The sequence below is a fragment of the Corynebacterium sp. KPL4072 genome, assembly GCF_037908395.1.
GTDB lineage: Bacteria > Actinomycetota > Actinomycetes > Mycobacteriales > Mycobacteriaceae > Corynebacterium > Corynebacterium kefirresidentii.
The window spans coordinates 1-57,145 of sequence record NZ_JBBMGE010000009.1; the positions used below are offsets into that span (position 1 = coordinate 1).

Here is a 57,145-nt window from a genome sequence, read left to right on the forward strand (position 1 = left end):
TGCGGATGTAGCGCAGTTGGTAGCGCATCACCTTGCCAAGGTGAGGGTCGCGAGTTCGAGTCTCGTCATCCGCTCCATGTAGCCGCCCCAGAGGCGGGGCGGCTTTTTTCTTGTCTCCTTCCGTGTGCTGTGCGATACGCTTGCCTTTGAAGAGTCATAACCCAAAGCGGAGGAGGAAAGATGTCACGCGCACTAGTGGTACCGCTATTGGTTGGAGCCTGCGGCTTCGCGTCTTTTGTTTCGGGGACTGTGCTTTTCTTTATGGGCCTTACTGCGGCAGATGCGGCTGGAGGCAGTGGCAGCGGGGCGTGGCCTTTGACGCTCATCGGTGTTGGCGTCGCCCTGGTTATTTTTGCTCTGATGGTTTCTGGTCCGTTTTTTAATGCCCGGCAGGGGGAGAGGTCCTAAGGCTAGGTCCGCTGGAATTGAGTCAACTTGGCTTAAATAGTGATAAATACCTCTTTTTATTAAGGAAGCGGAACTCGAGCCCAGTTCAAGCCGACATATGACTCGACGCGCTGCTTTTTGTGATTGCCGCTATGGCAAGTCGCGGGGCTAGTATGTCTGACAATTCAACTTGTGCTTTTCCAACATCACAAAGGAGCTATCTATGGGCTACCGCGTACCTTGGCTGCGCCGCACAGCCGCAGCAGTGGGCACAGCCGCACTGGTCTTGGGCGGGTCGATGCCTGCCGCATTCGCGCACGACTCCGTTATTGGCGGTTCGGTCAAAGACGGCGATCAACTCGATGAGTTCCCTAAGGAAATCACCCTTGAGTTTTCTGGCATCCCCAAAGAGGACTTCAACACCTTTGCCGTAACCAACGCCGATACCGGTGAGAAGCTCTTTAGCCAGGAACCGCAGCTCCATGAACGAGACCTCACAATTGAGACTCCTGAGGGGGTTAACCCTGGGCCGGGCAACTACCAGGTGGGTTTCCAAATCACGTCTTCGGATGGACACGCTACTCGCGGTGGTGTGGAATTTTCCGTTAAAGGTTACGGGGCCGAAAACCCCGAGGCTGGCGAGTCTGACGCGACAGACCAGGAAGCAACCGAGGGGCTGCCGATGTCGCTGAAAATCATTTTGGGCGTGGGCGGGGTTTTGGCAATTGCCGCAGTAGTTGCCCTATTTATTGGCAAGTCTCGTCGCATTGATTCGGAAGGTGAAAAATAATGTCCAAGATTTCTAGCATTGCCCTTGTGGGGTTGACTGTGGCCGGCCTTGCCCTGGCGGGTTGCTCCCCGCAGAACCAAAATGACTCCACCGAGTCGAAGGCTGATGCCACCTCCAGCGCTGCGGAGAAGTCCTCCCCCGCCGCAGCCGAGGACCTGACCTTCGAAGACGCGGTCGTGCGTGCCAACGAAGATAAAGACATGACTGCTATTTTTGGCACCTTGGTGAACCACACCGATAAGGACATCGCTATCACCGGTTTTTCCACCAGTCTTAATGCCAAGGTGAACCAGATCCATGAGACCGTCGATGGCAAGATGCAGGAAATGTCGAGCCCGTTGGTGGTCAAGGCCGGCGAGTCCCACGAACTTGCACCAGGCGGTGACCACTTCATGCTCATGGAAATGGGAAACCACATCGCTCCCGGCGAATCCCTTGACCTTAAGGTGAAGCTAGAAGGCGGCGAAGAGCTCGATCTGGGCGAGATCCAAACGCGTAGCATGCCTTCCGGGGATGAGGACTACGGCGATATGGAAGGCCACGATATGTCCCACATGGAGCACGGAGATATGTCCCACAATAAGGAAGGCCACGACCACTAACCATGTCTGGGTTCAGCAGAAGGGGATTTCTCACTGGCGCTGCGGTATCGACCAGCGCCTTCGCGTTGGCAGGCTGCAATAACCAGGGCTCTTCCCCGGATGCTGGGGCACAGGAACAGCCTGCGCTTGCCGACGCCCTCGTGGCTTTTGACGGCGAGCATCAGGCGGGCATTGCTACCGCAGAGCAGGCTCACCTGAATCTGGTGGGGTTTGACTTTAAAAGGGGCGTCGACAAGCGAGAGTTTGCCAACCTCATGAAGCTGTGGACCGAGGACGCCCGCGCGCTGTGTACGGGGGAGCCGCCGCTGGGCACCCTGGAACCGGAAATGGTGCAACAGCCCGCCAACTTGACCATCACCTGCGGTCTAGGCCAGAAGGTATTCTCCCTGCTCGGCGTGGAGAAACCACACTGGTTGGGAGATGTGCGTTCCTTTAAGCGTGATGAGCTGCAACGACAATGGGGACAAAGCGATATTGTCCTTCAGATTTGTTGCGATGACCCGTTGATGAATACTTATGCACTGCGCCACATGGTGCGAGCCGGTGAGCACTATGCCAGTGTGAAGTGGCTGCAGCAGGGATTTATTAATGCCTATGGCAGCCACGAAAAGGGCGCTACTGCGCGCAATATGTTCGGGCAAAAGGACGGCACCGTTAACCCGCGCAGCGAGGAAGATTTTGCAGCCCAAGTGTGGATCGATGAAGGGCCGAAGTGGGCGCAAGGGGGAACGGCCATGGTGGTGCGTCGCATTCGCATGAACGTGGATACGTGGGAGAAGCTGGATCGCTCCTCCCGTGAAAATGCGGTGGGCCGTAAGCTTGACACCGGCGCCCCGCTTACCGGTGAAGAAGAATTTGATGCTGCAGATTTCGATGCGGTAGATGACTACGGCTTGCCGGTGATTGATAAAAACTCGCACATGGCCGTGGCCGCGCCACCTGCTGATCATCCGGAGCAACGCATCCTACGCCGGCCGTATAACTATGAGCTGGCCCCCGATGGCAAGGATGGGCAGCTTTCCAATATCGGCCAGGTTTTCATCTGCTATCAGCAGGATCCCACCAAGCAATTCGAGCCTATCCAGGCCCGTTTGGATAAATCTGACCTGATGAATGAGTGGCTGACCCATATCGGCTCCGCTATGTATTTCTGCCCGCCGGGCACCCTCGACGCGGATGGGCGTGAATCTTGGTGGGCGAAATCGCTTTGCGAGTATGCAGGGTTGTAGAATAGCTATCCGTAAATTTAAATAGCGGACGCGGCCAGGTATGCCGCCGACGCACGAGCGCATAAAGGAGCGCGATTATGGCGGAACTCATTCCCGCAGTACCGGTCAATTACGATTCCTTCACCGTGCCCGCCGGCCAGGCCGTGGGCGCAGCAATGCGAGAGCTCAATCTTCCCAATAAGGGCCCTGAGGCTGTCGTAGTCGTTCGCGGTGAAGACGGCACTCTCTTTGATTTGTCGCACACCCCCGACACGGAATCCACCTTCACCCCGGTAGCCGCCTGCGAGGAAGACGGTCGCGCGGTAATCCGCCACTCCTGCGGCCACGTTATGGCGCAGGCCGTGCAGGCCGAATTCCCCGGCACCAAGCTGGGCATCGGCCCGGCCATTGAAAATGGCTTCTACTTCGATTTTCAAACCGCGGAGCCTTTCACCCCGGAAGATCTCAAGGCGATTGAAAAGCGCATGAAGAAGATCATTAAGGGAGGCCAGCGTTTTGAGCGCCACGTTTACGAATCCGCTGCAGAAGCGGAGCAGGCGCTTGCCGGAGAACCCTTCAAGCTCGAGCTGGTCCAGGACAAGGGCAACGTTGACCCTGACTCCGATGAGGCCGCCGAGGTTGGTTCTGGCGATCTGACCCACTATGACAACATCAACCCGCGCACCGGGGAAGTAGAGTGGTTCGACCTCTGCCGCGGACCGCACGTTCCAACCACCAAGTACATCCCGGCCTTCACGCTAACCCGCTCTTCTGCTGCATACTGGCGCGGAGATCAGTCTAAGGCTGGCCTGCAGCGCATTTACGGCACCGCTTTTGAGTCCAAGGAGGCCCTGGAGGCCTACCAGACCATGGTGGAAGAGGCTGAAAAGCGCGACCATCGCCGCTTGGGCCAAGAGCTAGACCTCTTCTCCTTCCCAGATGAGATTGGCTCCGGTTTCCCGGTATTCCACCCGAATGGTGCCACCGTGCGCATGGAGATGGAAAACCACTCTCGCAACCGCCACGTCCAGGCCGGCTATTCCTTTGTCAACACTCCGCATATCACCAAGGGTGATCTCTTCAAGAAGTCGGGCCACCTGGACTTCTACGCCGATGGCATGTTCCCGCCAATGCAGCTCGATGGCGAGTATGACGAAGAAGGCAATACCGTCAAGGAGCCGCAGGACTACTACGCCAAGCCCATGAACTGCCCGATGCACAACCTGATTTTTGCATCCCGTGGCCGTTCCTACCGCGAGTTACCGCTGCGCCTATTTGAGTTCGGCACCGTCTACCGCTACGAAAAGTCCGGCGTGGTCCACGGTCTGACCCGTGCCCGCGGCTTTACCCAGGACGACGCGCACATTTACTGCACCGAAGAACAGCTGGAAGAAGAACTCACCAAGGTCCTGGACTTCATCATCTCCTTGCTGAAGGACTATGGCCTGTCTGATTTCTACCTGGAGCTTTCCACCAAGGATCCGAATAAGTTCGTCGGTTCCGACGAGATTTGGGAGCGCTCGACTTCCATCTTGCAGTCGGTCGCGGAAAAGTCTGGCTTGGAGCTGGTACCGGACCCAGCCGGCGCCGCGTTCTACGGTCCAAAGATTTCTGTCCAGGCCCGCGATGCCATTGGCCGTACCTGGCAGATGTCTACCGTGCAATTGGACTTCAATTTGCCCGAGCGTTTCGAGCTGGAGTACACCGCTTCGGACGGAACAAAGAAGCGCCCGATCATGATTCACCGTGCGCTCTTTGGCTCCATTGAACGTTTCTTTGGTGTGCTGCTGGAGCACTACGCTGGCGCATTCCCAGCTTGGCTGGCGCCGCACCAGGTGGTGGGTATCCCGGTGGCAGATGAATTCTCCCCGCACCTTGAAGAAGTTGCCGCACAGCTGCGCCAGAAGGGAATCCGCGCCGATGTGGATACCTCCGATGACCGCATGCAGAAAAAGATTCGCAATCACACCACCGGAAAGGTCCCATTCATGCTGGTCGCCGGTGCCCGCGATGTGGAAGCCGGCGCCGTGTCCTTCCGCTTCCTAGATGGCACCCAGGTCAACGGTGTGCCGGTGAATGAGGCTGTGGAACTCATCACTGCGTGGGTCGCAGAACGCAATAACGAGCAGCCGACTGAAGAGCTCATCAGTGCCCGACGCTAAAAAGACGCGCGAGACCGAAAGCTCCGCCGCGTTCGACAATGGAGCGGTGGAGGGGACCTTCGTTGACTCAGGCGCGGGCGACCCGGACCGTCTAGAACGGCTGTGGGCACCTTATCGCATGGCTTATATAGCCAAGCGCTCTGAGGACCCCTTCGTTGCCGCCCCGCAGGGTAGCGACGAAGACGGGCTCATCATCGCCCGCGGCAAGAGCGTTTATGCATTGCTAAACCTCTTTCCGTACAACGCTGGACACCTCATGGTGGTGCCGTACCGTAAAGAATCTCAGCTTGAGAACCTAACGCAAGAGGAATCTCAAGAGCTGATGGAGTTTGCGCAAAAGGCTATCCGGGTACTCAAACGCGTCTCTCACCCAGAGGCCATTAACGTAGGTTTGAACTTGGGTCGCGCTTCAGGAGGCTCCGTGGGAGATCACCTGCACCTGCATGTGGTGCCAAGGTGGCCTGGGGATAGTAACTTTATGACTGTCCTTGATGGGACTAAGGTATTACCGCAGCTTCTGCAGGATACACGCCGCGTGCTGGCAGAAGGTTGGCGCGAGATGGAAGAGGAGGATTCGCGTGCTTAGCGTGCATGGGCGAAAGCCCGCCGCCGTGGTGGTGGAACCTATAGCGAAGGCCTTTTTAAAGCTGGGCCTGACCCCGAATGTGGTCACTATTGTGGGAACCATTGTCACCATTGCTATTTCGGTGATCCTCATTCCTACCGGTCACCTGTTTTCCGCTGCCGTATTATCCGGCCTCTTTGCCGCCTTTGACATGCTCGACGGCACCATGGCGCGTCTGACTGGCAAAGCCACCGCCTTTGGCGCGACCTTGGATGCTTCCTGCGATCGAATCACCGATGGTGCCTTGTTTAGCGCTATTGCGTGGTGGCTGATTTATTCCGCGGATTCTTCCCGCATTACGGTCATCGCTTGCTTTGTCACCTTGGTATGTTCCCAGGTCATTTCCTATATCAAGGCTAGGGGAGAGGCGTCTGGGTTCAAGATGGTCGGCGGCCTCATCGAGCGCCCTGAGCGGCTTATCTTGGGCTTGGGCGGCATTGGCCTTGAGGGCCTTGGCGTTCCGCATGCTATCGAGGTAGCGCTGTGGAGCCTTGCCGTTGGCTCCATCTTCACCGTGTGCCAGCGCATGGTCATCGCTGCCCGCCAGGAGCAGCACTAGCTCGCTGAGCACCACCGAAAAACCAGGAGGTTTTAACACCATGTGGGATAAAGAAGACCTCTCCGCGGCGGGCTACCTCGCGGGGTGGAAGGTGGTGCGCCGGTTACCCGAGCCCATCGCGCGCACGCTGTTTCGGTGGGGCGCCGACTTTGCCAGCAGGAACGGCCGCGGAATGGATGGCTTGCGCCGCAACCTTGCCCGCGTGGTGGGGCCAGAAAACGTTACCCGCGCGCTGGTACGCGATTCCGTTCGCTCCTATATGCGCTATTGGATGGAGGCCTTCCGCCTGCCGGCTATTCACGGCGATGCCAGCCTGCACGAGCGCTTGCTCAGCGGCTTGGAAGGTCTCGAGCATTTTGATGCTTCCGCTCAATCCGGACGCGGCACTATTTTGGCCCTCCCACATTCGGGTAATTGGGACATGGCGGGTGTCTTCCTCGTGGGCCACTATGGCCAGTTCACCACTGTCGCAGAGCGCTTGAAGCCCGCAGTGCTTTTCGACGCCTTTGTGGACTACCGCGAAACCCTCGGTTTTGAGGTCCTTCCCCTCACCGGGGGCGAAGCCTCGCCTTTTGCTCGCCTCAAAGAAGTATTAGAAGCTGGCGGCGTGGTGTGCCTGCTGGCCGAGCGTGACCTGACTCGAAGTGGTGTGAGCGTAGATTTCATGGGGGAGGAGGCCAATATGGCCGCCGGACCCGCCCGGCTTGCGCTGGAGACTGGCGCCGCCCTCCATGTGGTGCACTCATGGTTTAAGGGAGAGGGCTGGGGCCTATCGGTGTCTCCGGAACTTGAGGTAACAAACGTACAAGAGACTACGCAACGCATGGCCGATGGCTTCGCTGCCAATATTCGCCGGCATCCGGAGGATTGGCATATGCTGCAGCCGCAGTGGAATGTCGATATTGAGAGGCGTCGGCAAGCGCGCGCCGCGCACAAGGCCCGTGATAGCCGCCACGCTGGTGCACGGCAGGAAGGCGAGAAATAATGCGGATCGGCATCGTGTGCCCCTACTCCTTTGATGAACCGGGCGGAGTTCAAGCCCATATCCTTGATCTAGCCACTGTATATATAGAGCAAGGGCACTATGTTCAAGTCATCGGCCCCGCTTCTGACTCCACGCCGCTGCCTGATTTTGTGGTCAAGGGAGGCCCGGCTTTTCCCATTGCTTATAACGGTTCGGTGGCCCGCCTGTCCGTCGGACCTCAGGTAACGCGCAAGGTCAAACGCTTTATCAAAGATGGCGACTTTGATGTTTTGCACATCCATGAGCCCAATTCCCCGAGCTTTTCCATGACCGCGCTGGCCGTAGCGCAGGGACCGTTGGTGGCCACGTATCACGCCTCCGCGTCGAGCTCGCTGGTCTTGACCCTTGCCAAGCCTTTCCTCGCGCCTTTTTTGGAAAAGATCCGCGGCGGTATCGCGGTTTCAGATATGGCGCGGCGCTGGCAGGTGGAGCAATTGGGCGGAGACCCAGTCCTCATTCCCAACGGCGTGGATACATCGGTATACGCGCAGGCACGGCGCCGCAGCCCAGCCAAGGCCCCCGGAGATCCTTTAGAAGTAGTCTTCTTAGGCCGGCTCGACGAGCCGCGCAAGGGGCTGGATATCCTGCTTCGTGCGCTCCGCCAGATAGACCACCCCCTCCGCGTTACCATCATGGGTGGCGGCCGTGCTCGCGAGGTAGAAGGCGTAGATTTTGTCGGCCGAGTCAGCGATGCCGAAAAGGCCGAGATCCTCGGCCGCGCCGATGTATACGTGGCCCCAAATACCGGGGGCGAAAGTTTCGGCATTGTGTTAGTAGAGGCCATGGCGGCCGGCGCGGCAGTAGTTGCTTCTGACCTTGAAGCCTTCCGCGCGGTGTGCAACGCCGATTCTGATGAGCCTGCCGGCGCACTCTTCCGCAATGAGGATAGTGAAGATCTGGCGCGCGTCTTAAGTGAGGTGCTTGATGATGCCGAATACCGGGTTCGGCTGACACGCAATGGCGTCGAGCGTGCCAGCACGTATGACTGGGACCATGTGGCAGCAGCTGTTATGCAGGTCTATGAAACCGTCCAGGACGGAACCAAGGTGAGGGTGAAGCGCTAATGGCCATTGAAATTGCGCTAGTCCTCTTTCTGCTCATCATCGTGGGCTCCTGGGCGCTTTTTACCGCTCAGCGGCTCAACTCACTGCACATTCGCACCGATGCCTCGCTGGCACAGCTACAGGCGGCCCTAGACCGCAGGGCAGCGGTCACAGCGGCAGTAGCACCAGGGCTGGCGGCCCTGGCCCAAAGAGCCGAATCCACCGAACTCTACCAAGGCCACTTCGAACCGCGCACGCTGGCCGAGCGGGAGCTTTCTGCCGCCATTGTGCAAGAGTTTCCCGCAGAGCGCCGCCCCGCCGCGCTTGCCGACGCCGAAGGGCGTATCCAGCTCGCCCACCGCTTCTATAACGAAGCGGTCAGCGATACTCGCGCTTTGCGTCTGCGCCCTGCGGTGCGGCTTTTCCATCTGGGCGGCACCGCAAAGCTGCCGGAATACTTTGACTACATGCTGGCTGAGTAGCCTGCTGAGCGGCTTTATGACCGAAGCGAGTGCCGGCCGCCTCGGCGGCGTAAAACTGGCTGTGCCAGGGCGCTTGGCGCGTGTGGCTGGTGAATTCCTGCACGTTCCAGTTTCCCAGCCAGCGCCACCTCGAGCGCAAACCATATAAGCCCAATGATGGCCATAACCACGATGAGAATATTGCGGGCCACCAAGAGATACACGGGGAACATATTCTCGCCCACGTAATGCCAGATGTAGTCGTAGTTAAACGGATAGATCAAAGTACCCAGCGCGGCGGCGATAATGGCGCAGACCGCCAGCAGGCCTTGGACTACCCGCAAGGCAGTAAACCCTTGTGGAAGTCGCTGGCGGATCACCACTGCAAGCAGCGGGCCGAGCCAGACGATGTATTGCGGGGAGAAAACCTTATTGGTCGCGATAAGGAGCAAGACCATAACGCTAAAGAACGCCATGGTGGTGCGCGTGGTCCATCCGCCGGCACACAGCCGGTAGAGCGCCCATCCCACCGCAAACACCAGCATGATAATGATGGCTATGGTGCTCCACCTGATGGCGGTATCCACGCCGGGCCCGGAGATCTCAAAGCTCTTGGAAGCGGCGTAGCCCAAATCCCAGCGGCCGGGGTGGCGATGCGCTTGCAGCAACAGGAAGGTCGCCGGGATGGACTCCAACTGGAGTCCGCGCACGCCCTGGTAGTTTAAAGGTGAAAGTAAGCGTTCGGTGCCACAGGTGGCAACCGTTATGGCGCAGACTGCAATGATGGTGCAGAAGAAGACGAGCAGGCGTTGCCAGGTCGCAGACCTATTGAAGCGGCCCACTAAGCCTGCGGCGAGCACTCCGGGCCATAGCTTCATGGTGGTGGCAAAGCCCAGTAACGCCGAGGCAATAAGGGGATGGGTAGCCAGAAGGGCGGCTGCTCCGGCGACGGCTAGGGCGGGGAAAATATCGAGGCGCCACACAAAGGCATGGCCGGCCGCGGTGCCGAAGAAAACCCAGAACCAAGCGGCCCAAAAAGCGCGCGGTTGGGTGGGATGGTGGCGCAGCAGCAGGGCTAAAAACGCGGCGTCGACAAGCAGCGTCATGATGGTAAAGCCGATATAGAAAGCGGTGATATTTTCACCGGTGAGCCACCCCAAAAGCACCGTAGGCCACGTGCCTGCATGAGGGTACTCGGTCATTTGAGTTGGGTCGTCGCCGTAGATACCCGCAAAATAATATGCGACATCGCCCCTGGGACTGTGGTCAATCTTGAGTAGATATACAAGGCACAGGCGGGCGATAACCCACCCAATCCAAACTGCAGGAACAGAAGCGAGGCGTTTCACCCAAAAGACTTTATTCAAAGAGCGCTCACTTCGGTGGCGGACATAGTTTCTTCTAGAAAATTCTTCCACTTATGCCAAAAAATGGGGGAGAGATAATGAGAAAAGGAATCGGCGGCTCGGCCTTTTAGTAGTGTGGACGACAATTGCTAGCAGTAGTGATTTAGGACATTGGGAGTGTGGAGATGGCGGCCATCCGCGAGATTTTGGACATAGAGAAAACGGGAGCGGACGATGTCTTTAGTGGCCCGGCGGTGGAGTCGCGGATTGAGCGTACCTTCGGCGGACATATTGCTGGCCAAGCAGTGGCCGCGGCCCAACGCACCGTTTCCGGGAAAGAGGTTCACTCCCTGCACGGCTATTTTGTGGGGCCTGGTGACGCGAGCCGGCCGATTGAGTTGCGGGTCGAGCGCATTCGGGACGGCAGATCCTTTGCCAACCGGCAGGTACGCGCCTACCAAGGGGGCACGCTACTTTTCTCTGCCATGGCGAGCTTCCATCGCGATGGGGACTGCGGACCGCAGCACCAAGATCCCATGCCGGAGGTACCTGGGCCCGAAGAAACAGCTCGTTCCGGTGGCGGTGCGCCTTACTCCACCCGCATCATCCTCAAAGAGTGGGAGGAATGGGATATCCGCTTGGTACCAGAGGAAGGCCGAGACCCTGTGGCAGCGGAACGCACCGGTGCAGGATTTCGTCATATCTGGTTTCGCAATACCGTTGAGCTTCCGCAGGATCCGGCTTTCCACCGCGCCGCGCTGACCTACATGTCGGATATGACTCTCATCCGCTCCGCGCTCCTTCCGCATCAAGGAGAGAAAGTGCAGTTGGCCAGCCTCGACCATGCTATTTGGTTCCTGCGTCCTATTCGCGTGGATGAATGGCTCTTATATGAGCAAGTATCACCCTCAGCATTTCAAGGAACGGCAATTGCGCGCGGCAAGCTCTTTACGGAGGAGGGCGAATTGGTGGCGTTGGTCAATCAAGAGGGCCTTACACGCTTCTTGGATGAAAAGCTGGGCAGCGGTTCCGCCCATGGCAATTGGCACAACGTGTAAATATGCCCCGCTTATAAGGGGGTCGCTTTCACGCATTCATGCAGCACACGTATAATTGCCACCAGTTTCAGCACCCGATTAGAAAGGGACTACATGTCAGGCCACTCGAAATGGGCAACTACCAAGCATAAAAAGGCTGCCAACGATGCAAAGCGTGGCAAGGAATTTGCCAAGCTGATCAAGAATATCGAAGTGGCGGCCCGCACCGGCGGTGGTGACCCAGCGGCTAACCCAACCCTTGATGACATGATCAAGAAGGCCAAGAAGGCCTCCGTCCCCAATGACAATATTGAGCGTGCTCGCAAGCGTGGATCCGGTGAGGAAGCCGGCGGCGCCGACTGGGAAACCATCATGTACGAAGGCTATGGCCCCAACGGCGTGGCCATGCTCATTGAGTGCCTTACGGATAACCGTAACCGTGCGGCGACCGACGTGCGTACCGCTATGTCTAAAAACGGCGGCAACTTGGGCGAATCCGGCTCCGTGGCCTATATGTTCACCCGTACCGGCTACGTCCTAATAGAAAAGGGTGAGCTGACGGAAGACGATGTTTTGATGGCCGTGCTAGAAGCTGGCGCGGAAGAGGTAAAGGACCAGGGCGAGAAGTTTGAGATCGTCTGCGCCCCGACGGATGTGCAGGCCGTTAAGGACGCGCTCAAGGAAGCCGATATTGAGGTCGATGACTCTGATAATGACTTCCGCGCTTCTGTTGAGGTGCCGCTTGATGCCAATGATGCCAAGAAGATTTTCCGCCTCATTGATGCTTTGGAAGACTCCGATGACGTGCAAAACGTCTACACCAACATGGACCTGTCCGATGAGGTACTAGCCGAGTTGAACGAGGGTTAATCACCTCTTCGCCGCAATAGCGGCGGCTATGTAGCGCCGGGAGCGCTCCGCGAGAATTGCTCGCCGGAGGCGCTGCCGGCGCTTCGCTATGGTGGGGTGGACTGCTACGTTTGTAGAACACCTGTGTGTAGTCCATAATGGGGGCAGTAGGCGGTGCGATAAGGCGCTGACATGACAATGGGGGAGAGATGAACCTAGAAGGAATGCGCGTGATGGGGATTGACCCGGGCTTGACGCGCTGTGGACTTTCCGTGGTTCAAGCTGGTCGCGGCCGAGCAATCCTCCCGGTTTCTGTAGGCGTGGTTCGTACCCCTAGCGATAAAGACTTAACGGAGCGCCTCCTGCGTCTTTCAGTGGCAGCGAAAGAATGGATGGATGACTATACGCCGGATGTAGTAGCGATCGAGCGCGTCTTCGAACGTGGCCAGGTCTCCACGGTCATGCAAACTGCCCACGTGGTAGGGGTGTTGGTGCTGGCTGCAGCTGAGCGCGACATTCCGGTGTATATGTACACCCCATCCGAGGTGAAAAAGGCAATCTCTGGAAATGGGCGCGCCGATAAAAAGCAGATGACCACTATGATCACCCGTATTCTGGGGTTGACGGAGCCGCCCAAGCCTGCCGACGCCGCCGATGCACTTGCCCTGGCCGTATGTCATTGCTGGCGTGCCCCTGCCATTGCGCGGATGGACCGGAATGGTCTTGGGCTTGGGGCCAAGACAAGTGGCGTGCGCGGACAAGCTAAGAAGCGGTAGAGAAATTTACTGAGAGAAAAGGATAGGAAGCCAATGATTGCTGCACTGCGTGGAGAAGTAATCCATATTGGACTCGACCATGGGGTCATCGACTGTGCAGGCGTGGGATACAAGTTCTTGGCCACCCCAAAAACGCTGGGCACTTTGCGCCGCGGGGAACCAGCTACGGTTCTCACCAACTTGGTGGTCAAGGAAGACTCCCTGACTCTTTATGGCTTTAGCGCTGATGAGGACCGCGAGATGTTCCAAGTTCTGCAATCCGTGTCGGGGCTCGGACCAAAGCTTGCCTTGGCGGCGCTTTCGGTCATGGGCGCTGGGGAGCTCGCTGCAGCGATTGGTGCGGAAGACGTGAAGGCGCTGCAATCTATCCCGGGCGTCGGTAAGCGTATGGCTCAGCGCTTGGCATTGGAGCTGAAAGATAAGGTGGCGGCCTTTGCGCCAAGCGAGCCCTCTACTGCAGGTGCCAGCGATACCGCCGTCGCGCCAGCCGGCGGGGCCGTGGTAGAAAGCGTGACGGAAGCGCTCATTGGTCTTGGGTTTACTGATAAGGGAGCGCGGCCTGTGGTGGAAGCAGCATATGCGGAGAACCCTGATGCCGATACGTCTTCCCTCTTGCGTGCGGCTCTAGCGCAGCTGGGCAAGAAAAAGTAACGGCAGGCAGGAAGGCTGAACAATCATGTCCGATATTGAGCGCACCGAATTTAACCTCCCCGACGGCATCGACGCGGCGCATTCTTCGCAGCGCAATAGCGACGTCGAAGCGACCGCACACTCCGAGGAACATGATATTGAGCGGTCATTGCGCCCGAAGTCGCTAGATGAGTTTATAGGCCAGCCCAAGGTGCGCGAGCAGCTTTCCTTGGTGCTCAAAGGCGCTAAGAATCGCGGAGTTACGCCGGACCACGTTCTGCTCTCTGGCCCGCCTGGTCTGGGTAAGACCACCATGGCGATGATTATCTCCCAGGAGTTGGGGACCTCACTGCGTATGACTTCGGGGCCTGCCTTAGAGCGCGCCGGCGATTTGGCCGCCATGCTTTCAAATCTGATGGAAGGCGACGTGCTTTTCATCGATGAGATCCACCGCATTGCTCGTCCGGCGGAAGAAATGCTGTATATGGCGATGGAAGATTTCCGTATTGACGTCATCGTAGGCAAGGGGCCTGGTGCTACCTCCATTCCGCTGGAAATCCCGCCTTTTACCCTGGTAGGGGCTACAACCCGCGCCGGCATGCTTACTGGCCCCCTGCGTGATCGATTCGGCTTTACTGCGCAAATGGAGTACTACGACACGGCTGACTTAACTCAGGTGATTAAGCGTGCGGCGCACATCTTAGACGTAGATATTGACCATGATGCAGCGGTAGAAATTGGTTCTCGTTCGCGTGGCACCCCGCGTATTGCTAACCGTCTGTTGCGCCGCGTTCGCGACTATGCCGAGGTCAACGGCTCGGGTCTGATTGATCTTAGTGCGGCCCAGGGGGCGCTCGAGGTCTTCGACGTGGATGAAATGGGCCTCGATCGCTTGGACCGGGCGGTACTCGATGCCTTAATTAAGGGGCACGGCGGCGGACCAGTCGGCGTGAGCACCCTTGCCATTGCGGTGGGCGAGGAACCCTCGACGGTGGAGGAGGTGTGTGAGCCCTACCTGGTGCGTGCCGGGATGATTGCGCGAACAGGACGCGGCCGCGTAGCTACCGCCGCCGCGTGGCGGCACTTGGGGCTAACTCCTCCTGAGGGGGCAGCCGGCCTGTTTTAATTCCAGGCGCCAGCCTGCTTGGTCAAGCACTCTGGGTTTTTGTGTTCACTTCCGTCTGGCACACTAGGGAGCTATGGAAATCATCATTCTCATCATTATTGGCATCCTGTTCGTCATCCCCTCCTTCATGGCCATGCGAAAGCAGCGCCAGCGCCAAAATGATATGCAGGCCCTACAAAACTCCCTCAAGCCGGGCGATTCCATCGTTACCGCGGGCGGTGTACACGGCGTGGTGCGTAACACCAGTGACAAGGATGTGGATCTAGAAATTGCCCCAGGAGTGGTGGTTACTTTTGACAAGATGGCCGTGATTCGCACCGAGCAGGAGGCCAATAAGCTCGAGCGCCCTGCGGCTGCTGGGGAAGCACAAGGCGATACGGAAGATAACCTGCCTGATGAGAATGTCCCTCCGTTCGGCGGCGAGGGGAAGAACTAACCCCGTCTTTCCTGAGAGTTATCTTAACGTTTGCTAGGTGGTGGGAACTTTGTGGAGCGTAGACCCCATCACACTTTGGGCCTTATCTGGCCCTCGTTAAGGAAAATTCCGTCTCATGACGTACGATTGTGCGTTGTTGACGTGCCTGCGCCATCCGGTCGGGCCGTATTTATTGTCTAAGCACCCTGTTATAAGCAGCACAGGAGATTATCGTTGTCCGCATCACCCCGTCGCGCTATGAAAAATAGCCAACGCCAATGGCCGAAGCGCGCTATCGCGTTATTCGTCCTCATTGTGGTTGTTATCTATGCGCTTATCTTTCTTACTGGTAGCCGTCAAAGCACGCCGAAGCTCGGCATTGACCTGCAAGGCGGTACTCGCGTAACGCTTGCTCCGCAAGGCGAGGAGCCCACTCAGGACCAGCTCAAACAAGCACGCACCATCTTGGAACAGCGTGTCAATGGTATGGGCGTTTCTGGCTCTGAGGTTGTCATTAACGGCAATACCCTGGTTATTACCGTGCCAGGAGAGGACGCTTCCCAAGCACAGGCCGTAGGTAAGACCTCGCAGCTCTTCTTCCGCCCAGTGGCTAAGCCATCCATGCCGGATATGGGCAAGCTCAATAAGGAGCTAGAAGACATGGCCAACCGCTGGGTAAAGTATGGCGTGCTAAGCGCAGACGAAGCGAACAAGCAGATGGATCAAGGCGTCAAGGCCATCTCTGCGCAGGAAGCGCAGATGACCGGACAGAAGCCAAAGGAGAAGAAGGCTCCAAAGGTCAGCGCTAAGCCCCTGGATGAGCCAAGCAACTCCATTGAGCAGTCGAAGCGCCGTGATGAAATCACGGAGATGTTGCTCAAGGACCGCCAGTCCGAGGATCCGACGACCCAAGCCGCAGCTTCGATGCTGATGACCTGTCAGGGCGATACCGATCCGCTGGCTGGCGCGGACGATCCGGCTAAGCCATTTGTTACCTGTGATTATTCCAAGGGCAACCCGTACGTCCTCGAGCCCGCGCCACTTCTTAACGGCATCAAGGATGAAAATGGCACCCGCCTAACCGGCAATGAGATCAATACCAATGGTCCTATCGAAGGCGGTATGAACAACAAAACCGGCCAAATGGAGATCAACTTCTCTTTCAAGACCGGAGATGGACCAAACGGTTCCCAGACGTGGGCGGACCTCACCAAGGAACACCTCAACGACCAAGTCGCCATTACCCTTGACTCCGCAGTTATCTCTGCACCGGTGATCCAGGGCGCAACTCCAGTTGGGTCCGCAACCTCTATTACTGGTGATTTCAGCCAGGAGGAAGCACAGAACCTGGCCAATAACTTGAAGTATGGCGCACTGCCGCTGTCCTTCGCCGGTGAAAATGGCGAGCCGGGCGGTACCATTGAGTCCATTCCGCCGACACTGGGTAAGGCCGCCCTGCAGGCCGGCCTTATCGCGGGCCTAGTCGGCTTGGTACTCGTGATGGCTTATTCGCTGTATTACTTCCGCGCACTGGCCGGCGTCTCCCTCGTCTTCCTCATTTCTTCTGGCCTGTTGACCTATGGTGCCTTGGTGCTGCTGGGTCGTTGGATCGGCTACTCACTGGATCTCTCCGGTATTGCCGGTCTGGTCATCGGTGTGGGTGCAACGGCTGACTCCTTCGTGGTCTACTACGAACGCATCAAGGATGAGCTGCTAGAGGGACGCACTTTCCGCTCCGCTACGCAAAAGGCGTGGGAGCGTGCTCGTGCGACCATCGTGACCGGTAACGCGGTGACCCTCATCGGCTCCGTAGTGGTCTACTTCCTCGCCATCGGTGAGGTTAAGGGCTTCGCCTTTACCATGGGCCTGACCACGGTCTTCGACCTTGTCGTATCCTTCTTGGTTATGGCACCACTGATGCAGTTGGTGGGCCGCCGTCCAGCTGCAGCCAAGCCTTCGATGAACGGCCTTGGCGGTATCTACGCCTTGGTGGAAGAGCGTCGTGAACGCGGCTATTTCGGCTCGGGGTATCGCAAAGCAGGCTCCACTAAAACCTCCGCAACCAAGGAGGCAGCCACCACAGAAACGGCAGCACATACTGCCGCAGGAACCGCACGTCCCGTTGATGCTGCGGAAGATGAGGAGAAATAAGCATGGCTGTTTCGACTAAGCACAAGATTTCCCGAATGGACCGCCTCTACGAGGATGAGCGCGGTTATGACTTCATTGGCCGCACCAAGCTGTGGTACGGCATCACCGCCGCGCTGATCGTGGCGGCCGTGGCCGCAATCCTAATTCGCGGCTTCAGCCTCTCGATTGACTTCGAAGGCGGCACCACGCTGTCCATGCCGGCAGGGGACCTTAAGGAAGAAGAAGTAGGACGCGTCTTTGAAGATTCCACCGGCGTAGAACCCGAGCAGGTACATATCGTAGGCTCCGGCAACTCCGAGACCTTGGAGATTGTCTCCGAACGCCTCAGCCAAGAAGAGGTGAATGCGGCTCGTACCGCTATCTACGAGGACTTTAAGCCGAAGGATGAAGAAGGTAAGGCCACCCCGGATGCCATCGGTTCGTCCACGGTATCTGAGTCCTGGGGTTCTTCCATTACCCAGCGCATGCTTATCGCCATGCTGGTCTTCTTGGTAGCTGCCACCGTTTATGTGGCCATTCGCTTGCAGAAGAACATGGCTTTTGCCGCTATCATCGCCCTGATTGCAGACGGCGTGATTATTGCCGGCATTTATGCGCTCTTCGGATTCCAGGTTTCCCCTGCTGTCATCATCGGTCTGCTTACCGTCCTGACCTTCTCCATGTATGACTCGGTCATTGTCTTTGACAAGATCAACGAGAACACGGAAGGCCTTGAAGGCCAGCGCAAGAAGACCTTTGCTGAGCTGACGAACCTGGCGATTAACCAGACGGTCATGCGCTCGATTTCTACCTCGGTGATTTCTGCGCTGCCGATTATCGCGCTCTTCGTGGTGGCCGTGTGGCTCATGGGCATTGGTACCCTGCGCGATTTGGCACTCATCCAGCTCATCGGTGTGGTTGAGGGTATTTTCTCCTCCATCTTCTTCGCTACGCCATTGGTTGTCACCTTCGCCAATATGTCCAAGAAGATTAAGCGCCACAATAAGCGAGTAGCGGACTACCGTGCTGGTAAGGATGAGAAGGGTGCTGCAGAAGATGACGCACCCGCAGCGGGGCGCACCGTGGTTTCGCCAGTAAGTGCTCAGTCCACCCCGGCTGGCAAAGAAGCCGAATCGGCGGAGTCCACCGGACACCCTGGCGCAACGTGGCGGCCAGGAAGGTAACTTCCGGTAGTAAAATTCAGGCGGATCGCTAGCTGAAGTGAGGGCACATAACCATGCTTAAGGAAAAGAGCAGTTCTGGAGGACGTCATTGGGGGAGGCGGGCCCTTGCTTCATGCGTATCCGCACTCGCCCTGGCTGCATCTGCCTGCAGCGGGCAGGGTGGCGAGGATGATTCTTCGGCTGCGCCCCAGGAACCAGAATCCTATGGATACTTTGGGTACCAGGTAAATTCCCGTCTGGCCACTACCAACGCAGGCACCTCCTTTGGTTCTGCCAGCTCCGCCGGACTGTTGTCCACGCGCCTATATCCTGGCCTTTTCGTACCTGGTCCCGCGGGCGAATTGATCCCCAATGCAGACCTAGTAGAAACGGAAGAGCTCCCGCCCGCTGAGGGTAGCGACCAGCGCAGCGTCCAGCTGACCTTGGCCGAGGATGCCGTCTTCTCCGATGGCACTCCCGTGACCTGTGATGATTACTATTTGACTTACGTTGCCGGCACCCATCCGGCTGAATTTGCCTCCCATATGCCGCTGATGAATGACATTGCGAATTTCAGCTGCGAACCCCACAGCAAATCGTTTACGTTGACCTTTAATAAGGATCAGGGGCAGCGCTGGCGCCATATGTTTGGCGCCGGAACGGTCATGCCCGCCCATGCGCTGGCAGAAAAGGCTGGGTTGAGCCTTGAGGAGCTTAATGCAGCGCTGGCAGCCGAAGATATGCAAGCGCTAGATCCAGTTGCCCAGGCATGGCGGTATGGCTTCTCTGTGGCAAAGGATCAACTCGATCCAAAACTGCAAGTGTCTTTTGGCCCCTATGTCATCGACAAGATAGGCGATGAGGGCGAGGTTATCCTCAAAGCGAACGAAAAATACTTTGGGGATGCGCCAGCCGAGGACCACGTTGTGGTGTGGCCAGCGGATGCTGACGCGCAAAATCTGGTAAATAAGGGGGCGCTGCGCGTGGTCGACGCCGCCAATGCAACCCCTGACTGGCTTGACCGGAATCAAAGTGAGTCAGAGGAGGACTCCTATGAAGCTACCCCAATGGTAGGCGAGCTAACGGATACGCTGACGCTGTCTGAGGCTGGGGTATTCGCCGAGCCGTGGGCACGCGAGAGCTTCGCTGCGTGCGTCGATCAGCAGGCGGTGGCTCAGGCAAGCTCCGCGGCCTCTGGCGTAGAGGTGCCACCGGCTTATGTGCGCACCGTTTCCGTCACCAACCCGGTTGCCGGCGGCCTCGACAAAGTGGGCAAGGAGCACCAGGGTACCGATCTGGCGCAGGCGGGGAATCTGAATGGAACGACCATCAAGGTAGGCTACTTAGGACCGGATAAGCGTTACGCAGCGATGGTGGAACAGCTCCGTGCATCCTGTGAGCCGGCCGGAATCACCATCGAGGATGCGTCTGCGGAGTTTATGTCTCAGCACTACCTGGAAATGGATCCAGAAACCTGGGCACCTACCGTCGACGCTTTCCTTGGACCGGTAGATCCTCAGACGGAGTACTCCGCGGTCGAAGCTAGTATGAAAAACTCTGCGGAGCTTAAGAAGACAGAAGAAGCTTTGTGGAAGGATATTCCGTCCATTCCGCTCTCCGCGCAGCCGCGTGTCTTCCTCGTCCGCCGCGACGTGGAAGGTGTCCTGCCGTACACTGGCGTCTCGGGCATCGGTTGGAATATGGATCGCTGGCGTAGCACCGCTCCAACCGAAAAGAAGTAGGACCCGCAACAGCGGCCGTTAACGACCTCTCGCAATTATTTCTCAAGGAAGATTATGAGTTCGCACTACGAATCAGCAGCACAGGCTCTCAAGGATAAGGTTCGCCTCGTTCAAGACTTCCCAGAGGAGGGTATCCTCTTCGAAGATCTCACCCCAGTTTTGGCAGACCCAGAGGCTTTTCGCACCGTCGTAGACGGCTTAGCGGCCGCCTGCGAGGAACTGGGCGCGGACATGATCGGTGGCCTAGATGCCCGTGGCTTCCTCCTCGGCTCGGCCGTGGCCTACAAGATGGGCCTGGGTATCCTAGCCATCCGCAAGAAGGGCAAGCTTCCTCCTCCGGTATACACCGAGGAATACGAGCTGGAATACGGCTCGGCGGCGCTGGAGATTCCGGCCAGCGGCGTCGACATCAAGGGCAAGCGCGTAGTGCTTGTCGACGACGTCCTAGCCACCGGTGGCACCCTCCATGGTGCGAAACTTCTGCTCGAGTCCGCGGGTGCCGAGGTTGCCGGCAACGTCGTTGTGCTGGAAGTCAAAGGCCTCAATGGGCGTGAGCGTTTATCCGGCCCGCCGCTCATTGTGCTAAATGCCACAGACTAAGATGAAGTGTCTAAGCTAGATCCCACGATCTAGACGAATATGAGGCCAATATGGCCCGTGGCACTGTGAAGGGCGGTAGAAATGGCCATGGATAAACCCGTAAAGCGCCAGACCGGCGGCGGTATGCGTAGCATGTCGGCTCGCCTTGCCCGTTCGCTCACAGGCGGCCGAGTCAGGGTGAATCCGGTGCTGGACCCGCTGATGTCCATCCACCGCAAGTTTCACCCTAAGGCCGACTCAGACCTGCTCAATCGTGCTTATAACACCGCCGAGCGTCTGCATGAAGGGGTTTTCCGCAAATCTGGAGAACCTTATATCACCCACCCACTTGCCGTTGCTACGATCGCTGCGGAAATTGGTATGGACACCACCACCATCGTGGCAGCGCTCTTGCACGATACGGTGGAGGATACGGACTACTCCTTAGACGACCTCACCAGGGATTTCGGCCCCGAGGTGGCCCGGCTGGTTGACGGTGTGACGAAGTTGGATAAGGTGGCGCTGGGCTCGGCCGCAGAGGCGGAAACCATCCGCAAGATGATCGTAGCCATGGCCACTGACCCGCGCGTCTTGGTCATTAAGGTAAGCGACCGCCTGCACAATATGCGTACGATGCGGTTCCTCCCGCCCGAAAAGCAGGCCAAAAAGGCGCGCCAAACCCTCGAGGTTATCGCTCCATTAGCTCACCGCTTAGGCATGGCCAGTGTGAAGTGGGAGCTGGAGGACCTATCCTTTGCCATCCTGTACCCCAAAAAGTACGACGAGATTGTGCGCATGGTGGCAGACCGCGCCCCCTCGCGTGACCGCGCGCTCAAAGAGATCATTAGCCAAGTTAGTGCGGCATTGAAGGAAAACGGCATTGAAGCTGAGGTTATGGGCCGGCCAAAGCACTACTGGTCCATCTACCAAAAGATGATCGTACGTGGCCGCGACTTTGCAGAGATTTTTGACCTAGTGGGTATCCGCATCCTAGTAGAGGATGTCAATAGCTGTTATGCCGCAATTGGCGTGGTTCACTCGATCTACCAAGCTCTGCCCGGGCGCTTTAAGGACTATATTTCTTCGCCGCGATTTGGTGTCTATCAATCGCTGCACACCACAGTGCTAGGCGATGGTGGTGCCACGCTGGAGGTCCAGGTACGCACCCACGAGATGCACTACAACGCCGAATTTGGCGTGGCCGCTCACTGGCGTTACAAGGAAACCAAGGGCAAGAACTCGGGCCACCAAGAAGAAGTGGACCAGATGGCGTGGATGCGCCAACTTCTGGACTGGCAGAAGGAAGCAGCTGACCCTAATGAGTTCCTAGATTCCCTGCGCTATGACCTTACCGCTAAGCAAATCTTTGCCTTTACCCCTAAGGGTGACGTAGTAAATCTGCCAGCAGGTTCTACTCCGGTGGACTTTGCCTATGCAGTACATACCGAAGTGGGGCATAGGTGTATCGGTGCCAAGGTCAATGGCAAGCTGGTAGCACTGGAATCGAAGCTAAAATCCGGTGACAAGGTTGAGATCTTTACTTCTAAAGACCCTAACGCAGGCCCGTCCCGTGATTGGCAGGACTTTCTGGTATCTGCACGCGCTAAGACTAAGGTACGGCAGTGGTTTGCCAAAGAGCGCCGCGAAGAACATTTGGAGGCTGGGCGAGATGCTCTAGCCACTGAGGTCCAGCGAGGCGGCCTGCCGATGCACCGCCTGTTTACCGCCAGATCCATGAAGCAGGTGGCGGAGCAGCTACACCACGCTGATGTCGATTCGCTGTATACCGCTATCGGCGCGGGCCAAGTATCTGCGCAACATGTTGCCAATCAATTGGTTGCCATGTTTGGGGACCAGGACGATGCAATTGACACTTTGGCCTCGCGCACGCCGCTGTCTGAGATTGAAAATTCCCGTGCCCAGCACACCGAGGACTCCGCATCGGGCACCGGCATCTTGGTGGAGGGCAGCCCTGATGTAATGGCCAAGCTCGCCAAATGCTGCCAGCCTGTACCAGGCGATACCATCTTTGGTTTCGTAACCCGCGGCGGCGGAGTATCAGTGCACCGAGCCGACTGCACCAACGCGGAAAAGCTCAAAGCAGAACCCGAGCGCATGCTAGAGGTGGCCTGGTCTTCTGGGACCTCCGCTACCGGTGCTTTCTCTGCGACGTTGCAATTGGAAGCCCTTGACCGGCAAGGCCTTCTTTCAGAGCTCACCCGCGTTATGAGTGATGAGAACATCAACGTTTTGACCATGAACTCCAACCGGGGTGATGACCACATTGCGACGGTTAGGTTTACGTTCTCGGTGTCAGACACCAAGCAGCTGGGCACGTTAATGACGACCTTGCGCAATACGGAAGGCGTCTTCGACGTTTACCGAGTAACTGCTTAGCGCGCTTTCTCCTTACCCTCAAGGAGGGGCGGGGCAAGCAACGCGAAGGCTTCGGGCTGGTTACCAGTGTATGAATTTTCGGCTTCTGCCAGGTAAATCCCCAGCAAGCGAGCTTAGTTTCTCCTGCCAAGTTGTTAGTAAAGCGATATAAATTATCCTGTTGCTTTCTACAATCTAGGAGTATTTCAATGCAGTTTCGCCGCATCGGCCAACTTGTGGCCGCCACTACCGTATCCGCTGTAGCTCTCTCCGGCGCGCAGGCGGTCGCACAAGAAAACATGACCACCATCTCTGTCACCAATATCACCGATATTCACGGTCACTTGGAGGACAAGATCGGCGCCCCAGCAAAGGCCGGCGATGAAATTGGCGTGGCTCGTTTGCAGTCCCTAATCAAGCAGGTCAATGAAGGTCAGGAATTCAACCTGACTTCTTCGGGCGATAACGTAGGCGGCTCTGCCTTTGTATCTGCAATTTCTGATGACAAGTACACCCTTGAGGCTCTCAATCAGATGGGCATGAAGGTATCCGCAGTGGGCAACCACGAGTTTGATAAGGGCACCGAGGATCTAACCGAGCGCATTCAGCCGAACTCCACGTATCCCATCTTGGGTGCCAACGTGCTTAAAGACGGCAAGCCCTTGCTTAAGCCTTCTCACGTTGAAGACGTGGACGGCGTCAAGGTGGGCTATGTCGGAACCGTGACGGAAAATACCAAGTACAAGGTATCTGCGGCCAAGATCCCGGGCGTTACCTTCACGGATCCAGTAAAGGCAACCAATGAAGAGGCCGCCCGGCTAAAGGAGTCCGGCGAAGCGGACGTTGTTGTCGCCCTTTTCCACGAGGATGCCCAAGAATATGCCGAGGGCTTCAGTAAAGACGTAGACGTGCTTTTCGGCGGCGATACTCACCAGCGCACCAAGGGCGAAGTCCCGCGCGAAGGTGCACTCCCGTTGCAATGGGCGCAGGGGCATGAGTATGGCAAGTTGCTTAACGACGTCGACATTACCTTTGACAAGTCCGCCAAGAAGGTAACCGACATCAAACTCAGCCAGTACGATGCTACCGACGCTGCCGCTGTCGAGCCGGACGCTGGCATTGCAGCTGTGGTGGAAAAGGCACAAAAGGAAGCCGAGGTAGAAGGCTCCAAGACTGCAGGAAACGTCAAGCAGGACCTGTTCCGTGGCTCTGACGAAGGCGCAGAGGCAGGCTCCAACCGTGGCGTAGAATCCACCCTCAATAACTTCATCGCAGATGGCCAACGCTATGCCATGAGCAAGCAGGTAGGTAAGGATATCGAGATCGGTGTCATGAACGCCGGTGGTGTGCGTGCTGACCTGAAGGGTGGCGACGTTACCTACAAGGACATCTTTGAGGTGCAGCCGTTTGGTAACTCCGTGATTACCGCAAAGATTTCCGGCGAGGAGTTCATCAATGCTTTGGAAAACCAGTGGCAGGAAGGCAGCCGTCCGCGCTTGGCCATGGGGCTTTCCAATAATGTGCAGGTGGTCTACGACCAGAAGGCCAATAAGGGTGAGCGGGTAAAGTCCGTGACCATCAACGGCGAACAGATTGACCCGAAGAAGGATTATTCCATCGCGCTGTCGTCCTTCCTTGCTTCTAGTGACGAAGAACCCGGCGGCGATGGCTATTTCAACGCTGGTTCCATCAAGGACAAAAACGATGTGGGCTACATGGACACTCAGGCCATGATTGACTACATCAAGTCGGGTGAATCTGAGGTCCGCACCGGACAAGGTCAAATCGGTGCCCACGTTGAAGGTGAGGTGAAGCCGGGTAAGGAAATTACCGTCAATCTGTCTAGCCTTAATTACTCCACCGAGGGTGAGCCGATGGCCAAGAAGGCAACCGTGAAGTTGGGTGACGCTGAGCAGACCGTCGACATCGACAACGCTGCCCAGGAAGGCGATGCGCAATTTGGCGAGCGCGGACGTGCAACGGTAAAGCTCACCGTTCCAGAAAACCTCAGCGGCAAGCAAAACCTCGAAATCACCACTGACGCCGGCACAAAGGCAACTCTGCCTATCGAGGTAAGCGGCGAGGGCTCCCAGGAGCCGGGTGCTAAGCCCGAGCCGAAGGGTTCCTCCTTGTCCTCTAACGGTTCTTCCATGGGCAGCGCAGTATTTGCCATTGTTGCGGCGCTGGTAGCTGGTGTTGCGGTTGTGGGTATGAACCCGCAGATTCTTCCTGCCCCAGCGCGCAAGATGATTGAGGACCTGCGCAAGCAATTCCACCTCTAAGCCATCACGGCGCTAGGCGGAGCGGTTCTTCCTGAACGGGGGAGTATCGCTCCGCCTTTTCTGTATGCCGTGCAGCAGCCAGGTAACCTAATCAACCGTGGATACTCTAGACCTCTTCCTGCGCGAAATTACCTATCAACTAGGCATTGAATGGCACCGTATCCCCGTTGTCGTATTGGCCACTTTGGGCATTTATCTATCCTTCATGGTCCTAGTGAAGATATTTGGCTCCCGGGTCCTTACTTCCATGACGGCCTCAGATGCCATCATCATCATTATGTTCGGCGCGGTTGCAGGCCGTGTCATTGTGGGTAATCCACCGACCCTGGCCGCCGGCGTAATCGGTTTGACTACTCTGATGGCTCTAGAGGCCGCGTTCGGTACTATCCGCAAAGTGGTGAAGTGGACTCGCTTTCTTGACCGGCGCCCAGTTCTCCTAGTATTTCGCGGGAAAATGGTTGAGGATAACTTGACCCTGGCACATATTACTAAGTCAGATATCTATTCTGCTGCCCGCAAGGCAGGCATTAGCCGTATGCAGGACGTACAGATTATGATCCTGGAGCCCACGGGTCATATCTCTGTCATCAGGGTCGGTCAAACAATCGATCCAGAGCTTTTCAAAGACCTCGTAGGGTCCGAGTACATTGAAGACGCCAAAGAGTCCTAGAAGCATTCCTAAGACTCGAAAGCACTAGCGTCGAGCAGTTCTTCCGATTGCTCAAAAGCCTACAAAAAAGCCGCTGCATTCCCATTTGGAATGCAGCGGCTTAAGAATCGCTATGAAGCGGTGACCTTACTTGTTGCCGAAAGGCAGGTCGAGGTACTTATTTGCGAAGGCGAACAGGGTTCCCAGAGCGCCGATGACGGAGGTAACAACGCCGATCCAAGCCTTGATTTCCTTAGGATCCATATCCTTGATGGAGGAACCCTCCTCGGTCGGCTCAGCGCCATTGGTGGTGGTCGCAGCGGCGGACTCCTTGTTCTCGGTGGAGGACGCTGGAGTGGTCTCGGCAGCGGTAGCAACGGTGGTGCCAGCGAAGGTCATGGACAGAGCGGTTGCGCCGGCAACGAGTGCCTTGCGGGAGAAAAGCTTCATGTTTGATTCCTAACAAGCTTGGTGCGTTCAAAGACGTTTCAAATACTAGACAGGCTGACAGGCTTCCGCAACAGTATTGGCAGGTCTCTGTTTACTCGCTGAAATATCTGAAAGTCTGCTGTGTGCTGCAAGTTTACTCTTGTGGCTAGTGTGAACTAGGGGAATTTTAGAGGCTTAGTGTTTCTGCAGCTAAGGGCTCATATTCAGGCTCAGGTTAAATTAAGGAAAGTAAAAGCCCCGGCGCGTCCGTACGTTGTGAAAGTGACGAATGCGCGGGGCTTAACCCTTGCCCCCGTTAGGGGGGTGCGGTGGTGGCAGGGGGAGGCGTCGCCAAGCAGGGCTTTTAAAGCGCCTAGGCCTTGACGGTTGCCTTCTTGATCTTGACTTCCTTTGCTGGCTTGCCGTCTGGCTGGCCGCCTTCGACACCGTTCTTGGCAATCTTGTCCATCGTCTTCATACCTTCATCGGTAATGGTGGCGAAGTAGGTGTAGTTCGGGGTCAACTCAGAATCGTCATAGTTGAGGAAGAACTGAGAACCATTGGTGTCTGGACCGCTATTTGCCATGGCGACGGAGCCGCGCGGGTAGATAACGGGGTTCTGGGCATCCTTCTCATCCACCTCGTCGGTGGGGTACTCATCAGCGAAGCTGAAGCCAGGGCCGCCGGAACCGGAACCGGTCGGATCGCCACACTGCAAGACGTTGAGACCACCCGAGGTCATACGGTGGCAAACGGTGTTGTCGTAGTAGCCAGACTTTGCCAACTCAGAAATTGCGTTGGTGGCACACGGCGCCTTGGCACGATCCATCTCCATCTCAATGGTGCCCTGAGAAGTCTCAAAGGAAACGGTAACGGTGCCCTTGGTGGAAATATCCTTTCCATTCGGCTTAGTCGCACCATTGGAATCTTGACCGGTGTCCTCGTACTTACAGGTCACGGTATCCGGCAGAGCCTTTGCACGCTTATCTGCAATGGGCTGTGCCTGTGGGGTTTGCTGCGAGGTCTCAGCTGCGGAGGACTCCTCAGCCTGGACCTTCTCATCGTCGCCTTCGCGGGTCGACAAGTAGTAAATACCGCCTACCAAGGCGAGGATTACTACGAGGGACGCGAAGACAACGCCCAGCGGGCGTGTCTTTTGCTTGCGTTCGCGGGATTTTAGCTCGCGCTCGAGCTTGCTCAGCGCCTCTTCGCCGCGCTTTTTATTATTTGGCACCGGGAGTCAACCTTTCTAGCGATTTTCGGTGGCATGATTCAACCTGACCGAGTTTAGCGGTTCCATACTTCGAAGAAAGCGTGGGCACGTAAATCGGGCTAGTCAATGGCTATTGAGCCAAGTCATAAGTACTCTGGTTTCTATGGTTGAACCAGATTTTATCGACCCGCCAACACCCACCGTTGGTGAACTTCCCGCAGTGGGAGACCCGCTGCCCGAATTCGAACTCATCGGTACGGACCTGAGTCAGATTAACAATGAGACTTTCGCGGGCACGCGCCTTATTATCTCCATCTTTCCCTCTATCGAAACCCCTTCCTGCCAGGAGCAACTGCGCCGTTTCCATGAGCAGGTTGCGCAGCTAGATAACACTAAGATTCTTTGCGTTTCTCGTGACTTGCCTTTTACCCTCAAGCGTTTTTGCGCTGCGGAAGGCATTGCTGATGTCATCGCCGCCTCCGCATTTCGATCGGATTTTGGAGAGAAGTTCGGCGTGACCGTACGCGATTCCGTATTGGAAGGCCTCCTTGCCCGTTCTGTGGTCGTGGCCGATGAAAATCACCGGGTGATGCACACACAAATGGTTCCAGGTGTTGTCACCCAGCTTGACTACGAGAAGGTGTGGGATGTTTTGAGCTAGGCCTCACGGCGTTGCTGGTCGAGGTTCATCTACGAAGACGGGGCCGGACGGCTCTTTATTATCTGGGCAGCTAGGGTGGTGGGTATGGAAATTTTCGGTTTTACTGCCGGTCCCTTTCAGACCAATACCTATGTGATTGCGGAGGGCCGTCGCGCCTTTATCGTCGATCCCGGCATGGATGCGATGGAAAAAGTCCTAGAGCATGACTTGGACTATGAGGCTATCGTGCTTACCCACGGCCACATTGACCACACCCGGGACGCCGGATCCCTTGCCGAAAAGCTCGATATCCCTGTTTATATTCACCCCGCTGACAAGTTTATGCTCGCCAGCGGCGAAGGTGTTTCGCCCCAGGCACAGGAGCTTTTCGACGCCGCCCATATGACCCCAATCAACGATGTGCGCGAGCTACAAGACGGGGAAATCCTAGAACTCCTCGGCCACACCTTCAGCTTGAAGCACGCACCCGGGCATTCTCCGGGATGCACCATGATCATTGCTGAGGATTTTGCCTTAACCGGTGATGTGCTCTTTGCCGGTGCCATTGGTCGCACCGACCTACCTCACTCGGATCCCAAAGCCATGCAGAAGTCCCTTGCGGGCCCAGTGTGGAGTTTGGCGGATAACCTCGACATTCTGCCCGGCCATGGTCCCACCACAACCATGCGTAAGGAGAGGGCGACCAATCCCTTCTTCGCTACATTGAGGGAGGTACTGTAATACCCGTGAGTAATAAAAAGCAGTTTCAGGCCCTGTCCGCTCCTAAAGGTGTCCCAGACTATTTCCCACCGCAGTCGGCCGCATTCTATAAGGTGCGCCAGACCATGGTGGAGCAGGCACATCTCTCCGGCTTCCAGCACATTGAGCTGCCCATTTTTGAAGACACCGCGCTTTTTGCTCGTGGCGTAGGCGAGTCCACGGACGTGGTATCTAAAGAGATGTACACCTTCGCCGATCGCGGTGACCGCTCCGTTACCTTGCGCCCGGAGGGTACTGCCGGCGTGATGCGCTCTGTCATTGAGCACAACTTGGACCGTGGCCAACTGCCCGTGAAGCTTAACTATTTTGGTCCGTTCTTCCGCTACGAACGCCCGCAGGCCGGTCGCTACCGCCAGCTCCAGCAGGTGGGCGTGGAGGCAATTGGTGTCGACGATCCCGCGCTAGACGCCGAGGTCATTGCTTTGGCAGACCGTTCCTTCCGCGCGCTGGGGCTCAGCGGCTTCCGCCTCGAGCTCACCAGCTTAGGCGATCGCAATTGCCGCCCGGCTTACCGGGAGAAGCTGCAGGAGTTCCTCTTTAAGCTCGATTTGGATGAAGAGACCCGCCACCGTGCTGAGATCAATCCTCTGCGTGTGCTGGATGATAAGCGTCCGGAGGTCCAAGAGCAGCTTGTCGATGCCCCCTTGATGCTCGACCACCTTAATGCGGAATGCCGCGAGCATTTCGAGACCGTTACCGGCATGTTGGATGATATGGGCGTAGCTTATGAGATTAATCCGCGCATGGTGCGCGGACTGGATTACTACACTAAGACCTGCTTCGAGTTCGTCCACGACGGCCTTGGTGCGCAGTCCGGTATCGGTGGCGGTGGACGCTACGACGGCCTGATGGCCCAGCTGGGCGGCCAAGACCTATCCGGCATTGGCTATGGCTTGGGCGTCGACCGCGCCCTGCTGGCTCTTGAAGCCGAGGGCATCACCCTAGAAGGCGTAGATTCTCGCGTGGACGTCTTTGGCGTGGCGCTGGGTGCCTCCGCAAAGCGCACCATGACCACTCTTATCAATGATCTCCGCAAGGCCGGCATTTCCGCGGATATGTCTTTTGGAGACCGTGGCCTCAAGGGCGCGATGAAGGGTGCGGACCGCGCAGGTGCGCGCTTCGCTCTGGTACTGGGCGAGCAGGAGCTAGAAAACGGCACCGTTGCGCTCAAGGACCTAGCCGCGCATGAGCAGCACGACGTCAATGTCTCTGACCTAGTTTCCGTCCTTACACGCGAAATGCACGGCGAGGCTTAGGTTTTTGTAGCCGGTGGGCATCGCGCTTAGGCGCGGTGCCCTCTTTTAATACCCGCCAAGTACAGATCAATAATCATTTCTTGGAGGTCCGGCTGGTAGGCCTCAACATCGACCTCGCGGGGCCGCGCCAAGCTGAGAAGGCCCACAATGAACTCGAGGTGGGTGACTCCGGGGCCGATCTCGCCGTGCTGTTGCCCAAGCTCAATAAACCTGCGCCCATTGCTCTCCAAGAGGTCACGCTGAGCGGTTAGCTCGGGGCTCAGAGAATCCAAATCCTGAGGGATGAAGGCAGGGATAAGGGTATTAAGCTCCATGGTAAGGATATGGGTGGCATAAGCGCGGACATAGTCATTGCCGGAATTCTTAGGATCCTCAAAGTCAGCGATGAGACGCTGTTGGAACCTCGCAAAGGCATCGCCCATATATTCTGCGCAAGCGCGGATAAGGCTCGCGCGGTTAGGGAAGTTGCGATAGACGGTGGCTACACTCACCCCAGCCTGTGCGGCTACCTTATCCAAAGCGACATTATCGCCGTGGGATCGGAATAACTGACACGCCGCGGCAATAATAGCTGTGCGGCGGTGAAGGGCATCTGCGCGCATGGAGTCTGTTTTAGCACTCCACCTGGGACACACTAAAGCCCATGGTCTTAGCCAATCCGCCCAGGGAGGTTTCCTTGTATTTGGAGAGCATATCGCGGCCGGTCTCTGCCATAGTTTGCACTGCATTATCCAAGGTCACATGATGAGTGCCTTCGCCCATCTTGGCCATGCGTGCGGCATTGATGGATTTAACCGCACCGATGGCATTGCGTTCGATGCACGGAATCTGCACCAATCCGCCAACTGGGTCGCAGGTCAGGCCCAAGTTATGCTCCAATGCGATCTCCGCGGCATTTTCTACCTGCGCCGGAGTAGCGCCGAGCAGCTCTGCCATACCCGCAGCGGCCATAGCGGAGGCGGAACCTACCTCGCCTTGGCAGCCCACCTCAGCTCCGGAGATGGACGCATTTTCTTTGATGATCATGCCGATAGCACCGGCGGTCAATAGGTAGCGCCGGGCGGTAGAACGGGTGAAGTCTGCGCGGAAATCGCGCGCATAATGCAGTACCGCTGGAATGATGCCGCACGCACCATTAGTAGGTGCGGTAATGACGCGGCCACCGGCCGCGTTTTGCTCATTGACCGCGAGGGCGTAGAGATTGACCCACTCCATGGCAGAGAATCCACAGCTGGTGTCATCCTGATTTTCCAGCAACTGGGCGTACATCTTCGGGGCGCGACGTGGCACACGCAACCCACCCGGTAGCAGGCCTTTGGTGGAAATGCCTTCGGTCACGCACTCCCGCATGATGTCCCAGACCAGATCAAGGTGCCGCAAAACGAATTCGGCGCCGCCTTCGTCACGGTGCAAGGCTTCCTCATTGGCTAGCACGATCTCCCAGATTGCCTTGTCATGGGCTTCGCACAGATTGAGCAATTCTTCGCCCGTGGTGAAATGGTAAGGAACGGTGTCATCAACCTGCGCTGCGGCTACGCCAGCGGGCACCTCATTGCTTTCGGCGACTTCCGCATCAAGCTCGGAGCGAGAGAGAATAAAGCCGCCGCCGACAGAGAAGTACTCTTCCTTTTCTGCGATGAGGTTGCCGCTTTCATCCCAAGCACTAAAAATCATGCCATTGGGGTGTTGAGGAAGTGGTTCGTTATCAAAAGCGATCTCATAGTCCACCGTGCCGCGGGGGCCAGAAATCGTTCCTTCACTGGGAATAAATCCACCTGCGTGCGGCTCGGCGTCGATAGGCACGCTTAGTGGATCCCAGCCAGCGAGACCGAGGATGACAGCGCGGTCGGAGGCATGCCCGCGGCCAGTGGCAGAAAGAGAACCGCGCAACTCGGTATACACCTTCGCCGGGTGCTTCTCGAGGGAATCGAGGAATTGCTTAGCCGCGCGCATGGGCCCAACGGTGTGCGAAGAGGACGGGCCGATGCCGATGGAGAAGATGTCCGTGACGCTAATTGTCATAGTTAAGCTGTGCCGAACCTTTCTGGGTGGATATGTGTTTGGTTCCTAGGGCTTTTCTCGTATCAAGGGGCAAAGCCGGAAGCGAGGGGAGAGGCAAATTTTCTGTGCCCAGCGTAGCGAAAGTCACACCTTCTATCAATCGCCGCCTATGCGAAGTACCGACCGCGCCTGTGGCCTAGTCGCCGTATCCATTCAGGAGCTTTCCCAAGGGGATGAAGTTCTCCTTGGCTAGCCGCACAGTAGAGTGGCCACCCAACCCCTCCAGCTCGCCAGCGATTCCAGACACCCTGTCCCTGGGGGCAACCATTTGGTCAGCTAACTGAATGGCAGAGCGCTCAATGCGGGTGACAATGCGTTCTCCTTCTGGAGTGCCCAAGTCTTCCGCAGCCTGAAAAACTCCCGTTGGCACGATATTTGCGTGGAGTTGATTAAACAGTGGGCGAAGCGCGTAATCCAAAATTAGGGAGTGGCGCGAAGAACCAGCTGTAGCTGCGATAATGGTGGGAAGATCGTCTAGTGCATGGGGCTTCAAGGTATCAAAGAACATCTTGAAGAGGCCTGAGTAGCTTCCCTGAAATACAGGGGTGACGGCAATAAGCCCATCGGCCTGAGCAATGCACTCCTGGGCCCGGGCCAACTCCGGCGTCGACGCAGTCCGATCTGTCATGGCAGTAGCTAGTTCGAAAGCCAAATCGCGAATCTCAATGACATCGATCTGGGTCCCTTCACCGCGCGCGGAGATTTTGGCGCGGGTAGCCTCTGCAAGCATGTCTGCCAGCCGGCGAGAGGAAGACGGTTGCGATAATCCAGCTGAAATAACGAGTAGGGAGCGCATAACTAGTGTTCCTTTCCAGGGCTGACCTGCAGGTGAGAAGAATTGGGCTCAGCGAGCAAGCTAGCGTGCGTCGGCGGGTTAGAAGGAACGTGGCTGGGACGGCGTTGTTCAAAGCGTCGTCGCAGCTCGGGGACTACTTGGGTGCCAAGGATTTCTATCTGCTCGAGGACTACTTCTTGCGGTAGCCCGGCATGATCGATGAGGAAAAGCTGACGCTGGTAGTCCCCGGCCCAGTCAGCAAAACTGAGGGTCTTTTCAATTACTTGCTCCACGGTGCCAACGGTCAATGGGGTCTGGGCCGTGAATTCTTCGAGGCTGGGGCCGTGTCCATAGACCGGGGCATTGTCGAAGTAGGGGCGGAAGAAATCTTTAGCCTCTTGCTCGGTATCGCCGATAAAGACCTGGCCACCAAGGCCTACAATCGCTTGGTCCGCTTGGCCCTGGCCGTAGCTTGCAAAACGACGGCGGTAGAGATCTACCATCTGAGCAGTGTGTTCCTTATTCCAAAAGATATTGTTATGGAAGAAACCATCGCCGTAATAAGCAGCTTGCTCGGCAATTTGCGGCGAACGAATTGAGCCGTGCCAGACAAAGGGTGGAATTCCATCCAGCGGCGCCGGGGTCGCGGTAAACCCTTCCAAGCCTGTGCGGAACTTTCCTTGCCAATTAACAACTGGCTCGCGCCAGAGCCTGCGCAGCAGGTGATAATTTTCAATAGCCAAGGGAATGCCTTGCTGGATATCCTTGCCAAACCACGGATAGACCGGGCCCGTATTTCCGCGGCCCAGCATGAGGTCTACTCGTCCTTGTGCAAGGTGCTGCAGGAAGGCATAGTCCTCTGCGATCTTGACTGGGTCATTTGTAGTAATAAGAGTCGTTGCAGTCGAGAGCTGCAAGCGCTTAGTCTGCGCGGCGATATAGGCCAAGTGCGTGGTAGGTGAGGACGGCACGAAGGGCGGGTTGTGGTGCTCGCCGGTGGCAAAGACATCAAGGCCTACCTCCTCGGCCTTGAGTGCAATCTCCGTTAAGTTGCGGATGCGCTCGGCCTCAGAGGGAGTTTTTCCTGAGTTGGGGTCAGTGGTTAAATCCCCGATACTGAAGATGCCGAATTGCATGGTTACCTTTCTCTGCGGTGCCCAGGGGTAAAAGACGCAGTGTGAACGGCTGGCGAATCATTCCCATTCTAGGGCATCCATTAGTACCGGTAGGTCCGCCGGTGCAACCAACCACAGCGGAGTCTCATTTACTTTGCCGTGTTCTGTGATGACGGCTGCGCACGGGCGGTTCCCCAGGCTATCGGTTTCTGATGGGCAATCCATCGGTTCCTGCACACTTACCGTGCGGGCCAGAAAGATGGCGCGATCGCTGGGCTCTTGATACCTCGCTCTATCCGCACTGTCGGCGGCATCGAGTTTGTGCTTATCGCTGCAATCCGCGGCGACCCATCGATGCGGCTGCAGGACGCGAAGGGTCTCGGGAGGGGACACCACTATGTCCCGGAGGGTGGAAATCTGCTGTACCACTGCTGCGTGCGGCTGAGCGATGAGCTCTGATTTGTAATAGCGGGCGTGGGAAAGGAGTTCTTTGCGTTCACAATGGAGCGCAGGGTTTTAAGGTCATGAAAGCGGCCAAGAATGCACTAGCTAGGTGAATAGTGATAGGTGCCAGTGTGGAGAAGGGTGGAAAGGGAGGGCGTCGCCAAGCGCGGAGTGCTTGCAGCGCCCTGGGATAGGGATAAGAAAACCCGCTAGCCCCGGCACAGTCGGTATGGCTAGCGGAGGCGGCGAGTCCGTCTAGGCTCTTAGAGGATAGGCGGCGGCCAAAAGTAGTTTTAGCCGCGGTAGGCCCCGCGCTCCAAGGTGTCGCACTGGGACATCTTGCCGGAGTTATAGCCAGCGAGGAATGCCTTCTCGCGTTGTTCAGAAGAGCCATGGGTCCAGGAGTCAGGCTGGACCTGGCCCCCGGAACGGCGTTGAATATTGTCATCGCCCACCGCTTGGGCAGCGGCGACAGCATCCGAGACCTGTTCTTTGGTAATGGGCTCTAGCAAGGGGTTGTCACCCTTGTCGGCGTAGGAGGCCCACAGCCCGGCGTAGCAGTCAGCCTGCAGCTCGATCTTCACAGCGTTGGAATCGGCGCCAGGGTTGTTATAGTCCGACAAACCGAGGGTGCCCTCCAGGTTTTGAATGTGGTGGCCAAACTCGTGGGCCACGATGTACATGCGGGCCAAGGGGGCATTTTCCGCGCCGAAATTGCGCAGGGAATCAAAGAACTCGGTATCGAAGTAGGCGGACTCATCGCGTGGGCAATAGAAGGGGCCGGTAGAAGAGGATGCCGCGCCGCATCCGGTATTAACGCCACCGTGGAAGACCACGCGCTCCGGTTCGGTGTATTGGATATTTGCTTGTTCTGGCAGCACCTTGGACCAAACGTTGTCCACGCTGCGGCCAGTGAACTCTACCAGGCATTCATCTTTGGTATTGCCATCTTCTGCAGTTTTGCATTCTGGGCTATCGCCCTGCGCGGCGCCATCGGACTGAGACTGTTCATTGCCTAAAATCGCGCCCAAGTCTGAGGGGTTACCGCCAAGTAGGAGGAAAAGGCCAACCAAAACAATCGAGCCGACGCCACCGCCGATGGCGATGCCACCGCCGCCGCCACCGGAACGAGCTTCCTTGCCGCCGAAATCGGCGCCAGATCTAAAAGTCATGTCTAAATAGTGTCACATGGCCCCTTAAAACACAGGATGAAGATGGGTGCACAAGGGGGGGGGGGGCAAGGAAACAGGGGGAGTGTCGCGCCTTGTAGGCCTCCGGGGCGTCGCTGCGTCTACCTTACTACGCTGCATGTACCGGTAGGGATGTAGGATTGTGCACGTTCCTAGTCTTGTGCTTGGTTTGGCGCGCGCTGTTTACGCGTGGCGGGACCCGCAAGTGACACAATTTTCAGAAGGGATTGAACAACAGTGCTGCGTACCCACTTAGCTGGTGAGCTCCGCAAAGAACTCGCAGGAGAGACCGTCACCCTAACCGGTTGGGTTTCCCGCCGCCGCGATCACGGTGGTGTGATATTCATTGACCTGCGCGATCGCTCTGGCATCGCCCAGGTTGTCTTCCGTGAATCTGACGTGGCAGAACGCGCCCACGACCTGCGCTCGGAATACTGCGTGAAGGTTACCGGTACCGTAGAGCCCCGCCCGGAAGGCTCTGAGAACCCCAACCTGCCGTCCGGCGAGATTGAGGTCAATGTCGCGGATCTTGAGGTGCTCAATAAATCTGCAGCGCTGCCGTTCCAGGTTGATGATCCTTCGACCTCGGGTGAGGTAGGCGAGGAGACTCGCTTGAAGTACCGCTACTTGGACCTGCGCCGTGAGCGCCAGGCGAAGGCCCTGCGCCTGCGTTCTGCCGCTAACCGTGCAGCCCGCAAGGTGCTGGATTCTCATGACTTTGCAGAAATTGAGACTCCGACCTTGACTCGTTCCACCCCGGAGGGTGCGCGTGACTTCCTGGTGCCAGCGCGCTTGAAGCCAGGCACGTGGTACGCACTGCCACAGTCCCCGCAGCTGTTCAAGCAGCTGCTCATGGTCGCTGGCATGGAGCGCTACTACCAGATTGCTCGTTGCTACCGCGATGAGGATTTCCGCGCCGACCGCCAGCCGGAGTTTACGCAGCTGGACGTGGAGATGTCCTTTGTAGACCAGGACGATGTCATCGCCTTGGCAGAAGAGATCGTTACCGAGCTGTGGAAGCTCATTGGCTACGAGATTAAGACTCCTATCCCGCGCATGACCTACGCTGATGCGATGAAGTACTACGGCTCTGATAAGCCAGACCTGCGCTTCGACATCAAGATTGTAGAGTGCACCGAGTTCTTCAAGGACACCACCTTCCGCGTCTTCCAGAATGAATACGTGGGCGCTGTGGTTATGGAGGGCGGCGCCTCCCAGCCGCGCCGTCAGTTCGATGCTTGGCAGGACTGGGCTAAGCAGCGCGGTGCGAAGGGCTTGGCTTATATCACCGTGGGTGAGGACGGCACATTGGGCGGCCCGGTAGCTAAGAACATTACCGACGCCGAGCGCGAGGGCATCGCAGAGCACGTCGGCGCTAAGCCAGGCGATGCCATCTTCTTTGCCGCTGGCGACACCAAGTCTTCACGTACCCTGCTGGGTGCTGCGCGCGGCGAGATTGCAAAGAAGCTGGACCTTATCAAGGAAGGCGACTGGGCCTTTACATGGGTTGTTGATGCCCCGCTCTTCGAGCCTTCTGCCGACGCAACCGCTTCCGGCGACGTCGCTTTGGGTCACTCCAAGTGGACCGCGGTCCACCACGCCTTCACCTCCCCGAAGCCGGAGTGGATTGATTCCTTTGACCAGAACCCGGGCGAGGCTACCGCCTACGCTTATGACATTGTCTGCAACGGCAATGAGATTGGCGGCGGTTCCATCCGTATCCACCAGGAAGACGTGCAAAAGCGCGTCTTTGATGTCATGGGAATTGGGGACGAGGAAGCTCAGGAGAAGTTTGGCTTCCTGCTCGATGCCTTCTCTTATGGCGCCCCGCCACACGGCGGCATCGCCTTTGGCTGGGACCGCATTGTCTCCCTGCTGGGCGGCTTCGACTCCATCCGCGACGTCATTGCGTTCCCGAAGTCCGGCGGCGGCGTAGACCCGCTTACCGACGCCCCTGCGCCAATCCCTGCCGCACAGCGCAAGAAAACCGGCGTAGACTACAAGCCGGAAAAGAAGAAGGAACAGGACAAGGCCGGTTCCACTGCGGGAGAGACTGCTGAGGAGAAGTAAGCAGCTAGCTTGAACCTCAGCTGTTAAGGCACACCGTGCGGGGCACATCGTAGGCCGTGGCCATTTTCGCTGCGGGCGAACTTGTGACCCCGCTTTGGTGTGAGGGGGCATACTGGATAGAACTATGGATGAAAACGATACTGTGCTATCGCCCGAGGACGTCATCAAGGCCGCCTCGGAGATGTTGTCGCGCCGTTTTGGTGGCACCCCGGAGATGTCGAGCGTCGAGCGCTTGGACGGCTCCGGCAATGCAATGGTCCTGCGCGCAAGGATTGCCCCCGGCGCCTTCCTGCCTCACCGCTCGGTAGTCATTAAATACAACCCGGTCACAGGCTATGGCGTTGATGATGCCGCAATGCTGCGTGAGGTTGTGGCTTATCAATTTACTACCGCGTTATCTGAAGATGTGCGCCCTGGCCCGGTGCTGCTCGCTCATGATTTAGATAAGCGCATTATCGTTTTGACGGACTTAGGAGAGGGCGAAACGCTTGCCGATGTCCTGGTTCAATCCACCGATGCCGACCGCGTCCGAGTGCTGCGCTCGCTGGGCAGCGCACTGGGCCACATGCATGCGGGGACCGCCGGGCATGAGCAGGATTATGAAACCTTGCTTAGCCGCATGTTGCGCAAAAACCCGGAATTGGCCCCGCACCAATCCGTGCGTGATGAGGCATTGGAAGGCTCCATCGGAATCGGCCTTGATTTGCTGGATACGGCGGGGCTCGAAGCCCCCGAAAGCTTCCGTGAGTTAGCAAGGCAAGCAGCCAGGTCTTTGGCCTCCGGAAAAGACCGGGCCTTTACCCCCTTTGACCTTTCTCCAGATAATATTATCGTCTCGCAGCACCTGCACTTCTTGGATTATGAATGGGCGGGATTCCGCAATGTGGGCTTCGATGTAGCCTGCGTTATTGCCGGTTTCCCACAGTTCCTGTTTTCTAAGCCGATTACGGACGAGGAGGCAGATATTTTTATCTCCGCCTGGTCTCGTGCGGTAGCAGACGTGTGGCCGCTGTTTTCTGATCCGGAAGAGATCCATGGACTCATCGTGGCTTCACTAATCGGCTGGGCGCTGTCGAGCGTGACCACCATGCAAGCAGGCGGCATTGAAGGGCTGGTGGCCTTGGTCAGGGGAGAAGCCGAGGTCTTCCACGATCCGCAGCATTCGATCTTGCGCCCGGCCGATCACGGGCCGTTTACGGAAGATGAATTGCTGGTACGCCGCGATCTGTACGAAACCTTTGAGGCGCTGTCGCGCTATGCCGCGCGCTGCGACGGCCCCGCCTGCGCACCCATCGCAGAGTTTGGCAGCGCAATTGCGCGCCGCTTGGATGATGAATAGATAACTTTGATGTGCCCGCACACTGCTAGGAGGTAGGTTTTTAGTGTCTCAAGACTCACTCTTTGGCGGGCCCGCTCCCGGGGACAATGCCGCGTCTTTGCCTGGGAAGAACCTCTTTGCCACCCACGCAGGATCGCCGCTGGCGGCGCGCATGCGCCCGCAGAGCTTGGATGAAGTGGTCGGACAAGACCACCTTTTGGCTCCTGGCAAGCCATTGCGCCGCCTAGTGGAAGGCTCAGGGGAGGCCTCTGTCATTTTGTATGGCCCGCCAGGTACTGGCAAGACCACGATTGCCTCTCTTATTGCGAGCCAGATGGGGCAGAATTTTGTGGGTCTATCCGCGCTCGATTCGGGCGTGAAGCAGGTCCGCGAGGTCATCACCCACGCCCGGCAAGAGCTCATTCACGGGCGCCGGACGGTGCTTTTTATCGATGAGGTACATCGATTTTCTAAAACCCAACAGGATGCGCTGCTCGCGGCCGTGGAAAACCGCACGGTACTGCTCGTGGCGGCGACGACGGAAAATCCCTCATTTTCCGTTGTGGCGCCGCTCCTGTCGCGCTCGCTGCTTTTGCAGCTGCATTCGCTAAGCGACGACGACCTAAGGGGCGTCGCCAAGCGCGCGCTAGAAAGCGATCGAGGCTTGGGCGAGCGCAAGATTCGGATCGCCGACGAGGCCTTGGAGCAGCTAGTTCTTTTGGCCGGCGGTGATGCGCGGCGCACATTGACCTACCTGGAGGCGGCGGCCGAGGCGGTCGCCGACGGCGGGGAAATTACCGCACAGACGGTCACAGACAACGTCAATAAGGCGGTCGTGCGCTATGACCGCGACGGCGACCAACACTACGATGTGGTCTCTGCGTTTATTAAATCCATTCGTGGTTCCGATGTTGATGCTGCGCTGCACTATCTAGCCCGCATGGTGGAAGCGGGAGAGGATCCGCGCTTTATAGCGCGCAGGCTCATAGTGCATGCCTCCGAAGACATCGGTATGGCCGATCCCACTGCGCTCCAGGTAGCTGTGGCGGCGGCCGAGGCCGCACAGCTCATCGGAATGCCGGAGGCGAGAATTCCCTTGGCGCAGGCCACCATCCATCTGGCCACCGCGCCGAAGTCTCCATCAGTAATCTCCGCCATCACGCAGGCCCAGGCAGATGTGGCCGCCGGCAAGGTGGGCCACGTGCCGGCGCATCTGCGCGATGGACACTACGAGGGCGCAAAGCGGATGGGAAATGCCGTGGGCTATGTTTACCCCCACGATGATCCCCGCGGCGTAGTAGAACAGCAATACCTGCCCGATGAGTTGGAAGGCTCCGTATATTATGAACCCACCGATCATGGAGCTGAAAAGCGCGTTTATGACTATATAGGCCGCTTGCGCAGCATTATTCGCGGCAAGCGTTCTCCCGGTAAAAACGCTCGCCGGCCGCGCTGATACCTACCCAAGGGAAATTGCGGTGCGGCGAAGGGTAAAGTTGGGCGGGTTAGAAACTTCTCGATAGAAGATGAAAGCTCATACAGTTAGGATTGTTGCTCGTGAAGACTCATGAGATCCGGGAACGGTTTACCCAGCACTTCGTCAATTCTGGTCACGAGGCGGTACCAAGTGCCTCGCTGATCCTGGATGACCCTAACCTGCTTTTCGTAAACGCGGGCATGGTCCCATTCAAGCCTTACTTCCTGGGCCAGCAGAACCCACCCTTTGCCAAGGGGCTCGCCACTTCTATCCAGAAGTGCGTGCGCACCCTGGATATTGAAGAGGTGGGCATTACCACCCGCCACAACACCTTCTTCCAGATGGCCGGAAACTTCTCCTTTGGCCAGTACTTCAAGGAAGGTGCCATCACCAATGCCTGGACCTTGCTTACCCGCTCCGTTGAGGAGGGCGGTTTTGGTCTAGACCCAGAACGCTTGTGGGTGACGGTGTACCTGGATGATGATGAGGCCGCCGAAATCTGGCGCGATAAGATTGGCGTTCCTGAAGAGCGCATTCAGCGCCTCGGCATGGAGGATAACTACTGGTCCATGGGTATCCCTGGACCATGTGGCCCGTGCTCCGAGATTTATTTCGATCGCGGTCCTGAGTACGGCAAGGACGGCGGACCCATTGCCGATGATAACCGCTACATGGAGATCTGGAACTTGGTCTTCATGCAAAACGAACGCGGCGAGGGCATTGGTAAGGGCAATTTTGAAATCGTTGGCGAGCTGCCCAAGAAGAACATCGATACTGGCCTTGGCATCGAGCGCGTGGCCTGCATTTTGCAGGGCGTAGACAACGTCTACGAAACAGACCTGCTGCGTCCAGTCATTGACGTAGCTGAGGAACTTACCGGTGCCACCTACGGCGATAAAGCCTCTCAGGAAGACAATATCCGCTTCCGAGTGGTAGCGGACCACTCCCGCACCGGCATGATGCTCATCTTGGATGGCGTAACCCCGGGCAATGAGGGCCGCGGATATATCCTGCGTCGCCTGCTGCGCCGCATTATCCGTTCCGCCAAGCTGCTGGGCGCTACCGGTGCCACCATGGAGCGCTTCATGAACACGGTCATGGATACCATGACTCCGTCTTATCCGGAGATTGCGGACAACCGTGAGCGCATTCTGCGCGTGGCCGTCAACGAAGAAAAGGCCTTCCTCAAGACTCTGGAGTCCGGAACCCGCCTCTTCGACGATGCCGTGCAGGAGCTCAAGTCCACCTCTCGCGCGAAGACCGCAAAGGTCCTGCCTGGTGAGAAGGCCTTTGAGCTGCACGATACCTATGGTTTCCCCATCGACTTGACGCTGGAAATGGCCCAGGAAGCGGGCCTTGAGGTGGACATGGATGGCTTCAACGATGCCATGGGTGAGCAGCGCCGCCGCGCCAAGGCCGATAACCAGGCCAAGAAGCACGGGCACACTGACCTTTCCCTCTACCGCGACTGGGTAGACAATAACCCCACCGTCTTCACCGGCTACGAGGAGCTTACTTCCGACGCCCGCGTGATCGGCCTTGTCCGCGGCGGAGAAAAGGTCGATGAAGTCCACGAGGGTGAAGAGGTCGAGGTCATTTTGGACCACACCCCACTTTATGCCGAGGCGGGCGGCCAGATGGCTGATCGCGGGCGCATTGTGGCCGGCGAGTCCTTGCTGGAGGTCAATGACGTCCAAAAGATTGGCAAGAAGCTGTGGGTCCACAAAGCCACGGTTACGGCTGGCGGCCTAGACCTGGGCATGTCGGTTGAGGCGGGCGTCGACGAGCAGTGGCGCCACGGCGCTACCCAGGCTCACTCTGCTACGCACCTCATTCACGCCGCACTGCGCCAGGTGCTTGGCCCCACCGCGGTCCAGGCTGGTTCTATGAACCGCCCGGGTTACCTACGGTTTGACTTCAACTACACCGAACAGCTCAGCCAGGCCCAGCTGGAAGAAATTGCCTTGATTACCAACCAGGCAATTGACTCCAATTTTGCCGTCAACACCATCGAGACCTCCTTGGAAGAGGCTAAGGCCATGGGCGCCATGGCGCTCTTTGGTGAGAACTACGGCAAGGAAGTCCGCGTGGTAGAAATCGGCGGACCGTTCTCCATCGAGCTATGCGGCGGTACCCACGTGGGATCCTCCGCTGAAATCGGCCCGGTTTCCGTGCTGGGTGAATCTTCCGTAGGCTCTGGCGCTCGCCGCATTGAGGCTTACTCCGGTATGGATGCCTTCCGTTACTACTCCAAGGAAACCGCCTTGGTGGAAGGAGTCTCCCGCGAGCTTAAGGTACAGACCGAGGACCTGCCTGAGCGCATTGCTCAGCTATCTGAGAAGCTCAAAGCAGCAGAAAAGGAAATCGAAACCCTGCGCAAGCAGCAGCTGGCTGCGCGTGCCTCCGAGTTCGTCGGCGCCGCCAAGGACATCAATGGTTTCAAGGTTATTGCGCTGACGTTGCCGGATGGAACCACCGGTGGGGACCTGCGCACCGTGGCTACGGACCTGCGTAACCGCCTGCGCGAGGAAGAAGCCGTCATCGTCTTGGGCGCCCAGGACAAGGGCAAGTTCCCGTTCATCGTGGCAGCCACCGACAAGGCCGTCGAACGCGGTGTGAAGTCCGGGGACGTCGTCAAGCAATTTGGCCAGTACGTTGATGGCCGCGGCGGCGGTAAGCCGGACATGGCCCAGGGCTCCGGTTCTTCAGCTGCAGGTGCAGAGCGCGGCTTTGCCGCCGTCGAGGATATGCTCGAGTCCCTGTAGGAGTTCGAACGTGGCACAAGTGGAACCAGATATCCCCGGGGTTGATGATCCGGGGCAGGGCCGCCGGCTCGCGCTTGACGTCGGTACTGTGCGCATCGGCGTAGCAGTGTCCAATAGGGAAGCAACGCTTGCCACCCCAGTGGAGACCGTTCACCGCGAAACCGGGTTTAAGGACCGCGATAAGGGTGATATCGACCGGATCCTAGAATTGATTGATTTTTATGAGGCGGTCGAGGTCATCGTGGGGCTGCCACGAGATTTGCAGGGAAATGGCTCAAAAAGCGTAAAACATGCTAAAGAAATTGCGTTTCGGATCCGCCGTCGGTTGAATCGAAATGCAAATATGGATAAAGTTCCACCACCAGTACGTTTGGCTGATGAGCGTTTGACTACCGTGGCAGCGACCACCGCGCTGCGCGCGTCAGGCGTGTCCGAGAAGAAGGGCCGTAAAGTCATCGACCAAGCAGCAGCGGTGGAGATATTGCAGACATGGTTGGACGGGCGTGCAAACGCTCTCCGTCCAAGGGATGCAATAGATCAGCCTTCAAACTCAGGAGACTAAAACAAGTGAGCCGTAATCAAGAACGTCTCGGTCGATCGATGGAGCCGAAACACGTCAAGCGCCGCCAGCGCGGCATTGCCGTTATCATTGCGTCGATCATCGTTATCCTTGGTGCCCTTATCTACATCGGATTCCGTCTCGGCAATACCTCTGCCGATTATGAGGGAACCGGCAACGGTACCACCCAGCTGGTGGAGGTGCCGGAAGGCTCGTCGATGTCCGAGCTCGGTCCTGCACTGGTGGAAAAGAATGTGGTCAAGACCCAAGACGCCTTTGACTCTGCTGCGTCTATGAACCATAGCGCAAGCCAAATCCAACCTGGCTTCTACCGTCTGCAGGAAGAGATGAGTGCCAACGCCGCGGTAGAGGCGCTATTGGATAAGAATAACCGCGTCGACATGCTCGAAGTCCAAGGCGGCGCAACCTTGGAGGACGTCAAGGTTGTTGGTGGAGACGTTCGTTATGGCATCTACTCCTTGATTTCTGAGGTCAGCTGCAACGATGGCAACTGCCTGAAGAAGGAAGACTTAGAAAAGGTCGCTGCGGAAACTGATCCTGCTGAGCTGGGTGCGCCACAGTGGGCACTCGAGGCCATCAACAAGCGCGGCAACGATCCTAAGCGCATTGAGGGCCTTATCGCTCCAGGCCAGTACGTCCTGGACCCCAATATGGAGGCCAAGGATATTTTGAAGGACCTCATTACCCGCTCTACCAAGCGCTACAACGAGACCAAGATCGAAGAACGCGCCCAGGCTATCGGTCTGAGCCCTTATGAGCTGCTTACTTCCGCATCCCTAGTGGAGCGCGAGGCGCCAGCAGGTGAGTTCGACAAGGTCGCCCGCGTCATCCTCAACCGTCTGGACGAGCCGATGCGCTTGGAGTTTGACTCCACCGTGAACTATGGCTTGGAAGACGTTGAGCTGGCCACCACCGATAAGGCCCGTGAGGAGAAGACTCCGTGGAATACCTACGCAAAGGAGGGCCTGCCGGATACCCCGATTTCTTCTCCTTCGGATGATGCAATCAAGGCCATGGAGCAGCCTGCTGAGGGCAATTGGAAGTTCTTTGTCACCGTGGACGAAGAAGGCACCACCGTCTTCTCCGATACCTACGATGAGCACTTGGGCCGCGTTGATGACGCCATCCGCTCCGGCGTGCTTGACTCCAAGCGCGAAGGGGAGGGCGCTGGTTCCGGCAACGGCGACGCCGCTGCCGAGCAGCCCGCCAAATAAAGTCGCAAAACCACGAAGAGGTAGAACCGATGCCACGTGCGGCAGTCCTTGGTAGCCCCATCGAGCACTCACTGTCTCCGGTGCTCCACAATGCTGGCTACGAGGCTGCCGGGCTCGAAGGTTGGGACTACACCCGCTTTGAAACGGCTGCGGAGGGCTTGCCGGATCTGGTGAGGGGGAGTACCCCTGAGTTCGTAGGGTTCTCCGTCACCATGCCGGGTAAGTTCGCCGCCCTCCGCTTTGCGGATACCGTAAGCGAGCGCGCACAGCTGATAGGTTCCGCAAACACCCTGGTGCGTAAAGAAGAAGGGTGGTTTGCAGACAATACCGACACCGAAGGCGTGCGTGGCGCGCTCATAGAACTTTTGGGGGATTCCCCCGCACGGCACGCGATGCTCATTGGAGCTGGGGGCACAGCGCGTCCAGCTTTGTGGGCGCTGGCTGAGCGCGGAGTGTCTACCGTCACCGTGCTCAATCGCTCGGACCGTAGTGCCGAGCTACGGCCACTTGCCCAAGAGCTGGGACTGGAGCTTTCTTTCACCGGTTTCGATGGTGACCTATCTGCACTGTCTCGCGCAGCCGATGTCATTGTATCCACCGTTCCCGCCGCTGCGGTGGAGGACTGCGTCTTCGACATCGCCCACGCACCGGTGCTCGACGTCATTTATGATCCCTGGCCCACGCCGCTGACCACGTGCGCGGCGGCCAACGGGTACAAGTCCGTCGGCGGACATGTCATGCTCGCATATCAAGCATTTAGCCAGTTCGAGCAATTTACCGGGGTGGCCGCACCGCGGGAAGAGATGCTAAATGCATTGAATGAGGAATTGCAGCGGCGGTCGCAAACTGTCAAATAAAACGAGGCCTGGACAAGTGCGGGCTATCCTTCGCGTCTGGCTCACGCTGCACAATTCGCCCTCTGAGTGGAAGCCTCGAGCGCTAGGCGGTACCTCGCTTTACTCTAAGTCCCGTGTTGATCTTTGGGGGAATTGTTTATTGCCTTTGGGCCGCGGCACTGTCTTGGTGGGACTTTCGGCATCGCCGCTTGCCCGACTGGTTGACGCTGCCAGCCGCTGCGTTGTCACTTGTACTTGCCAACTGGGGCGGGCTGTGGTGGCCGGGGATATATCTCGTGCTTGGGCTGGCCCATACAGGGGTGGGCGGCGGCGATATTAAGCTGGCCGTGCCCTTAGGGATGCTGGTAGGGCATGCTGCTGGGTTCATAGGGGTGGTGGCGGCGAGCGGCTGCGCGTCCCTGTTAACGTTCGTCTGGTCTGTGTGTGCTGGGCAGAAAGAAAGCGCGCATGGCCCCGCGATGTTATTGGCGGCGGCACTCGTCGTGGCTTGTGTTTACCCTTTTTGAGGGGGTGGAAGAATATATTGCGGGGCCAAGTTCATACCGGATTGGCCTCATCGTGCGATAATACCCGCATGCTTCGTTGGACTACTGCAGGTGAATCCCACGGCCAGGCTCTTATTTCTCTGCTGGAGCACATGCCCGCCGGGGTCCCAATTACCCGCGCCGATATTTCGCATCAGCTTTCCCGGCGCCGCCTTGGCTACGGCCGTGGCGCCCGCATGAAGTTTGAGGCTGATGAGGTTACCGTGCTGGGCGGAGTCCGCCACGGGCTGACTCTGGGTAGCCCTATTGCCATAATGATTGGCAATACGGAGTGGCCGAAGTGGACCACCATCATGTCGGCCGATCCACTGGATATGGACGATGAAGAAAATATACAGGCCATGAATTCTGGACGAGGTGCAGCCCTGACTAGGCCGCGTCCAGGCCACGCGGATTTTGCCGGAATGGTGAAATACCGCCATAGTGAAGCGCGCCCCATTCTAGAGCGTTCCTCCGCGCGTGAGACTGCAGCGCGTGTGGCTGCCGCTACCGTCGCGCGCAACTTCCTGCGCGAGACCCTCGGCATCGAGGTACTCTCCCACGTCATTTCTATTGGGGCTTCTGAGCCTTATGAGGGCCTTGCGCCGGCGTTCGCGGACATCGAGGCTATCGATGATTCACCCGTGCGCGCCTGTGATAAGGAGGCAGAGGCCTCCATGATTGCAGAAATCGAAACCGCCAAGAAACAAGGCGATACCTTGGGCGGCATCGTCGAAGTCGTGGTAGATGGCCTGCCTATTGGACTGGGCTCGCACATTTCCGGCGATGACCGTTTGGATGCGCAATTAGCCAGCGCTTTGATGGGCATTCAGGCTATCAAAGGAGTGGAAATCGGTGATGGCTTCGCAGAGGCTCGTCGGCGCGGCTCCGCTGCTCACGATGAAATGGTGCGTACCGCTGAGGGCATTTCCCGCCTCACCAATCGCGCAGGTGGCCTCGAAGGCGGCATGACTAATGGGCAGCAGCTTCGTGTGCGGGCGGCGATGAAACCAATCTCTACCGTCCCGCGCGCATTGCGCACCGTTGATATGGAATCCGGCGCCGAGGCAACTGCCATTCACCAGCGCTCCGATGTCTGCGCGGTTCCGGCGGCCGGCGTCGTAGCAGAAGCCATGGTTGCCCTTGTTCTTGCGCGCGCTGTGCTTGAGAAATTCGGCGGAGATAGCCTCGAAGAAACCTCTCAGGCTATTGCCGCGTATGATAGATACGTTTCGGACCGCCTTGCTTTTGACCAGGAGTAAGTTATGACCACCCCAACCGCCGTTACGGGCCAACCCCGCCCACGCGTTGTTTTGGTTGGCCCGCCAGGCGCGGGTAAATCCACACTTGGCCGCCGCCTATCCCATGCCCTGAGCTGTGAATTTACTGACTCTGACCACCTTATTGAACAGGCACAAGCAAAGCCTTGCGGGGAAGTCTTTAGCGAGCTCGGTGAGCAGGACTTCCGTGCGCTTGAAGCGCAACACGTTGCGGCCGCGTTGCGTACCGATGGGGTCGTAAGTCTCGGCGGCGGGGCAGTGCTCACGGAGTCCACTCGTGACCTCCTGGAGCGGCACACGGTAATTTTTTTGGATATTTCCCCTGAAGAAGGAGCAAGGCGCACCTCCGGTGATAGCAATCGGCCGGTTCTTGCAGCCGCTGACCCCCTCGAACATTACCGAAACCTAGTGGACGTGCGGCGCCCGTATTACCAGGAGGTTGCCGATTATCGAGTGCGCACAGATACCCGAACCCCGCAGCAGGTAGTAGGCGATATTCTCGGTTTCCTCGATACCCTTTAGCTGCCCGCTGCGCTCGTACTTGTTCCTCGCCACACTGCCTCGGCGGCGAACGGAAAGGACCACCATGCCCACCATTGCCGTTAATGGACCGCAGCCTTATAAAGTTCGCATTGGCGCCGGTCTCAATGAAGACATCGCGCAGCGCTGCGCGGAGATTGGCGCTAGCCGGGCAGGCATTGTCTTCCAACCGCCGCTGCGCGCCGCCGCCGAGCACCTAGCGGAACTCGTTGGGACCCAGGGGGTCGTGCCCGTGCTCATTGAGGTTCCCGATGCTGAGGCGGCCAAGCAGCTCAGCGTCGTTGGCGGTGTATGGGACAAGCTGGGGGAGAACGGCTTTAACCGGCGTGACGTCATCATCGGCCTAGGCGGTGGTGCCACCACCGATATGGCGGGGTTTGTGGCGGCTGGGTGGATGCGTGGCATCAAGATTATCCAGGTGCCTACCACGCTATTGGCCATGGTTGATGCCGCCGTGGGCGGCAAAACCGGCATCAATACGGCGGCCGGGAAGAATCTTGTCGGCGCCTTTCACGAGCCGAATTCCGTCTTTGTGGACCTAGAGCGCCTTGACACCCTGCCTGCGGCGGAAATCGTTGCCGGTTCGGCAGAGATTATCAAAACTGGTTTCATCCATGACCCGGTAATTCTGGAACGCTATGAGGACAACCCTGGGGCCTGCGTGGACCCGCAGGGCTTCTTGCCAGAATTAATAGAGCGCTCCATTGCAGTAAAAGCCGCCGTGGTAAGCCAGGACTTGAAAGAGTCAGGTATGCGCGAAACGCTGAACTACGGCCACACCTTTGGCCATGCTGTGGAGCGCCATGAGAACTACGAATGGCGCCATGGCAACGCGGTGGCAGTGGGCATGATGTTTATCGCCCACCTGTCGCATTCCCGCGGCCTCATTGACGCTCAACTGGTGGAAAAGCACCGCCGGATCCTGCACAGCATTGGGCTTCCCACGCGGTATAAGGCAGGCCATTTCGCCGACCTGTATGAGGCCATGACCCATGATAAGAAGAATAGGGACGGAAAAATCCGGTTTGTGGCCTTGACCGGGGTGGGGGAGGCCACCCGCCTGGAAGGCCCTGACTTGGACGAGCTCGAGGCGGCCTACGCCGCGATTTCGGAGTAGAAGATGAAGATTATTGTTCTCAACGGCCCGAACTTAAACCGCTTGGGAAAGCGACAACCGGATGTCTACGGCTCAACCACCTTGGCCGATGTGGAGCGCATGATTGCCTCGCGTGCCGCCGAACACGGGGTAGAGGTGGAATGTTTTCAATCCAACCATGAGGGCGAGCTCATTGAAGAGGTACATGCCGCCGCGGATGCGGGCTATCCCGTGATTATCAACCCTGGCGGGTTTACCCATACCTCGGTGGCTTTGCGCGATGCCCTGGCTGAAGTGGCGGAGGGAGCCGGATTCGTCGAAGTGCATATCTCCAATGTGCATGCACGCGAGCCCTTCCGCCATCACTCCTATCTCAGTCCGATTGCCCGCGGTGTAATTGCTGGCTTGGGGGTCTTTGGTTACGTTGCGGCAGTGGACTACCTCTGCCAATAGAAGCGTCCCACTGGGCTTCGTGGCGGTCCGGACGGAAAGAAAACGGCCCGACCGCGGTGGCAAGGTCGATATACTGGGTGAATACTTTCAACACCGCAGTCAACCCAGGAGGATTAAATCATGGCTTTGGCAGATACCCGCTTTAGTGACCGGCGCCGCAAGCTTGCCGCGACACTAGCCAGCCAGCGCATCGATGCCGTTTTAGTAACCCACCTCACGCATGTGCGTTATCTTTCGGGGTTTTCCGGATCCAATGGTGGTCTGCTTTTGCGCAAGGATCTTTCCGCACAGGTTGCTACCGATGGCCGCTACACCACGCAGATTTCCCGTGAGGTCCCTGATCTGGAAGCTATTCAGGGGCGCGCTGTAGGCAAGGTGCTCCTGCAGCAATTCGCCGATGTGCAAGGACCGGTCCGCGTGGGCTTTGAGGCAGACTACCTGACGGTATCTGAATTGAAGGAACTCGAAGATTCGGCCCCAGAGTCAGTCACCTTGGTCCCCGTTACTGGCGTGATTGAAGATATTCGGCTGTTTAAAGACCCACTCGAGCTGGAAAAGCTGGAGGAAATTGCCGCGCTGGCTAATCAGGCGCTGGAGGATCTCCTGGCCGCAGGCGAGCTGCGTGCCGGCCGCACGGAGCGCCAGGTGGCTGCCGATTTGGAGTACCGGATGCGCATGCTCGGCTCGGAGCGGGTGAGCTTCGATACCATCGTCGCTTCCGGTCCCAATTCGGCCATGCCACATCATGGTGCGGACGATCGGGTCATCGAGGACGGAGATTTGGTGACCATCGACTTCGGTGCGCATCTGCGGGGGTTCAACTCCGACTGCACGCGCACTTACGTCGTGGGCGCGGCGAATGACTTTGCTAAAGAAATTTATGATGTGGTGCTACGCGCCCAGAAAGCGGGCGTGGCAGCGTCGGTGCCGGGCGCTAAGCTTGCCGACGTCGACGCAGCTTGCCGCGACATTATTTCCGCCGCCGGCTATGGCGATTACTTTGTGCACTCGACTGGCCACGGAGTAGGCCTCGACGTACACGAGGCGCCCTTCGCCGCCCAGACCGGGAAGGGCGAACTGGCCGCGGGCATGACCTTGACCATCGAGCCGGGCATTTACGTGCCTGGCAAGGGCGGTGTGCGCATCGAAGATACTCTTATCATTACCGATGGCGCGCCGAAGATCATCACCGCCGCGACGAAGGAGTTTACCGAGCTACCCGCCTAGTGGCTGAGCACCTTGGAGTTGAGCAGCTGGGCGACGTTGCGGTTGCCCAGGTGCGTGAGGTGGTTGAAAAGGTTGTGCGGTACGGAGTACTCCCACTGGCCGGAAATCCAGCGTGTGCTATCCGGCGCACACATGCCATGGTTGATGGAATCGGCGCGTAGGTCGTAGTACTGGACACCGTTGGCACGTGCTGCCTTGTACATCGCGCTATTGACTTGGTCCTCGCCGGTGCGCACTAGGCCTGCATAATCCAGATTAAAACCGGCGTCGGTGGAACCCGGCGCAGACGTGCGTATTGGGCATACGGCGCCGTTACGGGCGGAGATGGCGGGATACCCTACCACGGTGATGTGCGCATGAGGCGCGGCCTGACGGACGCGCTGGATGGAACGCTTCATGCCGTCAAAATAAGGATTGGCGGAAGACAGCGATGGCCGCAAAATTTCCTGGAGGTCGTTGGCGCCGAACTGAATCAAAACATTCTTGGTCGCACCATTGAGATCGTTATTGGCAATGGCCCCGTTTATCTGCTCCTCGAAGTCCTTGCGGTGCGACTGGCCGGCGGCTTTCGCGGCAGAACAGGCGTAGTTGGCTACGTGCTGGCCAGAAACCCGCTCAAGTTCGCGGCCTACATTGCTGTGACCCTGCGGGCAGCCCTGCGGGGAAGGTGCACCCGGGGTGTCTTCAATGCCATGGGTAGCAGACGAGAGAGCAGTGTCTGCTGCGGGGGACAGGCTGGAGGTTGTCCCGATCTGGCCATAGGTAGGGTTAGCGAAGATAGAATCGCCGAACATCACGGTTTGGGCATCCGCCGCCAATGCTTGGGGAGCGCTAAGTGCTGCTAAAGCTGCGCCAGTCACGGTAGCCACAGCAGAAAGCTTCTTGAAAGGCATCGCAAAAATCCTTGGTAGAAATGTGAAAAATTAATACGGCAAGACTGTACCGTACAGCCAGTTATCGTTGGATAAAAACCATTACGTGTCTGTTCTCCACCTGCTGCGTATGGTCACAAGCTGCGGAAGTTTCTCTTTTAGCCAAGATAGGGCAGAAGTGTGGGGCGGAAATGGGGGACCAGTAATACCCCGAAAGGCAGTTGTCCGGTAGGCTTGATCATTGTTTTCAACCTTTAGTCCACAATTTCGGGAGTTTAACCGCAATGGCTGATACTACTGATTTCAAGAACGGCCTCGTTCTGAAGATCGACAACAAACTGATGCAGATCGTTGAGTTCCAGCACGTAAAGCCGGGCAAGGGCCCAGCCTTCGTGCGTACCAAGCTTAAGGATGTTGTCTCCGGCAAGACCGTGGACAAGACCTGGAACGCAGGCGTGAAGGTAGAGACCGCTACCGTGGACCGCCGCGATATGACCTACCTCTACAACGATGGCACCAGCTACGTCGTCATGGATGAGAAGACCTTTGAGCAGTTCGAGCTCCCGCCGGAGAAGTTTGGCGATGCCGCTCGCTTCCTGCTGGAGAACATGCGCGTACAAGTTTCCTTCTACGAGGATGAGGCGCTGTTCGCAGAGCTGCCTATTTCCGTAGACCTCAAGGTCGAGCACACCGAGCCTGGCCTGCAGGGTGACCGTTCCTCCGGCGGCACTAAGCCTGCCACCTTGGAGACCGGCGCGGAGATCCAGGTTCCGCTGTTTATCGAGATCGGCAATGTTCTCAAGATCGATACCCGCACCGGTGAGTACCTCTCCCGCGTCAACAACTAGGGCATCTGGCTGTGTCTGATAACACCCCTAAGCGCGACATTAACTACAAGCGGCACACCGCGCGCTATCGTGCACGTCGCCGCGCCGCGGACATCCTATACGAAGCTGAGAATCGAGACATCGATCCCGTAGCCATCGTGGAGGACCGCATCGCTTTGGCGCGCGAGGATCGCAATGCGGTAGCGCCGATTGCCGAGTACACCAAGGTCATTATCAAGGGGGCAGCGGAAGAGCTTGATGTCATCGATGAGACTATCTCTCGCTACCTTTCCGAGGACTGGGAGCTACACCGCATTCCTGCAGTAGATCGTGCTATCCTGCGCGTTTCGGTCTGGGAACTGCTCTTCAATCCCGATATTCCTACTGCTACCGCTGTAGTAGAAGGCGTCGAAATCGCCTCTCAGTACTCCAATGAGCAGGCGGCACCGTATATCCACGCGGTATTGGACGATGTGGCGCAGTCCCGCTCCGCCGAAAGCCCAATGTCTGCAGAACACCAGGGCCTAGAAGAAGACGGGCACGATACTGCTGCGGATGAAGACACGACGGATACCGTGTCCCCGGTCGAATCAGCAGAGACTGCGGGCAACGCAGCCGCAACTGATGAGGCCTCCGCACCAGCGGAAGACTCGGCCCAGTAATACCGGCGAGTAGTAGCCGCGCCCCTTAGCGTGAGCCATTTTCCGTCCGCAGCTGGCTTGGTTGAAATACCAGGCTGGCTGCGGGCGGTATTTTTGTACCATGGTAGGCATGGGCAAATTTAAGATTCATGATGCACTGGGCCTGAGGGCAGGGAGGAATTTCCGCCTCGCTGATGTGGACCCCACCACTACACCAGGCTTCAGTGGCTCCAAATCTGACCTAGCTGATCGTTTCGGGCATTACGATGAAGAGCTTTACGACCTTCAGGAGCGTCTCTTTGCCAATGGCCGCGCCCACGAAGAAGGCGCTCCTTCCTTGCTCGTAGTTTTACAAGGAATGGACACCTCCGGCAAAGGCGGCGCCATCCGTAATGTCTTTTCGGTCTTTGACCCGCAGGGCACCAAAACTGTCGGCTTTGGTAAGCCGACAGAGGAGGAGCTGGAGCACGACTTTTTGTGGCGCATTCGCAAACATGACCCCGTGCCGGGCCAGATTGTGGCCTTCGACCGCTCCCATTATGAAGATGTGCTCATCCAGCGGGTGCATAAATGGGTAGACGAAGACGAAGTGGACTGCCGTTTTGCAGCCATCCGGGACTATGAGCAGGAACTTGCCGGCCAAAACGTCAAGATCTTAAAGATATTCCTGCATATCTCTCCACAGTTCCAAAAAGAAAACTTGCTTGAGCGCACCGAACGCGAGGACAAATATTGGAAATACGACCCATCCGATATTGAGGAGCGCGGATACTGGGACGAGTACATGGCTGCTTATGAAGATGCCATTCGCCGAACGGACGAGATCTGGGCACCGTGGTACGTCATCCCCACAGATAATAAGAAGTACGCCCGCATGGCATTGAAGTTCCTCATCGTGGACGCGCTGCGCCACCTAGAGCTTTCTTGGCCCGCACCGGATTTTGATCCGGAAGAAGAACGCCAACGCATTCTCGACGCCGAGTAATTGTGCACAAAAAGCTCCCTTTCTGCCGCCTTTTCCATGTGAGGAACGGCGGGCTCAGGGAGCTTGGTTCTTTGGCGGGCTTAGCTAACTCGTGGCATCTCCAGCACCCGAGTTATCGCCTTCCGTGCTGGCCTTGCCAGCAGTTTCGGAGCCAAGCTTGGCCATCTCTTCTGCAGCAGAGACCATGGCGTCCTGCCCACGAATTACGCCGTCTACTGCAGATTTTAAGGCTGCCTGCAGCTGCTCGTCATTCATACCAGCGGCAGCGGGGATATCGCGCTCGGTGCGCACGACGAGCATGTCATCGTGCTCTGAGATAACCGCGCGCGCACCGAAAGCTACCGAGTTGATCTGGTTTGCAGCCAAGAATAGGCCAGCGTCGGCCTTGGAATAGGCGGCGTCGGTAGGCACGTCGCAGCGAACGATAACAACGGAGTCTAGTACCGCGAACATGGTAGGCAGACCATTGAGGTTAGCGGTGGCCGCCTCGATATCTGCATCCATTGTGGTCAGCTCGATATCGAAGGCGCGCATCGCCTCGATAACGCGGTCCAGGCTGATTTCTGGCAGGTTATTTTCCGTAGATGCATTAGTCATGGTTGTGCTCCTCCCAGGTCACGAGCTGTGGGTAATGTTCCTCGACGAAGGCGAAGGACTGCAGCATGGAGTCCAGGGTGGACATCACAAAGGAACCAATCTGGTTTCGGGAAAGGCCGTGCTCCACATTAACTTCGCGCACACCGGAGACCGCGAGATTGTTTTCTGCGGATTCGAAAAAGCGCAGGGTCGGTGCAAAGTGCTGCTGGTTCCACTGGTTGAGAACCATCAGCAGGCTTGGTCCCTCAGAAGAAGGGACGTTGCCGCGCCAGACAGAATCGGCGACAAGGACGTTATCGCGAACCTGCATAGCAATGGCAACATTGGAAAAGCCGGTACGCAGGATACGTACGGTCTCGTCCTCGCCTACAGGCTGCTCTTCTAGGCGGTACTCGAGGTTTTCGGACTCAAAGATCTCACCAATACGCTCGAGAGTAACGGGCTCTACCGGCGTATCGGGATACAGTGTTGGTTCTTCAGACACTTAAACAGTCTCAATCCATGTACTAATCGGGGTTAAGGTCAACCCTTCCTAGCCTACCTAACTACACCCGTGCTTTCCGGCAGGAGAAGAACACCGCAGGTCTTGCTCGGAAGTTATATCGGGGTGGTGCAGTACGTGCGCGTTGCCGCAAAGAGCTGCGATGGTGAATCACTGCCCACAACCTTTGGCTGACCGACAAATTGCGTCGCACTCCGGTGGCGCTGCGCCAAACGTGTCTGGGGCGTCCACGGGGAGTGGCCCGCAACTAGCAGAGGCTTTCGCCACCCAGTTCATGCGCCAAGGCGGCGTCGATAGTGGAGTAGCGGAAGCTATGACCGAGCTCGGTGAGCACGGTGGGGGCTACGCGCTGTTCTGCCAAGGCTAACTCCTGGGCGCCCTCGCGCCCGAGCAAGAGCGCAGGACCAAAGGAGGGCACGGGCACAATAGCCGGCCGGTGGAGTTCTTTGCCCAATGCAGCCACAAAATCCTTATTGAGCACAGGATTGGGGGAGGCCGCATTGACCGGGCCGGCAAGCGAATCATCCACAATGGCGCGGAAATAGGCATCCGTGAGGTCATCGATGGCAACCCAGCTAAACCAGAATTCCCCATCGCCAAAGGGGCCACCCAGTCCGGTGGAGAAGAGGGCTCGGAGCAGCGGCAGTAGGCCGGAGCCGCCTGACATGGCAATGCCGGTGCGGATATTGACTACGCGGGTGCCCGCTGCGCGGGCGGGTTCGCAGGCGTCCTCCCACTGGCGCACGACATCGGCTAAGAATCCCTCGCCCGGTTCGGAGTCCTCAGTTAAGACTTCCTCGCCCCGGTTTGCGCCATAAAAGCCGATAGCAGAGGCACAGACCATGGCTTTTACGGATGGCGTTTCGCCGGCGATGCGAGCCAAGCTCCGGGTAGGGCCCACGCGGGAATCCCGAATGGCAGCCTTGTGTTCCTCATTAAAACGGCCGAAGATGGGCTCGCCCGCAAGGTGGACAAGGACGTCCACGCCGTCTAGCAAGTGCGGATCGGGGAGGTTGGTATTCCAGTGGCGCTGGCCACTGCCCGCCTTACCACGCACGAGCTGGATCACTGTATGGCCGGCGGTACGTAGCTGCGCGGTAAGCGCCGTGCCGACACTGCCGCGCGAACCTGTCATCGCAATGGTCAATGGTTGGGTATTAAGTCCTGCATCGCGCAGCCGCTTGAAGAAGGCAAAGTCTTCAATCAGCTGATGCTGACGATAGGCAAAGACTGATTTCAATGCGGCGGAAGGAACGCGCGTGTCCACCTCATCCGTCACCCGGGTACCGGCTGGGTCCTCGGCGAAGGTGTGGGTGTGGCGCCACTGAGTCAGCTGGCGCAGCGGGGAATTGACGCACTCATCACTAAAGGAATAACCCTCCTGGTAACGGGACAACACATGTTGTGCCTTCCACTGCAGGCCACCAGGCAAGCGCAGAATCGAAGTGCCATCACC

At 57.6% G+C, this 57,145-nt stretch carries 54 protein-coding genes and 1 tRNA gene (1 of these 55 cut by a window edge); 43 read left to right on the plus strand and 12 right to left on the minus strand.

Going from position 1 to position 57,145, the window contains the following annotated elements:
• Position 1: 1 nt before the first annotated feature.
• The 11 genes from WMP97_RS09630 to WMP97_RS09680 all read left to right on the plus strand — a co-directional run bounded on the left by WMP97_RS09630 (position 2) and on the right by WMP97_RS09680 (position 8,882).
• Positions 2–77: transfer RNA gene (locus tag WMP97_RS09630), tRNA-Gly, on the plus strand.
• 103 nt (positions 78–180) lie between these two features.
• A complete protein-coding gene (locus WMP97_RS09635) occupies positions 181–408 on the plus strand; it encodes a hypothetical protein (protein ID WP_023021418.1) in 228 nt (75 codons plus the stop codon).
• A 202-nt stretch (positions 409–610) separates the two neighbouring features.
• On the plus strand, positions 611–1,177 hold the full coding sequence (locus WMP97_RS09640; RefSeq protein ID WP_340440403.1) for a copper resistance CopC family protein: 567 nt from the start codon (positions 611–613) through the stop codon (positions 1,175–1,177).
• Positions 1,177–1,779 carry a copper chaperone PCu(A)C gene (locus WMP97_RS09645; protein WP_301715703.1) on the plus strand — a complete coding sequence of 201 codons (603 nt, stop codon included), beginning with the start codon at positions 1,177–1,179 and terminating at the stop codon, positions 1,777–1,779. Before WMP97_RS09640 ends, WMP97_RS09645 begins: the two co-directional genes overlap by 1 nt.
• Before the next feature lie 2 nt (positions 1,780–1,781).
• The gene (locus tag WMP97_RS09650) at positions 1,782–3,008 is read left to right on the plus strand and encodes a Dyp-type peroxidase (RefSeq protein ID WP_023021421.1); all 1,227 of its coding nucleotides are present in this window, start codon (positions 1,782–1,784) and stop codon (positions 3,006–3,008) included.
• 77 nt (positions 3,009–3,085) lie between these two features.
• Positions 3,086–5,149 carry a threonine--tRNA ligase gene (gene thrS / locus WMP97_RS09655; protein WP_023021422.1) on the plus strand — a complete coding sequence of 688 codons (2,064 nt, stop codon included), beginning with the start codon at positions 3,086–3,088 and terminating at the stop codon, positions 5,147–5,149.
• Complete coding sequence (locus WMP97_RS09660) at positions 5,136–5,735, plus strand: HIT family protein (protein WP_408918441.1); 600 nt, start codon at positions 5,136–5,138, stop codon at positions 5,733–5,735. The genes thrS and WMP97_RS09660 overlap by 14 nt, the downstream gene beginning before the upstream one ends.
• Positions 5,728–6,333, plus strand: a complete 606-nt coding sequence (gene pgsA, locus WMP97_RS09665) for a phosphatidylinositol phosphate synthase (RefSeq protein WP_340440404.1) — start codon at positions 5,728–5,730, stop codon at positions 6,331–6,333. Before WMP97_RS09660 ends, pgsA begins: the two co-directional genes overlap by 8 nt.
• Before the next feature lie 40 nt (positions 6,334–6,373).
• Positions 6,374–7,318, plus strand: coding sequence for a phosphatidylinositol mannoside acyltransferase (locus WMP97_RS09670; RefSeq protein ID WP_301732007.1), 945 nt, complete (start codon positions 6,374–6,376; stop codon positions 7,316–7,318).
• The gene (locus WMP97_RS09675; protein ID WP_200287399.1) at positions 7,318–8,421 is read left to right on the plus strand and encodes a glycosyltransferase family 4 protein; all 1,104 of its coding nucleotides are present in this window, start codon (positions 7,318–7,320) and stop codon (positions 8,419–8,421) included. Before WMP97_RS09670 ends, WMP97_RS09675 begins: the two co-directional genes overlap by 1 nt.
• The gene (locus WMP97_RS09680; protein WP_023021427.1) at positions 8,421–8,882 is read left to right on the plus strand and encodes a hypothetical protein; all 462 of its coding nucleotides are present in this window, start codon (positions 8,421–8,423) and stop codon (positions 8,880–8,882) included. The genes WMP97_RS09675 and WMP97_RS09680 overlap by 1 nt, the downstream gene beginning before the upstream one ends.
• Positions 8,883–8,896: 14 nt before the next feature.
• On the opposite strand, the gene WMP97_RS09685 is transcribed toward WMP97_RS09680, so the two are convergent.
• Positions 8,897–10,063, minus strand: a complete 1,167-nt coding sequence (locus WMP97_RS09685) for a DUF2029 domain-containing protein (protein ID WP_340440405.1) — start codon at positions 10,061–10,063, stop codon at positions 8,897–8,899.
• A 329-nt stretch (positions 10,064–10,392) separates the two neighbouring features.
• On the opposite strand from WMP97_RS09685, the gene WMP97_RS09690 reads away from it, so the two are divergent.
• From WMP97_RS09690 to WMP97_RS09750, 13 genes are all read left to right on the plus strand, one after another.
• Positions 10,393–11,265 carry an acyl-CoA thioesterase gene (locus WMP97_RS09690; RefSeq protein WP_200287402.1) on the plus strand — a complete coding sequence of 291 codons (873 nt, stop codon included), beginning with the start codon at positions 10,393–10,395 and terminating at the stop codon, positions 11,263–11,265.
• Between the two features lie 93 nt (positions 11,266–11,358).
• Positions 11,359–12,114 (plus strand): YebC/PmpR family DNA-binding transcriptional regulator, encoded by a 756-nt coding sequence (locus WMP97_RS09695; protein ID WP_023021430.1) that lies wholly within the window; start codon positions 11,359–11,361, stop codon positions 12,112–12,114.
• A 188-nt stretch (positions 12,115–12,302) separates the two neighbouring features.
• A complete protein-coding gene (gene ruvC / locus WMP97_RS09700; RefSeq protein ID WP_086587570.1) occupies positions 12,303–12,869 on the plus strand; it encodes a crossover junction endodeoxyribonuclease RuvC in 567 nt (188 codons plus the stop codon).
• 33 nt (positions 12,870–12,902) lie between these two features.
• Positions 12,903–13,520, plus strand: coding sequence for a Holliday junction branch migration protein RuvA (gene ruvA, locus WMP97_RS09705; RefSeq protein ID WP_239204101.1), 618 nt, complete (start codon positions 12,903–12,905; stop codon positions 13,518–13,520).
• A gap of 25 nt (positions 13,521–13,545) precedes the next feature.
• On the plus strand, positions 13,546–14,625 hold the full coding sequence (gene ruvB, locus WMP97_RS09710) for a Holliday junction branch migration DNA helicase RuvB (RefSeq protein WP_340440406.1): 1,080 nt from the start codon (positions 13,546–13,548) through the stop codon (positions 14,623–14,625).
• A gap of 73 nt (positions 14,626–14,698) precedes the next feature.
• Complete coding sequence (gene yajC, locus WMP97_RS09715) at positions 14,699–15,061, plus strand: preprotein translocase subunit YajC (protein ID WP_248098549.1); 363 nt, start codon at positions 14,699–14,701, stop codon at positions 15,059–15,061.
• A gap of 237 nt (positions 15,062–15,298) precedes the next feature.
• On the plus strand, positions 15,299–17,191 hold the full coding sequence (gene secD / locus WMP97_RS09720) for a protein translocase subunit SecD (RefSeq protein ID WP_340440407.1): 1,893 nt from the start codon (positions 15,299–15,301) through the stop codon (positions 17,189–17,191).
• 2 nt (positions 17,192–17,193) lie between these two features.
• Positions 17,194–18,354, plus strand: coding sequence for a protein translocase subunit SecF (gene secF, locus WMP97_RS09725; RefSeq protein WP_340440408.1), 1,161 nt, complete (start codon positions 17,194–17,196; stop codon positions 18,352–18,354).
• Between the two features lie 53 nt (positions 18,355–18,407).
• Positions 18,408–20,075, plus strand: coding sequence for an ABC transporter substrate-binding protein (locus WMP97_RS09730; RefSeq protein WP_340440409.1), 1,668 nt, complete (start codon positions 18,408–18,410; stop codon positions 20,073–20,075).
• A gap of 54 nt (positions 20,076–20,129) precedes the next feature.
• Positions 20,130–20,675: an adenine phosphoribosyltransferase gene (locus WMP97_RS09735; RefSeq protein WP_005324978.1), complete on the plus strand. Its 546-nt coding sequence runs from the start codon at positions 20,130–20,132 to the stop codon at positions 20,673–20,675.
• An 87-nt stretch (positions 20,676–20,762) separates the two neighbouring features.
• Positions 20,763–23,051, plus strand: a complete 2,289-nt coding sequence (locus WMP97_RS09740) for a RelA/SpoT family protein (protein WP_156900699.1) — start codon at positions 20,763–20,765, stop codon at positions 23,049–23,051.
• 188 nt (positions 23,052–23,239) lie between these two features.
• Entirely contained in the window at positions 23,240–25,312 is a 2,073-nt protein-coding gene (locus WMP97_RS09745) for a bifunctional metallophosphatase/5'-nucleotidase (protein WP_340440410.1), read from the plus strand.
• Between the two features lie 97 nt (positions 25,313–25,409).
• Positions 25,410–25,982, plus strand: coding sequence for a DUF421 domain-containing protein (locus WMP97_RS09750; RefSeq protein ID WP_023021441.1), 573 nt, complete (start codon positions 25,410–25,412; stop codon positions 25,980–25,982).
• Positions 25,983–26,108: 126 nt separating this feature from the next.
• Here WMP97_RS09750 and WMP97_RS09755 read toward each other — a convergent pair whose 3' ends face one another.
• Complete coding sequence (locus WMP97_RS09755) at positions 26,109–26,411, minus strand: hypothetical protein (RefSeq protein ID WP_200287419.1); 303 nt, start codon at positions 26,409–26,411, stop codon at positions 26,109–26,111.
• A gap of 352 nt (positions 26,412–26,763) precedes the next feature.
• Complete coding sequence (locus WMP97_RS09760; RefSeq protein ID WP_023021443.1) at positions 26,764–27,624, minus strand: peptidylprolyl isomerase; 861 nt, start codon at positions 27,622–27,624, stop codon at positions 26,764–26,766.
• Between the two features lie 142 nt (positions 27,625–27,766).
• Between WMP97_RS09760 and tpx the strand changes: the two genes are divergently transcribed.
• The 3 genes from tpx to hisS all read left to right on the plus strand — a co-directional run bounded on the left by tpx (position 27,767) and on the right by hisS (position 30,279).
• Entirely contained in the window at positions 27,767–28,264 is a 498-nt protein-coding gene (gene tpx / locus WMP97_RS09765) for a thiol peroxidase (protein ID WP_340440411.1), read from the plus strand.
• 84 nt (positions 28,265–28,348) lie between these two features.
• Complete coding sequence (locus WMP97_RS09770; RefSeq protein ID WP_340440412.1) at positions 28,349–28,984, plus strand: MBL fold metallo-hydrolase; 636 nt, start codon at positions 28,349–28,351, stop codon at positions 28,982–28,984.
• A gap of 5 nt (positions 28,985–28,989) precedes the next feature.
• Positions 28,990–30,279 carry a histidine--tRNA ligase gene (gene hisS / locus WMP97_RS09775; protein ID WP_049360699.1) on the plus strand — a complete coding sequence of 430 codons (1,290 nt, stop codon included), beginning with the start codon at positions 28,990–28,992 and terminating at the stop codon, positions 30,277–30,279.
• 26 nt (positions 30,280–30,305) lie between these two features.
• Here the strand turns inward: hisS and WMP97_RS09780 are convergent, their stop codons facing one another.
• The 5 genes from WMP97_RS09780 to ypfJ all read right to left on the minus strand — a co-directional run bounded on the left by WMP97_RS09780 (position 30,306) and on the right by ypfJ (position 35,846).
• Positions 30,306–30,881, minus strand: a complete 576-nt coding sequence (locus WMP97_RS09780) for a TetR/AcrR family transcriptional regulator (RefSeq protein WP_239204077.1) — start codon at positions 30,879–30,881, stop codon at positions 30,306–30,308.
• Positions 30,882–30,891: 10 nt separating this feature from the next.
• Positions 30,892–32,301, minus strand: coding sequence for an L-serine ammonia-lyase (locus tag WMP97_RS09785; RefSeq protein WP_239204075.1), 1,410 nt, complete (start codon positions 32,299–32,301; stop codon positions 30,892–30,894).
• 175 nt (positions 32,302–32,476) lie between these two features.
• Entirely contained in the window at positions 32,477–33,136 is a 660-nt protein-coding gene (locus WMP97_RS09790; RefSeq protein WP_239204073.1) for an FMN reductase, read from the minus strand.
• A 2-nt stretch (positions 33,137–33,138) separates the two neighbouring features.
• The gene (locus tag WMP97_RS09795) at positions 33,139–34,251 is read right to left on the minus strand and encodes an LLM class flavin-dependent oxidoreductase (RefSeq protein ID WP_340440413.1); all 1,113 of its coding nucleotides are present in this window, start codon (positions 34,249–34,251) and stop codon (positions 33,139–33,141) included.
• Between the two features lie 716 nt (positions 34,252–34,967).
• Positions 34,968–35,846, minus strand: coding sequence for a KPN_02809 family neutral zinc metallopeptidase (gene ypfJ, locus WMP97_RS09800; protein WP_200287429.1), 879 nt, complete (start codon positions 35,844–35,846; stop codon positions 34,968–34,970).
• A 255-nt stretch (positions 35,847–36,101) separates the two neighbouring features.
• Here ypfJ and aspS point away from each other — a divergent pair, with 255 nt between their 5' ends.
• From aspS to WMP97_RS09865, 13 genes are all read left to right on the plus strand, one after another.
• Complete coding sequence (aspS, locus tag WMP97_RS09805) at positions 36,102–37,934, plus strand: aspartate--tRNA ligase (protein ID WP_340440414.1); 1,833 nt, start codon at positions 36,102–36,104, stop codon at positions 37,932–37,934.
• Between the two features lie 124 nt (positions 37,935–38,058).
• Entirely contained in the window at positions 38,059–39,273 is a 1,215-nt protein-coding gene (locus WMP97_RS09810) for a phosphotransferase (protein WP_239204067.1), read from the plus strand.
• 43 nt (positions 39,274–39,316) lie between these two features.
• On the plus strand, positions 39,317–40,708 hold the full coding sequence (locus tag WMP97_RS09815) for a replication-associated recombination protein A (protein WP_301732020.1): 1,392 nt from the start codon (positions 39,317–39,319) through the stop codon (positions 40,706–40,708).
• Positions 40,709–40,809: 101 nt separating this feature from the next.
• Positions 40,810–43,494, plus strand: coding sequence for an alanine--tRNA ligase (alaS, locus tag WMP97_RS09820; RefSeq protein ID WP_200287435.1), 2,685 nt, complete (start codon positions 40,810–40,812; stop codon positions 43,492–43,494).
• Positions 43,495–43,504: 10 nt separating this feature from the next.
• Entirely contained in the window at positions 43,505–44,056 is a 552-nt protein-coding gene (ruvX, locus tag WMP97_RS09825) for a Holliday junction resolvase RuvX (RefSeq protein ID WP_023021457.1), read from the plus strand.
• 38 nt (positions 44,057–44,094) lie between these two features.
• Entirely contained in the window at positions 44,095–45,288 is a 1,194-nt protein-coding gene (gene mltG / locus WMP97_RS09830) for an endolytic transglycosylase MltG (protein WP_301715783.1), read from the plus strand.
• 29 nt (positions 45,289–45,317) lie between these two features.
• A complete protein-coding gene (locus WMP97_RS09835; protein WP_259824612.1) occupies positions 45,318–46,145 on the plus strand; it encodes a shikimate dehydrogenase in 828 nt (275 codons plus the stop codon).
• Between the two features lie 113 nt (positions 46,146–46,258).
• Positions 46,259–46,651 carry a prepilin peptidase gene (locus WMP97_RS09840; RefSeq protein ID WP_239204059.1) on the plus strand — a complete coding sequence of 131 codons (393 nt, stop codon included), beginning with the start codon at positions 46,259–46,261 and terminating at the stop codon, positions 46,649–46,651.
• 68 nt (positions 46,652–46,719) lie between these two features.
• Positions 46,720–47,931 carry a chorismate synthase gene (aroC, locus tag WMP97_RS09845; RefSeq protein WP_340440415.1) on the plus strand — a complete coding sequence of 404 codons (1,212 nt, stop codon included), beginning with the start codon at positions 46,720–46,722 and terminating at the stop codon, positions 47,929–47,931.
• Between the two features lie 3 nt (positions 47,932–47,934).
• Positions 47,935–48,471 (plus strand): shikimate kinase, encoded by a 537-nt coding sequence (locus WMP97_RS09850; RefSeq protein WP_023021461.1) that lies wholly within the window; start codon positions 47,935–47,937, stop codon positions 48,469–48,471.
• A 64-nt stretch (positions 48,472–48,535) separates the two neighbouring features.
• The gene (gene aroB, locus WMP97_RS09855) at positions 48,536–49,606 is read left to right on the plus strand and encodes a 3-dehydroquinate synthase (RefSeq protein ID WP_340440416.1); all 1,071 of its coding nucleotides are present in this window, start codon (positions 48,536–48,538) and stop codon (positions 49,604–49,606) included.
• 3 nt (positions 49,607–49,609) lie between these two features.
• On the plus strand, positions 49,610–50,038 hold the full coding sequence (aroQ, locus tag WMP97_RS09860; protein WP_200287445.1) for a type II 3-dehydroquinate dehydratase: 429 nt from the start codon (positions 49,610–49,612) through the stop codon (positions 50,036–50,038).
• 120 nt (positions 50,039–50,158) lie between these two features.
• Positions 50,159–51,265 carry a M24 family metallopeptidase gene (locus tag WMP97_RS09865; RefSeq protein WP_086587596.1) on the plus strand — a complete coding sequence of 369 codons (1,107 nt, stop codon included), beginning with the start codon at positions 50,159–50,161 and terminating at the stop codon, positions 51,263–51,265.
• Here WMP97_RS09865 and WMP97_RS09870 read toward each other — a convergent pair.
• Entirely contained in the window at positions 51,262–52,158 is an 897-nt protein-coding gene (locus tag WMP97_RS09870; protein ID WP_340440417.1) for a GDSL-type esterase/lipase family protein, read from the minus strand. The genes WMP97_RS09865 and WMP97_RS09870 overlap by 4 nt on opposite strands.
• 263 nt (positions 52,159–52,421) lie before the next feature.
• On the opposite strand from WMP97_RS09870, the gene efp reads away from it, so the two are divergent.
• The 3 genes from efp (at position 52,422) to WMP97_RS09885 (ending at position 54,590) form a co-directional block, all read left to right on the plus strand.
• Positions 52,422–52,985: an elongation factor P gene (efp, locus tag WMP97_RS09875; protein ID WP_023021466.1), complete on the plus strand. Its 564-nt coding sequence runs from the start codon at positions 52,422–52,424 to the stop codon at positions 52,983–52,985.
• Positions 52,986–52,996: 11 nt separating this feature from the next.
• The gene (gene nusB, locus WMP97_RS09880) at positions 52,997–53,626 is read left to right on the plus strand and encodes a transcription antitermination factor NusB (protein WP_200287450.1); all 630 of its coding nucleotides are present in this window, start codon (positions 52,997–52,999) and stop codon (positions 53,624–53,626) included.
• Positions 53,627–53,735: 109 nt separating this feature from the next.
• Complete coding sequence (locus WMP97_RS09885) at positions 53,736–54,590, plus strand: PPK2 family polyphosphate kinase (protein WP_340440418.1); 855 nt, start codon at positions 53,736–53,738, stop codon at positions 54,588–54,590.
• A gap of 84 nt (positions 54,591–54,674) precedes the next feature.
• On the opposite strand, the gene WMP97_RS09890 is transcribed toward WMP97_RS09885, so the two are convergent.
• From WMP97_RS09890 to WMP97_RS09900, 3 genes are all read right to left on the minus strand, one after another.
• Entirely contained in the window at positions 54,675–55,187 is a 513-nt protein-coding gene (locus WMP97_RS09890; protein WP_239207652.1) for a YbjN domain-containing protein, read from the minus strand.
• Positions 55,180–55,671: a YbjN domain-containing protein gene (locus WMP97_RS09895; protein WP_239207653.1), complete on the minus strand. Its 492-nt coding sequence runs from the start codon at positions 55,669–55,671 to the stop codon at positions 55,180–55,182. Before WMP97_RS09895 ends, WMP97_RS09890 begins: the two co-directional genes overlap by 8 nt.
• Before the next feature lie 265 nt (positions 55,672–55,936).
• Positions 55,937–57,145 carry the 3' portion of a TIGR01777 family oxidoreductase gene (locus tag WMP97_RS09900; RefSeq protein WP_239207654.1) on the minus strand. 135 nt of this gene lie beyond the right edge of the window, so the window shows 1,209 of its 1,344 coding nt (coding positions 136–1,344); the start codon falls outside the window, past its right edge; the stop codon is at positions 55,937–55,939.

What these genes read in the sequence shown, in the direction of transcription:
- WMP97_RS09635 (WP_023021418.1), top strand. Translation starts at nt 181, where the DNA reads ATGTCACGCGCACTAGTGGTACCGCTATTGGTTGGAGCCTGCGGCTTC.
- WMP97_RS09640 (WP_340440403.1), top strand. Translation starts at nt 611, where the DNA reads ATGGGCTACCGCGTACCTTGGCTGCGCCGCACAGCCGCAGCAGTGGGC.
- WMP97_RS09645 (WP_301715703.1), top strand. Translation starts at nt 1,177, where the DNA reads ATGTCCAAGATTTCTAGCATTGCCCTTGTGGGGTTGACTGTGGCCGGC.
- WMP97_RS09650 (WP_023021421.1), top strand. Translation starts at nt 1,782, where the DNA reads ATGTCTGGGTTCAGCAGAAGGGGATTTCTCACTGGCGCTGCGGTATCG.
- thrS (WP_023021422.1), top strand. Translation starts at nt 3,086, where the DNA reads ATGGCGGAACTCATTCCCGCAGTACCGGTCAATTACGATTCCTTCACC.
- WMP97_RS09670 (WP_301732007.1), top strand. Translation starts at nt 6,374, where the DNA reads ATGTGGGATAAAGAAGACCTCTCCGCGGCGGGCTACCTCGCGGGGTGG.
- WMP97_RS09675 (WP_200287399.1), top strand. Translation starts at nt 7,318, where the DNA reads ATGCGGATCGGCATCGTGTGCCCCTACTCCTTTGATGAACCGGGCGGA.
- WMP97_RS09680 (WP_023021427.1), top strand. Translation starts at nt 8,421, where the DNA reads ATGGCCATTGAAATTGCGCTAGTCCTCTTTCTGCTCATCATCGTGGGC.
- WMP97_RS09685 (WP_340440405.1), bottom strand. Translation starts at nt 10,063, where the DNA reads ATGACCGAGTACCCTCATGCAGGCACGTGGCCTACGGTGCTTTTGGGG.
- WMP97_RS09690 (WP_200287402.1), top strand. Translation starts at nt 10,393, where the DNA reads ATGGCGGCCATCCGCGAGATTTTGGACATAGAGAAAACGGGAGCGGAC.
- WMP97_RS09695 (WP_023021430.1), top strand. Translation starts at nt 11,359, where the DNA reads ATGTCAGGCCACTCGAAATGGGCAACTACCAAGCATAAAAAGGCTGCC.
- ruvC (WP_086587570.1), top strand. Translation starts at nt 12,303, where the DNA reads ATGAACCTAGAAGGAATGCGCGTGATGGGGATTGACCCGGGCTTGACG.
- ruvA (WP_239204101.1), top strand. Translation starts at nt 12,903, where the DNA reads ATGATTGCTGCACTGCGTGGAGAAGTAATCCATATTGGACTCGACCAT.
- ruvB (WP_340440406.1), top strand. Translation starts at nt 13,546, where the DNA reads ATGTCCGATATTGAGCGCACCGAATTTAACCTCCCCGACGGCATCGAC.
- yajC (WP_248098549.1), top strand. Translation starts at nt 14,699, where the DNA reads ATGGAAATCATCATTCTCATCATTATTGGCATCCTGTTCGTCATCCCC.
- secD (WP_340440407.1), top strand. Translation starts at nt 15,299, where the DNA reads ATGAAAAATAGCCAACGCCAATGGCCGAAGCGCGCTATCGCGTTATTC.
- secF (WP_340440408.1), top strand. Translation starts at nt 17,194, where the DNA reads ATGGCTGTTTCGACTAAGCACAAGATTTCCCGAATGGACCGCCTCTAC.
- WMP97_RS09730 (WP_340440409.1), top strand. Translation starts at nt 18,408, where the DNA reads ATGCTTAAGGAAAAGAGCAGTTCTGGAGGACGTCATTGGGGGAGGCGG.
- WMP97_RS09735 (WP_005324978.1), top strand. Translation starts at nt 20,130, where the DNA reads ATGAGTTCGCACTACGAATCAGCAGCACAGGCTCTCAAGGATAAGGTT.
- WMP97_RS09740 (WP_156900699.1), top strand. Translation starts at nt 20,763, where the DNA reads ATGGATAAACCCGTAAAGCGCCAGACCGGCGGCGGTATGCGTAGCATG.
- WMP97_RS09745 (WP_340440410.1), top strand. Translation starts at nt 23,240, where the DNA reads ATGCAGTTTCGCCGCATCGGCCAACTTGTGGCCGCCACTACCGTATCC.
- WMP97_RS09755 (WP_200287419.1), bottom strand. Translation starts at nt 26,411, where the DNA reads ATGAAGCTTTTCTCCCGCAAGGCACTCGTTGCCGGCGCAACCGCTCTG.
- tpx (WP_340440411.1), top strand. Translation starts at nt 27,767, where the DNA reads ATGGTTGAACCAGATTTTATCGACCCGCCAACACCCACCGTTGGTGAA.
- WMP97_RS09770 (WP_340440412.1), top strand. Translation starts at nt 28,349, where the DNA reads ATGGAAATTTTCGGTTTTACTGCCGGTCCCTTTCAGACCAATACCTAT.
- WMP97_RS09780 (WP_239204077.1), bottom strand. Translation starts at nt 30,881, where the DNA reads ATGCGCGCAGATGCCCTTCACCGCCGCACAGCTATTATTGCCGCGGCG.
- WMP97_RS09785 (WP_239204075.1), bottom strand. Translation starts at nt 32,301, where the DNA reads ATGACAATTAGCGTCACGGACATCTTCTCCATCGGCATCGGCCCGTCC.
- WMP97_RS09790 (WP_239204073.1), bottom strand. Translation starts at nt 33,136, where the DNA reads ATGCGCTCCCTACTCGTTATTTCAGCTGGATTATCGCAACCGTCTTCC.
- WMP97_RS09795 (WP_340440413.1), bottom strand. Translation starts at nt 34,251, where the DNA reads ATGCAATTCGGCATCTTCAGTATCGGGGATTTAACCACTGACCCCAAC.
- ypfJ (WP_200287429.1), bottom strand. Translation starts at nt 35,846, where the DNA reads ATGACTTTTAGATCTGGCGCCGATTTCGGCGGCAAGGAAGCTCGTTCC.
- WMP97_RS09810 (WP_239204067.1), top strand. Translation starts at nt 38,059, where the DNA reads ATGGATGAAAACGATACTGTGCTATCGCCCGAGGACGTCATCAAGGCC.
- mltG (WP_301715783.1), top strand. Translation starts at nt 44,095, where the DNA reads ATGGAGCCGAAACACGTCAAGCGCCGCCAGCGCGGCATTGCCGTTATC.
- WMP97_RS09835 (WP_259824612.1), top strand. Translation starts at nt 45,318, where the DNA reads ATGCCACGTGCGGCAGTCCTTGGTAGCCCCATCGAGCACTCACTGTCT.
- aroC (WP_340440415.1), top strand. Translation starts at nt 46,720, where the DNA reads ATGCTTCGTTGGACTACTGCAGGTGAATCCCACGGCCAGGCTCTTATT.
- WMP97_RS09850 (WP_023021461.1), top strand. Translation starts at nt 47,935, where the DNA reads ATGACCACCCCAACCGCCGTTACGGGCCAACCCCGCCCACGCGTTGTT.
- aroB (WP_340440416.1), top strand. Translation starts at nt 48,536, where the DNA reads ATGCCCACCATTGCCGTTAATGGACCGCAGCCTTATAAAGTTCGCATT.
- aroQ (WP_200287445.1), top strand. Translation starts at nt 49,610, where the DNA reads ATGAAGATTATTGTTCTCAACGGCCCGAACTTAAACCGCTTGGGAAAG.
- WMP97_RS09865 (WP_086587596.1), top strand. Translation starts at nt 50,159, where the DNA reads ATGGCTTTGGCAGATACCCGCTTTAGTGACCGGCGCCGCAAGCTTGCC.
- WMP97_RS09870 (WP_340440417.1), bottom strand. Translation starts at nt 52,158, where the DNA reads ATGCCTTTCAAGAAGCTTTCTGCTGTGGCTACCGTGACTGGCGCAGCT.
- efp (WP_023021466.1), top strand. Translation starts at nt 52,422, where the DNA reads ATGGCTGATACTACTGATTTCAAGAACGGCCTCGTTCTGAAGATCGAC.
- WMP97_RS09885 (WP_340440418.1), top strand. Translation starts at nt 53,736, where the DNA reads ATGGGCAAATTTAAGATTCATGATGCACTGGGCCTGAGGGCAGGGAGG.
- WMP97_RS09890 (WP_239207652.1), bottom strand. Translation starts at nt 55,187, where the DNA reads ATGACTAATGCATCTACGGAAAATAACCTGCCAGAAATCAGCCTGGAC.